Source organism: Pseudoalteromonas piscicida, assembly GCF_002208135.1.
GTDB lineage: Bacteria > Pseudomonadota > Gammaproteobacteria > Enterobacterales > Alteromonadaceae > Pseudoalteromonas > Pseudoalteromonas piscicida_A.
In genome coordinates this window covers 2,032,004-2,089,674 of sequence record NZ_CP021646.1, presented here as the reverse complement: position 1 = coordinate 2,089,674, position 57,671 = coordinate 2,032,004, and the positions used below count along the sequence as shown (strand labels likewise).

Sequence of the window (57,671 nt, the reverse complement as noted above, 5' to 3'; positions counted from 1 at the left end):
TGAGAACGTTATCATCGGCGGTATTATGGAGCACATCGAGCAAGCCGGTGTTCACTCGGGTGACTCAGCATGTTCATTGCCTGCACACACGTTACCGCAAGATATCCAAGACGTGATGCGTAAGCAAGTCCGTGATATGGCGCTAGAGCTAGGTGTTGTTGGCCTGATGAATACTCAGTTCGCAGTGAAAGATGGCCAGGTATACTTGATTGAAGTTAACCCGCGCGCCGCTCGCACAGTACCATTTGTTTCAAAAGCAACAGGGGTTGCGCTGGCAAAAGTCGCTGCACGTTGTATGGTTGGCCAGTCTCTTGAAAGCCAAGGTGTAACGAAGGAAGTTATCCCTCCGTACTACAGTGTGAAAGAAGTGGTATTGCCATTCGCTAAGTTCCCTGGAGTTGACCCAATGCGTGGTCCAGAGATGCGTTCGACGGGTGAAGTGATGGGGGTTGGTGAAAACTTCGCCGAAGCATTCGCAAAAGCCCAATTAGGTGCAGCAAACACTTTACCACGTGGCGGCCGCGCGCTACTATCTGTGCGTAATGGTGATAAGGCACGCGTAGTTGAACTAGCTAAGACAATGAAAGCAATCGGTTTTGAGCTAGATGCAACGAATGGTACGGCGAAAGCGCTTGAAGAAGCGGGTATTGAAGTACGTCGCGTAAACAAAGTATTCGAAGGTCGTCCTCATATTCTTGACCGTATCAAGAATGGTGAGTACAGCTATATCGTTAATACTACCGAAGGTCGCCAAGCTATTGAGGACTCGAAGGTGTTACGTCGTGGTGCGCTTCAGCATAAGACTAACTACACCACTACGCTAAATGCAGCGTTTGCAAACTGTACAGCGAATGAAGCTGACGACAGAAGTTCTGTAAACTCTGTTCAAGAACTACACCAGCGTTTGAACTAAAAAGAAAAAGGCCAGAGCGTCAGCTCTGGCAATGAGTGAGATACTTATGCAATCAATTCCGATGACAGTACGAGGCGAAGCGTTGCTTCGTGATGAACTGAATCATTTAAAAAAAGTTGTTCGCCCGAAAATCGTTGCAGATATTGCAGAAGCGCGTGAACACGGTGATTTGAAAGAAAATGCTGAATACCATGCTGCACGTGAGCAGCAAGGTTTTTGTGAAGGCCGAATTCAAGAAATTGAAGCCAAGCTTTCGACAGCACAAATCATCGACGTGACTAAAATGCAGAACAACGGCAAGGTTATTTTTGGTAGTACTGTGACTATTGTTAATGTAGATACAGATAAAGAAGTAACTTATCGTATCGTTGGTGACGACGAGGCCGATCTTAAGAACAACTTGATTTCTGTTAATTCACCGATTGCGCGTGGATTAATCGGTAAAGAGCTAGATGATACAGTGAATATTCAGACGCCGAATGGCGCTGTTGAGTATGAAATCATCGAAGTTGAATACAAGTAATTCTTTCTTTTAAAGCCCGCATCCGCGGGCTTTATATTACAACAATCTTAACTACTTTTTATTTCTACTTTCGCTGCTGTAATGCCGTGTAATTGCCATTTCTCTAAATTCTTATAGCTTTGTTTGATGCCTGTGTATTTTTTGGTACAAACACTTTTAGGAGAAAAGGATGTCATTTGAAGTCGATCAATTCAAAACAGAAGGGTTTGAATTGTTCATGTCGAGTTGGAAATCGAGGTTGGCAGGCGCTGGTGCGCAGGATCTCTCTCAGAATCAGCATTATTTTTGGCGTACTATGCGCAATCGATGCGCGATTGATCTTTGTAAGCAGAGTGAGCTTTTGCAAGGTGCGAGCTTAGCAAGGTACGATGCATACCTTATTCTTACTGCTTTGTTGTATACCAATAGCTTGTACGCAAGCTCTGATTTAATCATTGGCTATAATCTACCTGATCACTTTTTTACCAATAATAGTTTGGAAGCTCGACACTGCTTTTCTCGCGAGCTACTTGATTCGCTCAAGCTCACTCAACCCTTGTTCTTAGTTGATGAATATTTTGAAAATTTTGAGATAAATAGCGTTGCTTATGACAAGCTCAATGAGGCTAATCCCGTTTGGCACGATATAAGTAGCGAATTAGGCGCGTTACCAAGCTTAGCGAATACCACGCGCTCAGAGCATCAGCTTTCTTTAAATTTATTATACTTCGTACCGAAGCTATTCTCTGATAAGCAACTTGCAGAGCAAGTAAATTATTTAGCTGAGATTGAGTAGCTTTATACACATCTGACATAGTTTGAAACGAATTTGCTTTAGATTTTTAGTACGAGCTTGTTAAACTCGGATTGTTCCCAAAACCAATCAGGCACCGGTTCATAAAAGATATGCTAGTATGAGCCGGTATCTTTATCAGGAGAATAACCATGAGTTTATTAAAAAGCGCATTGTTTAAGACTTTGAAAAATAAGTCTACTCAGCAAGTTGCTTCAGTGGTACTGGATAAGGCACTGAAGCAGGGAAAAGAATACCTAGATTCAAGAAACAACAGCAGTGCTAACGACACAGATGAGTTGCTGCTAGGGCTACAACATTTATTGGCACAAAAACCAAATGACGGTGTTTATTCAATCACGCTGTCCACTTATCGAGTGAGAGTAAAAATCACTTCTGGTGCTATTTCCCATATTGATAAGATCTAATTTATTCCACTCGCTGTAAACTTTTATTCCTGTCTTTCGTCAATTGGTTGGACTTTTAATCATAGAGATCAACCAATTGGGTGTATGTATAAACTACAACTTTCCCCTTTGGATGCACGTTTTTAAGGTTACGATGGCTTTTCCGTCGAGCCACTATTCCATAAAGTTATATAAAATATATTGTATACATTGTAGCTTTGGTGTTAAAAACCTATAACCCAATCGGGTTTGGATACACAACAGGAAAGGTAAATGATGAAAATTACAAAACTCACTTTGGCATTGTCTGCGCTTACAGCGATAAATTCAGTCAACGCACATCAAGAATCACAGCGACTCTTTAAGCCGCTTGATGCATCGGTTCAAGTGGAAACTAACATTTCCCATGGCCATGAGCACAAAGCTTTGCATGATAGAGCACCCGTTGCACACACACCGACAAGAAGCATGCCGCTGCTATCTGCTAAACACACGCCATTATTGCAAGCGATGGCAGTAAGCCAGAGTGAAGCGATTGCTGCGTGTGATTTAAACAGCTTAGCAAGTGCGAGCAGCAGCCAAATTGTTACTGAAATAAAGCAACAGGGCACGAGCTGTATCAATGCTTTGTTCTCCGCTGACAGCAGCATCCAAACACAAGTATTCACTTCAGATAAAATGTATGCTACGGCGCAAAATGCCAAGTCGCTTTCGCAAAGCTATTCAGGCAACGGCAGTGCTGACCTTGAAGCGCTTTACTTATTTATCCGTGCTGGTTTTTACGTTGAGTTTTACAATGAACAGGTGACTTTCGCTACTTGGGTTAAGCCTGCGGTGAAAGAAGCGTTGGATGCTTTTGTTAGCAATAGTCATTTCTACGACGATAATGATGCCCATGGCAAAGTATTAGGTGAGGCCATTACCACTATGGATTCATCTGAACTACAGGGCCACTATTTGCCAGTTGTAAAGGCATGGCTATCCAAGTGGAATGAAAGCTACGCTCAAAAATGGAATATGCGCAGTGCGGTAAATGGCATTTTCACAATCTTATATCGTGGTCAGTGGAATGATAACTTTGTCACTTTGGTTAAAAGCGATCAAGAATTGGTGAGTTTACTGGGGAGCTTTACCGCACAAACTTGGATGGTAAATTCAGACTCTGAATATCTAATCATCAATGCTGCGAGCGAATTGGCTCGGCTTAAATTATACAATGGTGCAGCTATTCAAGAGTCAGTCGACACGCAATTAACCGCTTTATTCTCGCGTTATAACAGTTATGGTTTTGGCGATGGTGTCTGGTTAGCTGCGGCTGATGTCGCGACCTATTATGCTGATTGTGGCCAGTTTGGAATTTGTAATTTTGATAAAGAACTTGAGACCAAAGTGCTTTCTCAACAACATAGTTGTAGCGATACAATAAAGATTAGAGCACAAGCGCTCACCGCTCAGCAATTGACTTCAGCGTGTCAAACCATGGAAGCCGAAGAAGGGCGATTCCATACTATGCTGGAAACAGGCCGCTTACCGGTTGCCGATGATAACAATGATTTTCTGCAAGTGAATATCTTTAATAGCAGTGCAGACTATAAAAAATATGCCAAAGCCATTTTTAAAATCAGCACCGACAACGGTGGTATGTATTTAGAGGGTAATCCCAGCGATGTGAATAACGTTGCTAATTTTGTTGCATACGAGGCCAGTTATGCAAAGCCAGATCATTACATCTGGAACTTAGAGCATGAATACGTACATTATCTTGATGGGCGTTTTGATCTTTATGGTGACTTTAATGCACCGACTAAGCCTATCGTCTGGTGGAGTGAAGGGGTGGCTGAGTACATTGCAAACCTCAATGATAATCAAGCCGCAATAGACACAATCAAAGATGGTTCAGTATATACGCTAGCCGAAATATTCAGTACGACGTATGACGGTTTTGATCAAGATAGAATTTACCGTTGGGGTTATTTAGGGGTGAGATTCCTGTATGAAAAACACTTAGATGAAGTGCTCGCAATGCGACAGGAAACGCGACAAGCAAATTGGAATGCGTACCAAACCCGTATGGACCGACTCGCATCACAGTATCAATCAGAGTTTGTTCAATGGTGCAACGAGCTTGCCGCTGGTGGTCAGAATAACGCACCCACTTCAGAGATTAATGGCCCGTATTCTGGTGATGTTAATCAAGCGATACTATTTTCAAGCCAAGGTAGTGTCGACCCTGATGGTGATGCACTCACTTATCTGTGGCGTTTTGGTGATGGTAGCCAAAGTAATGAAGCCAATCCCATGCACAGTTATGTGCAAGCAGGCGAGTATCAAATTAGCTTAACAGTGAGCGACCCTAGCGGTTTAAATCACACTAGTAATACAGTGGCTACTGTAAGCGCAACGACTTCAAACAAACTACAGTCTGGCGTACCTGTCACGGTTGCGGGCGAGCAAGATGAACAAGTTGCGTTTTCAATAGATGTTGCTGCAGGCACTGATAAATTAGTCATCAGCACGTCTGGAGGTGCAGGAGATGCCGATCTTTACGTTAAGTTAGGCTCGGCGCCAACATTCAGCGAGTATGATTGCAGACCATACCAATCCGGTAACAAAGAGGTATGTGAAATCACTACACCTGCCGCTGGCACCTATTACATTATGCTGCATGGTTATAATCGCTTTGAAAATGTGCAGTTGTTAGGGGAGATCGTAACAAATTCAACAATTGAGGACGTATGTCAGTCGCAGGGTAGTGTCTCTAATGGTAGATTAGCAGCAGGTGAAACAATTTGCCTTGGAAGCCAAGAGCCGATGTGGTTTAGCCTTGAGAATGTAAGTGGCCAACAATCGGTGGTGATCAAAACAGCGCATGGTAGTGGTGATCTTGGGCTTGAATACAGCAATGCAGGATGGCCGAATGGCACGAATGTGGATGCAAGCTCGTTCAATCAAGGTAACCAAGAGTGTATCGAGATAAGTGCGCAGTCTGAATATTGGGGATACTTGAAAGTATCAGGTGCACCAACGGGGGCAGCGCTGAAAGTGTCTTATAATAAAGATGGTTGTCAGTAATTGCCCGTTATTAAGGCAGAAAAATGAAAGTAATTAAACGAGAGATACAGATCACAGTTATTACTTATTAATAATTTGTTTTTGCTATATTTTTGTAAAATAAGGGGCCTTTGGTCCCTTTGCTCATTTAAAACATGTAAAGGGAATTAACTGATATGCCGAGAAGGAGCTAGGCTGTATTTTTAGACTGTATTAAAAGTTTAGGTTAGACACGAGGCACTCAGTGTTAAAAAAGTACTTTATTGCCATTTCCATTTGGTTAATGGTGGCCTTTTCAGTGACAGCCGCTGAAACCCATGTTCTCTACGTATATCATCATAAGCCGCCTTATATCATTGATCTAGAAGCGCAAAAAGGTCTTTATTTTGATTTAGCAAAACTGATTAATGCCGTGCAAAAAGAGCTGCAGGTAGAAGTATGTTTTGTACCACGTAAACGCTTAGATAAGCAGCTCGAACAGCAAACGCTCAAAGGTTTTATTTTAGGGGTAAACCCTGCTTGGTTTGATGACCGCAAAAAACAAAAGTATTTGTGGAGCGGTCCATTAATGTATGACACGGACGAATTCGTCTCGCATGTAGAACAACCGTTTGAATATTATCACCCTAGCTCATTGTACGGTAATCAGGTTGGCGCCATTGCAGGGTACTACTACCGCCACTTGGATCAAGGAGTGGAGCAAGCCAACATCCAGCGAGTGAACGTAAATTCCGAAGAAGCACTATTGGAGATGATCCTCAAAAGGCGGGTTAGTATTGCGATCGTCAGTCGCTCTACGACAGAATACCTTGTTGCTAAAAATGGTTGGAAGCGAGTGTTTCACTTTTCTCAAAATCCACACGAAACCTATTTTAGAGCAATATTGGCGCCTAAAAATTCAGCATCGGATTTTGAGGTGCTACAACAGGTGTTAGATTCCAAGCCTTTCAAAAAGCAACTGGTGAAATTGCTTAAAAGCTACCATCTTGCTTATTAAAGTAAGGGGAAAAGGAGCGGTAACTATTCTGATTTCAGGTTAGATACATCGCTCCTGCTTGAATTATTACCAACTACCCGTGTTTTCCATTGACTGCCAAGGCTCAGCTGGAGGCAACGCATCACCTTGTTGGAGTAACTCGATAGAAATGCCATCTGGAGATTTAACAAATGCCATGTGACCACAGCGCGGTGGTCGGTTGATCACCACACCGGCATCTTGCAGCTTTTGGCAAAGTGCGTAAATGTTTTCTACGGCAAAGGCCAAGTGGCCAAAATTACGACCACTAGTATATTCTTCCGGATCCCAGTTATAGGTAAGTTCGATAGTAGGAGAAAAGCTTTGCTGCGCTTGCTCAACTTGATCAGGGGCGGCAAGATAAATCAAACTAAAGCGGCCTCGTTCACTGTCATAACGTTTCACTTCAACGAGACCTAAGAGGTCGCAATAGAACTTCATTGATTCATCAAGATCACGTACACGTACCATAGTATGTAAGTATTTCATTATGTATTCCGTTTAGACTCTAGTCAGCAAATTTTAAAGTGTTACACATCAGATTGAAAGGTCAACAGACCCTAGCACCTAGATGACCGGGTAAAAAAGTAATTGATTTCTGGTAATTTTTAGTACTGCTAGTTAAGCTTTTGTGAGATTGAGAATTAACGATTCAAAAGGGCGCTCAATGATGGCAGAACTTCCTGAAGTAATAGATAGCATGACAGATATCGTTTCGTGCTTAAACACCAGCGAATCTTTGGAGCACTTCTTGTTGAATGTGCACTGTATTGTGCAAAAAATTACTTACGCGGACAATTTCTATGTGGTTTTGCAAAGACAAGATGGCGAGTTTGAGTTTCCTTATTTCCATGATGTCAAAGATAGTATTTCGCTCGAGGAATTAAATAGTCTGACGAGTACAGAGATAGACAAAACGCTCACCAGTTATGCGCTGCGCTCTGACAGTGTAAAGAACTATTCTGATCGCGTTTTGATGGCACTGACCGAAAAAGGGGTTATTGAAATGTTAGGCAGTTTCCCCAAGCAATGGTTATGCTTTCCGCTAATCAATCGCGAAAAGCATTTAGGCGCGTTTGTGATTCAATCCTACCGTCGTAGCGATGAATATTCAGAGGCCATGGTGGATTTATTGTATACCGTTAGTCATGTTATTGCGTCTGCGATGGATGCATTTGCAAACCAGCAAGCACTCATTGATGCGAATACAGCGCTTAGAACACATGAACTTGAATTGGAAGCAATGGTAGAAAAGCGCACCCATGAACTTAGTGTGAGTTTAGAAGAGTTAAGAGCAGAGATCGAAAAGCGCAAATCACTTCAAGAAAAGCTAGAGTTTGATGCCTACCACGATAACCTTACGCAACTGGCGAATCGAAAATACCTATTTAACGAGCTGAATAAAATGTCAGCGCGCTCGATGAGGCAATCGGTAAATATATATTTAGGGTATCTCGACTTAGATAATTTTAAACCAATTAATGATAATCACGGCCATCATAGCGGTGACGAGGTTTTGGTACATGTAGCAAGACGTCTACAAGAAGCGTTACGAGAGTATGACTTTGTTTGTCGTATTGGTGGAGATGAGTTTGTCTTTGTGATTAATGAAAAAATTGCCAGAGACTTGCTTGAAAGCTTAGCAAATCGCCTGTTGAGTGTGATAAATGAAGATATCTTACTTACCAATGGTGAGTTGGTCAATGTCGGGTGTAGCATCGGCATGGCGGTTTCTGAGGGCGTGGAATTCAGTGCGGAATCGTTATTAAAAGTAGCGGATCAAGCGCTTTATGAGTCGAAAGAAAAGGGTAAGAATCAGGTCTCATTTAGCTTCAAATAACACTGAATATAAGATTAATATTTTGTTATTTATCATGTTTTTATAAAATTTCATGATATTGTTCTTTGCCCTTTGCTTTAAGCAGATGATTGATTTAGGATCAGGCTTTATAGTCAGAAAAACATGGACATTATGAGCATCAGGCTGATCCTTATTGCACTGTTTTGTTTTGCTATGACGGCAAAAGCAGTAGAAGTTCAAAATTTATATGAAGCCTCGCTGAGTGTTAGCGACAAATCTCGCGCAACGCGAGCGCAAGCGAGCCAACAGGCATTATTAAAAGTGTTGCAAAAGCTCACAGGTAAAGCCGATGACTTTTCTCACCCTTCTATCCAAGCGAGCCTCAAGCGCATCTCAGACTACATGCTGAGATATGAATATTATGACCGACAAGGCGTAACCAAAATAAAGGTGGAGTTTGAACCTGGTAAGGTTGAAGATTTAGTGAGAGAAGCAGGCTTGCCGCTTTGGGGTAATCGCCGTCCTATGGTCGCGATTTGGATGGTGATAGAAGATAACTTCCGTCGTGAATTTGTTACGCAAGAAAGCTACCCTCAACTCGAACGCCTGATTTATGACACAGCAGACGAATGGGGCGTGCCGGTAGTTGTGCCTTTGATGGATCTTGAAGATCGTAGCAATGTAAGTATCGCAGAGGTATGGGGAAACTTTTCTAATCAGGTGGAAAATGCGTCATTACGTTATGATGCGGAGCGCGTTATCACCGCCCGTTTGTTTCAGCCTCCCCATACAAATTCTTGGCAGCTAGACTGGCGCTACACTGACGCTGAATATTTTGAGCCTGAGCAATATGTCGGTGACAAACAACAAGTCATTATTGATATGGTGAACCAGCTATCTAGCACCTTAGCTCAGAAATATGTCATCGATCCGAACCTAACTTTACAAGCCCATCGAACTGAAATTGTCGTTGAGCAATTACAGTCATTTACGGATGTAGAAATGGCGAAGCGTCGTTTGCTATCTATGAGTACCGTAGTGGATGTGGATGTAATCTATCGAGCGAAAACGGCGGTGAAGTTTGCGATTGAACATACCTCGAGCGTATCAGACTTGCGTAAAACGATTGCACTGGAACAAAGCTTTAAGGCATACGAAGACCCAAGGGCCTATTATCAAATCGCAGATGAAAACAACCTAAAATACAATTGGGTGGGCAAATAGGATGGAATCGCCACGTCAAATGGCGTTACCAGTGACACTGCCTGATGACGAAACCTTTGCCTCTTATTTTGGCGGCGAAGCGTCATTGGAAGTAAGCCACTTAAAAAATGGTCTAGCTCGCCGTTTAACCGGTTTTCAGTACACCTACCTGTGTGGATTAGCAGACTCTGGCAAGTCGCACTTGCTTTATGCCACGTGCATTGAAGCGCAAGAGCTTGGACTCTCAACTATCTTATTGTCGATGCGAGAAGTATTGGATTTTGGCCCCTTAGTGTTAGATGGGCTCGATGCACTGGATGTAGTTTGTATAGACGATGTACATTTGGTTGCAGGAGATGAAGCGTGGGAAAAAGCCTTATTTAACTTTTTTAATCGTTTTAATGAAAAAGGCAAATGCCTAGTGGTTACTGCCGATCTGTTGCCCAACATGCTAAATTTGTCGCTACCAGACTTAGAGTCGCGCCTAACCTGGGGAACGACTTTTCAGATCCGCTCGATGAGTGATGATGATAAAGCCGAAGCCCTAGTCAAAAGAGCGCATATGCGTGGCCTTGAGCTCTCCGATGAATGTGCGCGATTTTTGCTCACAAGATTGAGTCGTGATATGCGCGCTTTACTCGATGTATTGGATAAACTCGATCACGCATCCATGGCTGCGCAAAGAAAGTTAACAATTCCTTTTATAAAAGCCACTTTAAAGCTGTAACAGGGCTAGAATATCGCCTTGCAATTCAGTTATCATAAGAGATTAAATAACAGCAAATTACCTCAGCAAAGATCAGGTAGACAATGAATTTAGAAAATATTTTAGCGCAAGCGCTTGAAGCCGTTGAGCAGGCAAGCGAAATTGCGCACCTTGAGGAAGTTAGAGTTAACTACCTTGGTAAAAAAGGTGAGATTACAGGTCTTCTTAAAACGCTAGGCAAACTAGCACCAGAAGAGCGTAAAGATGCAGGTCAAGTGATTAACCAAGCTAAGACCCAAGTACAAGATGCGATTACGGTAAAACGTGAAGCTTTAGCCAATGCAGCACTTGAGCAGAAGCTAGCAGCTGAGACGATTGATGTGACGTTGCCGGGTCGTACAATGCCAGCTGGTGGCCTTCACCCAGTTACTCGCACCATTGAACGTATTGAGCAGTTTTTTGGTGAGCTAGGATTTGCTGTTAAATCTGGCCCTGAGGTTGAAGATGACTTTCATAACTTTGACGCGCTAAATATTCCAGAGCACCACCCAGCGCGTGCTGATCATGATACTTTCTATTTCAATCCTAAATTGGTACTACGTACACAAACCAGCGGCGTTCAGATCCGTACTATGGAAGCTGAGCAGCCGCCTTTGCGAATTATCTCGCCAGGTCGTGTATACCGTAACGATTACGATCAAACACATACGCCAATGTTCCACCAAGTTGAAGGCTTGATGGTAGACACTAACGTGAGCTTTACAGAACTTAAAGGGATTTTGCACGATTTCCTACGCAACTTCTTTGAAGAAGATATGGAAATTCGCTTCCGTCCGTCATACTTCCCGTTTACAGAACCTTCAGCTGAGGTGGACGTAAAAGGTAAAAATGGTAAATGGCTTGAAGTACTAGGCTGTGGCATGGTGCACCCGAACGTATTACGCTCGGTAGGCATTGACCCTGAAAAATACACTGGTTTCGCCTTTGGTATGGGGGTTGAGCGTTTGACGATGTTACGTTATGGCGTAACTGACTTAAGAGCTTTCTTCGAAAACGACTTAAAATTCCTAAACCAATTCAGATAAGAGCGACAAAAGTATGAAATTCAGTGAAAAGTGGTTACGTGAGTGGGTCAATCCAGCAATTGATACTGATGCGCTATCTGAGCAATTATCAATGGCGGGTTTAGAAGTTGATGGTGTAGACCCTGTTGCCGGTGACTTCCAAGGTGTGGTTATCGGTGAAGTGGTTGAATGCGGTCAACACCCAGACGCTGACAAACTTAGAGTAACAAAAGTAAATGTAGGCGAAGACGAACTACTAGATATTGTCTGTGGTGCCGCTAACTGCCGTGCCGGTTTAAAAGTGGCTGTTGCTAAAGTGGGCGCAACGCTTCCAGGCGATTTCAAAATTAAGAAAGCTAAACTTCGTGGTCAGCCGTCTCACGGTATGCTATGTGCGTTTGAAGAGCTTGGCATGGCGGAAAGTTCAGACGGTATTTTAGAGCTCCCTATGGATGCGCCAATCGGTCAAGATATTCGTGAATACTTCGGCTTGAACGATGTAACGATTGATGTCGATTTAACGGCTAACCGTAGCGACTGTTTGGGGATCAAAGGTCTGGCTCGTGAAGTTGGAGTACTAAACAGCATCGACGTAACAGAAGTTGCTATCACGCCAGTTACGCCAACGATTGATGATAAAATCTCTATTGAACTGGTAAACAGTGAAGCATGTCCACGCTACTTAGGTCGTGTGATCAAGGGCGTTAATGTTAAAGCAGAGACCCCGTTTTGGATGGTCGAGAAGCTACGCCGCTGCGGTGTACGCTCAATTGATCCAGTTGTTGATGTTACGAACTACGTACTGCTTGAGCTAGGTCACCCGATGCACGCGTTCGATTTAAGCCAAATCGAAGGTGGAATTAAAGTACGTAATGCCTTTGAGAATGAAGAGCTGGTATTGTTAGACGGCAACACGGCGAAGCTTAATCCATCAACACTACTGATTGCTGATGATAATAAAGCACTTGCGATGGCAGGTATCTTCGGTGGTGAACAGTCGGGTGTTAGTGACGAGACAAAAGACATCTTGTTAGAAAGCGCGTTCTTTGCACCGCTTGCGATTGCAGGTCAGGCACGTAGCTACGGTTTGCATACCGATGCATCGCACCGTTATGAGCGTGGTGTAGACCCGGTACTGCAGCGTGATGCGATGGAAAGAGCAACAGGCTTGCTACTTGAAATCGTTGGCGGTGAAGCCGGACCGATTGTTGAAGCTGTGTCAGAAACTGATTTACCAAAAGAGCGTCAAGTGACTTTGCGCCGTGAGCGTTTAGATCGCGTGATCGGTTATCATATCGAAGATGTCAAAGTGTCAGATATCTTAACGCGCCTGGGCTTAGCGGTAACATTTGCAGGCGGCCAGTGGCAAGCTCAAGTGCCAAGCTATCGCTTCGATATTAGTATCGAAGAAGACTTAATTGAAGAAGTTGCTCGCGTATTTGGCTACAACAATATTCCAAATGTGGCACCAACCGCTGCGTTAAAGATGACAGATCATCAAGAAGCACGTTTGCCAGTAGCGCGTTTTAGAGATGAGTTAGTAAGCCGTGGTTATCAAGAAGCCATCACATATAGCTTCGTTGATCCAAAAGCACAACAGCAGTTACACCCAGAAGCAGATGCATTAATTCTTCCGCACCCAATTTCGGTTGAAATGTCAGCAATGCGTGTAAGCCTGATGACAGGACTTATCAATGCGGTTTCTTATAACCAAAATCGTCAACAGTCACGTATTCGTTTATTCGAAACGGGCCTTAAGTTTATCAAAGATGACAATGCGGAAAACGGCGTGCGTCAAACCGCTGTGATCGGTGGCATCGCGTATGGTAATACCCACAACGAGCATTGGTCTGTGCCTTCACGTAAAGTGGATTTCTTTGATGTGAAAGGCGATGTAGAAGCATTACTTGCGCTTTGTAACGATAAAGCACGTTTTAGCTTTAAAGCAGAAGCGAGCGATGGTTTGCACCCAGGTCAATCAGCTGCAATTTATGCGGACGGTAAAAAGGTTGGTTTCATCGGTGCAGTACACCCTCAGCTATTAAAGCCGTTAGAGCTTAAAGATACGCCATATGTATTTGAAATCGACATGGCTGCTTTAGAAAATCGCTTGCTTCCAGAAGCGATTAGTATCTCGAAATTCCCATCAAATAGAAGAGATATTGCTATTTTAGTTGCAGATGACGTAAAAATAGGCGATATTTTAGAGTGCATTGAGAAAGTTGGCGGAAATCAATTAGTTGACCTAAACTTATTCGATGTGTACAAAGGGCAAGGGGTTGAACCTGATCATAAGAGTTTAGCCATTGCTCTAACATTACAAGCGGTTGATAGAACGCTCGAAGAGAAAGACATCAACGCGGTTGTAGAAAACGTGGTGGCCGAACTGGCCAAACAATTCAATGCATCGTTGAGGGACTAGATATGGCGCTTACTAAAGCCGACATAGCTGAACACCTATTTGAAAAACTGGGGATCAATAAGAAAGATGCCAAAGACTTAGTTGAAGCGTTTTTTGAAGAAATCCGCTCAGCGCTAGAAAACGGCGAGCAAGTAAAGCTCTCTGGGTTTGGTAACTTTGACCTTCGCGACAAGAAGGAACGCCCAGGTAGGAACCCAAAAACTGGGGAAGATATTCCTATCTCTGCGCGACGCGTGGTAACTTTTAGGCCTGGCCAAAAGTTAAAAACCCGTGTTGAGGTCGGCACAAGCAAAAACTTGTAATATAAGAAAGCCTTGGTGGTGATACCAAGGCTTTTTTTATATTGAAATAGTTTTGTCACATATTCAAGCTACACTCTGCGCCTGTTTGCGTTCCGTGGAGTGAGGAGCTTATGCGAGGAGCACACTCCTTAAGCAAGTTGTTTAAGAATATCTTTATTGCTTGGTTGTCTTGCACCTTTGTATTTTCAATTGTGGCCGCCTTCACTTATGTGCATCAAAAAGAGACCGCTAAATCTAACCTTGTCACCGTAGCGAGTCGGATTGTATCTGACATCAACAAAGAGTTTGTCGTTGTAGACGATACCTTAAAACATGCCATCCACCTTTCTCCACATTGCGACCCTGACGGTCTACATTATATGCGTAGATTGGTTTTTGAAAACCCTGGTATGAGCGAGATAGGGATCGTCGATAGTAAAGGGAAATTGGTCTGCAATTCTTTTGGGCAACTCACTCCACCTGTGAATACCAGTGCCCCAATAAAAAAGCCCGGACTTAGATACTATGGCCCAATCATTACCGACTATTTAGAACTTCCTGCTTTTGTTTTAGCGCGCACGAGAGACGATGGTTATGAGGTAAATGTGTTGATGCCGGATCATTGGCTAAAGAGTATGCTTGATATCTCGGCTCATCATAATACCGATTTTGCTGCCTTGGTGGACAATAGCACGGGTGTGCCGGTTTTTTTAAATGGTAAATATGCTTTGCCAATCCGCCAAAAACTATTTCCAACTGCTAATAGCCGCGCAGTAGAAGGACTCTTTGATGATGCAAAGGTAAAGTTTGCGTACGTTGCAGCTATTCCGAGTTTGCCGCAGATGAGCTTAATCATTGCAAAAAATGATGAGCAACTAGTGAGTCTAGGGTGGCTGTGGCTAGTACTTTGGAGTGTGTTGTATTGCGCCTCTTGGGTTGGCCTCACGTTGTTATTGATCAGTTATGACAAGCGCCAGCTAAGCAGTAAAACACAAATATTAAGAGCATTGGCAAATGATGAGTTATTTAATGTGTATCAACCTCTCGTTAATGCACAGATGTCATCGATAGTGGGCGTGGAAGTACTCATTCGTTGGCGTCATCCACTTGAAGGTGTGCTCGGCCCCGCCTACTTTGTGCCAGAAGCTGAGCGTGATGGTACTATTTTAGATATCTCGATAGCGCAAGTTGAAAATACTGTGCGAGATTTGACGGACATCTTAGCCGCTCAGTCAGACTTTAAGGTGTCTTTTAACGTTAATGGTTTACTTCTGGGCTCCAAACGCTATATCGATGCCTTACTTGCTGCAAAAAACCAAATATCCTCGTTGACTATTGAATTAACGGAGCGTGATGTGCTGACGCAGGCTCAAACGAAAACGGTACTAACTGAGCTCAAACGTGCAGGAATAGAAGTCGCGATTGATGATTTTGGCACGGGATATAGTGGTTTGCAGTACTTACAAAGTTTTCCGATCGACCTGCTGAAAATAGATCAGAGCTTTGTTGCATCAATTGGCCTAGATACTTTGCAATCCCCGGTGTTATCGGCAGTGATTGATATGGCGAAAAAGCTGGATAAAAAACTGATTGCTGAAGGGGTAGAAACTCAAGCTCAAGCTCGCTATCTCAAAAGTCGAGGGGTGAATGTGCATCAAGGTTGGCTTTATTTCAAAGCACTGGAACTACCGCAACTACAGTGTGAGATGGATAAAGTGTTAGATAACAAAAGAGCGGCTTAACCGCTCTTACTTAATGAAAAGGCCCAACTATTATACAACCTCAGCGAAGTAGCAACCAAATGCACCAAGTGTTAGTACATTTGCGCTTGCCGTGCCACTTAGGTGCTTCAGCTCACACTGCCTTAATGCAACTTCAGGAAGTGTCGCGCTTTGCTGAGTAGCTGCTAAGTTGAATGCGCACAGCAATGTCTGGGTTTGTGTTTTACGGTAAAAAGCTAATACTGGCTCTGGGGTATCAATAAACTCAATGTCACCTGTTTTTAGTGCAGGTTGTGCATTTCGCCACTGTAGAAATGCTTGATAATAGCTGAGCGTTGAATTGCTATCTACAGCTTGTTCGTCTACTGCTCGTAGAGCATGTGCTTCAGAAACTGGTAACCAAGGCTTAGACTCTGAGAAGCCAGCATTGGTTTTTGCCTTCGTCCACGGAAGTGGCGTTCTACAGCCATCACGGCCTTTAAAGTTTGGCCAAAAGGTAATGCCATATGGGTCCTGCAGCTCTTCGAAGGCAACGGCGGCTTCGCCAAGTCCTAGTTCTTCGCCTTGATACATACAGACGCTACCGCGCAATGAACCGAGAAGGGCGGTGAGCATTTTAACCTGTGTATCGTTTACCTTGCCATCTACACTCCAGCGACTTGCTACCCGCTCTACATCGTGATTTGCAAATGCCCAGCATGGCCAACCTTCGGTCATGACTGACTCTAGGCGAGAAACCGTTTCTCTGATGTACTTTGCACTATAGTCGTTAGTTAGGAGCTCAAAGCTATAACCCATGTGTAGCTTGTTACCATCGGCTGTATACTCTGCCATTGTTTGCAAAGAGTCTTCTGAGCTTATCTCACCTAAGCTAACTGTGCCTGGGTATCTATCTAATAAGGCACGGATCTCTTCCATGAATAGTAAGTTTTCAGGTTGCGTATTGTTGTAATAATGGTACTGAAAGGCATAAGGGTTGTCTTCGCTAAAGCCACGACCTTGACGGAGCTCAATAGGTTTAGCTGGATTATCCCTAAGCTGCTTATCGTGAAAACAGAAGTTGATGGCATCTAGTCTAAACCCATCAACGCCTTTCTTAAGCCAAAATTCGACGTTATCTAGTACGGCTTTACGTACTTCAGGGTGATGAAAGTTCAGATCCGGCTGCTCAGTGAGGAAGTTATGCAGGTAATATTGGCAACGTCTAGGCTCCCACTGCCAGGCAACACCACCAAAAATGGATAGCCAATTATTTGGAGGACTGCCGTCTGGATTGGCATCGGCCCATACATACCAATCTGCTTTATTGTTCGTTTTGTCTTCACGACTTTCGACAAACCACGGGTGTTGATTTGAGGTATGACTAAGTACCTGATCAATAATGATCTTAATATCACGATTATGTGCTTCGCTGATAAGCGTGTCAAAATCGTCGAGTGTACCAAACATAGGATCGATATCGCGATAATCGCTAATGTCATAGCCAAAGTCTTTCATCGGTGACTTAAAAAATGGTGAAATCCATACAGCATCAACACCAAGCGATTTAATATAATCTAGTCGCTGAATAATACCCTGTAAGTCGCCAATACCATCTGCATTACTGTCCTGAAAGCTACGTGGATATATTTGATAGATAACCGCGCCTTTCCACCATTCATTGTTTGCCATGCACTTTCTCCAGGCTATGTGCGTGTTTGTTCTTTGGCAGTGCTGAGTATCAAGTAAATACTATGCTAGGCACTTTCACCACTAATTTTGCCAAAGAATACGTCATGCTCATGGGGCTGTAAAAAACCTGCATACGTATGCAGGTTTTGTTGGGTAAATTTATGATAAGTCATTTACATAATTTTACTTTATAAAATAAATTTACCAATATTGATCTTTAAAAGGAATAATCAGACAAATAAAGCTTTTGAGAGTAAACTTTTGGTAAGACCAATTTAACTTGGGTATGACTAGTGGTGGCATGTTGAGGATATTTTGATGCTCAGTCGACAATAATAGCCCTTGAAAGTTAAGATTTAGTGAAATTAAAGCAGATAAATAATTGTTGTCGGTCTTTTAGCCTTACCAAAAAGAAATATATATTTATCAAAAGCTTGAGTTTTGTCCCTGTAAAGAGCCTGTAAATTTTCTTGAAATGCGCTAGCTTTGAATACGTATGCATAAAGTTGTTTACAAATTTAATCAGCCGCTAGTATTTGACTGACAACAACTGTGCCCGTTTGTTTTTTTCATCAAATTGCACGCCTGATGAACAAATTGCACAATAAAATATGGTTAATTGGGATAAAACATTATGTCTAAGTTCAAACCGAGTATGCTAACGCTTGCGCTGATTGCTGCAGGTGTGAGCCATGCTGCTCCTGTTGAAGATAACACTGCTAATAATGAAGAAAATAACGTTGAGGTGATCGAAGTTCGAGGTATCTCGCGCAGTATCATCGCCTCAATCGATAAAAAAAGATTTAGCGACACCATTGCAGAAGTAGTTGATGCTGGAGACTTAGCTTCCTTACCTGACGTGTCAATTGCTGACTCGTTAAGCCGTCTACCTGGGATCACCGCGGTAAGAGCAAGTGGGCAATCTTCGCAACTTAATATTCGCGGGATGAACGGCGACTTTATTCAAACCACATTAAACGGACGTGAACAAGCGAGTACCAGTGGATATACTGCAGGCAGTCGCTGGATTTCATTCGACCAATACCCGTCAGAATTAATTAATCAAGCCGCAGTGTATAAATCACCAAAAGCATCACTGATTGAAGGCGGTGTTGCAGCTACGGTTGAACTTAAAACAGCAAACCCTCTCGATGCCGAAAAAGAACATAATTTTAATTCTTCGGTAAGATATTCCTACAATGATGCTGCGTCAGATGTGGGCGCGGATTCAACGGGTGAGCGCATTAGTTTTTCATACCGAGGTAAATTCCTAAATGATACGCTTGGTTTTGCTATTGGTGGGGCGTATCTAAACCAACCAAATAATGCAATTGATATCTCAGCGCATGCTCCTACACGCGCTCAAGATTTTGATGGGGATGGTACTGAAGAGCGCTCAGTCAATGGCTTTCAATATCGCTCAGCCAAAGGCAGCGATGAAAGACTTGGCCTGTTAAGCACCTTGGTATATCAGCCAACAGACGCGTTCAAAGTGCAATTCGATTATTTCCATTCTAAGTTTGAATCAGAAGATAAAAAGAGTGGCTTAAATATTGAGGGGTTCTCAAAAGATATTAATACCCTGTATACGATTGACAATGCAGTTGTTAGAGATGGTTTTTTAGTCGCTGGGGATGTCACTATTACGGATCCAAACGGCCCATGGGTTGAGATGCGCTCTGAAGACCAGTCAACTGATTCAACCACCGACAGCTTTGGCTTAAACTTGCAATACACGACAGATTCGTGGGAATTAAAGTTCGACTGGGCTCATAGTGAAGGGGAAAAAACGCGTAGAGATATGATTGCTTCAATGCATGCATACGAATACGGTACTTCTACACTGGAAGATGGAACATTAGTTAACACTTGGCAAGAATTAAGGAATCAAACGTTTTCTTTTGAACAAAGAGAGAAGGACTCACCACTGTTAACACTTGGCAATGGGTATACCGACCTATCTAATATGCGACTGGGTGATTGGGAACAATTCCCGCACAAGTACACAGACGAGTTAGATAGCGTTAAAGTTGATTTTAAATATTTTATTGAGAACAGCTTTATTTCTTCGATTGAAGTTGGTGCGCGTTGGTCTGACCGTGAATTTACGGATCAACGCTCAACATTTAGATGGGGCGCACGCGAAGGTCAAAATGGTTATCAGTTACCGGATGGCACTATCGTCACGAACAAAGGCTGTGAATTTAATGATCAGAATCACCCGTGTATTCCTCACGATTTGACGGGATATGTTTCGGTTAGAGATACTCGAGGTTTCCAATACTTGGAACTAGACCTTGAAGGTATCGCTAACGAAGTATTTGGTCCGGGCAATTATGAGGCACAACAAACTTGGGTCACAATTGGACGCTCATTGAAAGTGGAGCTGTTCGAGAAGAAGTATTAGCCGGTTATATTATGGCAAATATAGATACCGAAATTGCCGACATACCAGTGACGGGTAATTTTGGCGTTCGAGTAGTAAGAACTGATACGAAATCAATAGGCATTCAACAGATCCAAGGCGATGAAGTTGGTGACTCAATCATCGATGACAATGGCGTTGAAAGAACCGATTATCGCCATGTTAATTACGGCCCTGAGTATACGGACACATTGCCTTCATTAAACCTTAACTTCAGAGTAAGTGACACGGACCAAATTAGGTTTGCAGCTGCAGAAGTTATTGGCCGTCCACCAGTCTACCAGCTTAGAGGTGGCGCAGGGTCTTGGGCTGATACCGCAAATGATGGTACTAGTCCTCGTTATAATGTGTGGTCAAAAGGTAACCCAAATTTAGACCCGTTTAGAGCGACTCAAATTGATTTATCTTATGAGCGTTACTTTGAAGATGGTGGTGCTTTTGTTGCTGCTATATTCTGGAAAGATATTGAATCTTTGATTGAGAGTATTACTTATCAAGAAGGTGAGGTTGACTGGGCTGATATTGGCCTAGAGGTTCCTGATGGATTCGTTGCAGGTCAATACCAAACGACTCAGAATAATGATCAAGGTGGATACATTAGAGGTATCGAGCTTGCCTATACCACGATGTTTGATAATTTACCGGGCGTCTTTTCAGGCTTAGGTTTTAACGCTAACTATTCATATACCGAGAGTGAAACAACGGTAGATGGCGGTGGTAACTTCCCTGATCAGCAATTGCCACTCCCTGGTCTATCAAAAAATGTTTGGAGTGCGACGGTATTTTGGAACATAGACTCGTTCACAACACACCTGAATATCCGTTACCGTGATGAGTATGTATATGAAGGGGCTTCACCAGGTGGCTCTTCTCTAGCTTGGGCTGATGAATATACTGTGGTTGATTGGCAGGCATCGTACAACTTTGAGAATGGTTTGGAAGCCGTCTTACAGGTTAATAACCTAACTGATGAGCCAAATACCACTAATTATGGTACTGCACTTGCCACTGGTGAGTACAAAGAGTTTGGTCGCCAGTATTATTTAGGGTTCAACTATAGCTTCTAATTAGTCGCAAGCATCCATGGCCACCAAAGTAACACCTGCTTTGGTGGCTTTTTTATAATCGCTCACACTGTAATGAGTGGTTACCATCAATTATCTAAATTGATATGTTTGTTTGACTTTCAATACGTGATTTTTAATAGAGTTAAGGTGCTAAGGCGATGAAAAGTCAGAAAATAGTGATTTTAGGTGGTGGAACGGCAGGTTGGATGGCCGCAAATATGATGGCAAAAAGCTGGGCAGATAAAGCGATAGAAATCACTGTGGTTGAATCTTCTAGCATCGGGACTATTGGTGTTGGTGAAGGGTCTACTCCGCAGTTCAAAGGATTTATGGACTATTTAGGTATCTCGGAAGCCGAGTGGATGCCGGCTTGTAATGCGACCTATAAAAATGGCATTCGGTTTATAGATTGGTCGACAAAACCTGGGTTTTCTCGCTATTTTCACCCATTTCCTGCACAACCTGATGACTACAGTGCACCAGCTTTTTTTCATAACAGCTTTGTTCGTCGTAAGGCGATTGACGTAGAGGGCCACCCAGACCACTTTTTTTTAGCGACTCACTTGGCTGATTTAAACAAATCCCCCATTGCTGCAGAAAGCTTCCCATTCGAAATTAATTATGGTTATCACTTTGACTCAGCTTTGCTTGGCCAGTTGTTGGCTCGTAAAGCGGCTGAGTTTAATGTAAAACACATTGATGCCACAATTACCGACGTTCGAAAACACGTTGATGGTGATATTGCGGCACTGATAAGGTCGGATGGTACGGAAATCTCTGGTGATATCTTTATTGATTGCTCGGGCTTCAAAAGTTTACTCCTACAACACACTTTGGGTGTGGGTTTTGAGTCATTCGAGTCCAATTTATTTAACGACGCTGCGGTCGTTATACCTACCAAGCAACTTGACACTATTCGCTCCGAAACACAATCTGTTGCGCGTCAATTTGGGTGGTCTTGGCACATTCCACTAACGAACCGTATCGGTAATGGTTATGTTTATAGTCAGCGTTACTGCGATGCGGATCAAGCCGAAACCGAACTAAGGGCTGCTTTGGGTTTGTTGGACTCAGAAGTAGAAGCTCGACATATAAAAATGAAAGTAGGGCAAGTTAAAGCGCATTGGAGTAAAAACTGCATAGCGATTGGTTTATCTCAGGGCTTCATAGAGCCATTAGAAGCAACCGCTTTGCATATAGTCCAAGAAACCGTTCAAAGTTTCATTGAATGCTACCAAAATGCGGATTTTACCGATGCTGACAGAGATAAGCACAACCGCGCTTTGAGCGAACGGTATCAGGCTATTCGAGACTATATCGTCGCCCATTATCGCGTGAATAGTCGCACTGACACCAACTACTGGCTTGATAATGCCCACAATAACAACCTATCGCGGTCGCTCTATCAGATTTTACAGACTTGGGTCTCTGGTAATAACTTATCAGATGAATTAGTTCGCCAAAACGTTGAGCAATATTACCCTTCAGTCAGCTGGCATTGTTTACTAGCAGGTTATGGTATCTATCCAGACCAAGCTCAGCTTAAGTCAGGCAATGCCCTAGCAAACCAACATAGCATCGAAAAAGTAAATGACTTCATTAGACGATGTGGATTGAATTTCAGAGATCACCGAATGGAGCTAGAAAGCTTTGCGGCAAATGTTCACAAGTAACTTGGTATTAATAGTTATATAAAATCTAATAAAGGGTTTCTCTGAATACGTATGTAATGGGTTCAGTACGTTTGTTTACGCAAGTAGACTCTTTTAAAACAGCATTATGACAACACTATGAAAAATAAATCTTTACTATTGGCTGTGTTAGCAATTTTGGGTGGTGCAGTAAGTTTAAGCGGCTGTGGCCCCAAACCAGTTGATAAAAAAACTGAACAAATGACGTTGCAATCGGAAGTAGCACCTGTGAGTAAGCCCGTTGTTTATCAAGTCTTCACAAGGCTATTTGGCAATACTAAAACCGTGAACAAACCTTGGGGGACAGTAGAGGAAAATGGCGTAGGCAAGTTTTCTGATTTTACTCCTACTGCATTACAACAAATCAAGGCGATGGGTGTGACCCATGTTTGGTATACCGGTGTGCTCCATCACGCATTAGTGACAGATTATAGTAAATATGGCATTAGCCAAGATGATCCAGATGTTGTAAAAGGTAGGGCCGGTTCACCCTATGCAATAAAAGATTACTACAACGTTAACCCTGATCTTGCGAATGATCCTTCTGCGCGACTGGCTGAATTTGAAGCCTTAATCAAACGCACACATGACGCAGGCTTAAAAGTGATCATTGATATTGTGCCAAACCATGTCGCTCGTAACTATGAGTCACTCGGTGCGCCTAAAGGAACTGTCGATTTTGGCACCAATGACGACACGCAAGTTGCATATGCTCGGGACAATAATTTTTATTATGTGGTTGGTGAGGAGTTTACAGTACCAACGAGTGAAAGCTATCAGGTATTAGGTGGTGAATCTCATCCATTGGCGGATGGCAAATTTGCAGAAAATCCAGCAAAGTGGACCGGTAACGGTGCTCGTACGGCAAAGCCTGAAATTAATGATTGGTATGAAACCGTCAAAGTGAATTACGGTGTCAGGCCTGACGGTCGCTACGATTTCGACCGCTTGCCTGACGATTATGCTCAGCAAGATCACCGTGCGCACTTTGAATTTTGGCAACACAAGCAACTGCCAGATAGTTGGTACAAATTTCAAGCCATTGCCCACTTTTGGCTAGAAAAGGGCGTAGACGGTTTCCGTTACGATATGGCGGAAATGGTGCCAGTCGAGTTTTGGAGCTTCCTAAACTCGTCGATTAAAACAAAAAATCCTGACGCTTTTCTGCTTGCAGAAGTCTATAACCCTGCTTTATATCGCCCATATATCAAACAGGGGAAGATGGATTACCTCTATGACAAAGTGGGCTTTTACGACACGTTGAAGACGTTAATGCAAGGTAAAGGTAGTGCCCAAACGGTGTTGGATATTCATCAATCGGTAGCCGATATTGCGCCACATATGTTGCACTTTTTAGAAAATCATGATGAGCAGCGTATCGCAAGCCCTGAATTTGTAGGCGATCCGCTAAAAGGTAAGCCCGCTATGGTGGTCAGTCACCTAATAAGCACCGCGCCTTCGATGATCTATTTTGGACAAGCTCTAGGCGAAGACGGCTCCGAGCAGGCGGGGTTCGGTAGTCCAAGCAGAACCAGTATTTTTGATTATATTGGCGTACCCGAACATCAAAAATGGATGAATGACGGAAAATTTGATGGCGCGCTACTTTCGGATGAGCAAAAGGCGCTTCGTAATTACTACGTCAAATTACTCAATCTTGCAAAGCAGCCGGCGATTGCGGCTGGTGAATACCAGCAAGTCGCCCTGAGTGCTGAGATGCCAAGCAATGCTGAAGCAGTCATGGCATTTGGCCGTAAATTAGGTCAACAAAAGTTGTTGGTCGTGAGCAACTTTAATGCAGAACAAGAACAAATAGTCACCGTAAATCTGCCTAAAGAGTGGCATGGTGTTTATAACGATATTTTAGAGTCACACCCGACTTTACAATTACAACCAACAACTGATGGCAAGCACGCCAACGCAACGATTACGCTAGCACCGCTTGCCAGCGTGGTTTATCAATTAGAGAAGTAACCTATGCAACAAGAACAACAAAAACCACAACTCAGTTTTTGGCAGATATGGAATATGTGCTTTGGGTTTCTTGGGATCCAATTTGGTTTTGCACTACAAAACGGCAATGTGAGTCGTATTTTTCAAACCCTCGGTGCCAAGGTCGATGACATCCCTATATTATGGGTTGCAGCGCCCTTAACGGGTTTAATCGTGCAGCCAATTATCGGCTACTGGAGTGATAGAACATGGGGAAAACTTGGGCGTAGAAGACCATTTTTCTTGTGGGGGGCTATTCTCACCACGCTATCGCTTTTCATTATGCCCAATTCTCCAACGCTTTGGATTGCGGCGGGTATGCTGTGGATCATGGATGCGTCGATCAACGTCACGATGGAGCCGTTTAGAGCATTAGTAGGTGATAATCTGAATGAAAAGCAACGTGCTACAGGTTATGCGATGCAGAGCTTTTTCATTGGTGTCGGTGCCGTGGTCGCGTCTGCGCTGCCTTGGATGATGACCAATTGGTTTGAGGTGAGTAACACAGCTCCTGCAGGACAAATCCCTGACTCGGTAAAATACGCATTTTTCTGGGGGGGAGCTATCTTGTTTACCTCCGTATTGTGGACGATTCTAAAGACGAAAGAATATAGCCCTGAGCAACTTGCAGCCTTTGAACAAGCGCAAACGAATACGCAAAGCGCAATACTGTCAGACTTACCAGTGAACTTTTTAAAAGGCAGTGCGGTGAGCGGATTTATTGGCGTTATTGTGTTGTTTGCCGTTGCACTTCTTGGCCTTGAAAAAGAGCTTTATTTGCTTAGTGGGCTGCTCATCGCTTTTGCAATTGTATTTGTCATTGCGCATGTGATGCAGCAAAAACAGCGCGTAAGTAATGGGTTTTATGATGTTATTTTTGACTTGTTTACGATGCCAAAGACCATGCAGCAGCTTGCTGTGGTGCAATTTTTTAGCTGGTTTTCGCTATTTGCCATGTGGATCTACACCACCTCAGCGGTGACGAGCCATCACTATGGTACGTCAGACGTAACGAGCAAGCTTTATAACGACGGTGCCGATTGGGTCGGGGTGTTATTTGCAGCTTACAATGGCTTTGCTGCTATTGCTGCGATGGTGATCCCACTCATGGTTAAGCACATTGGTCTCAAAGGGGCACATGCAGCTAACTTGTTTTTTGGCGCAGTGTCTTTAATTAGCTTCAAATTTATCGGTGACCCAACATTACTCTGGTTGCCAATGGTGGGTATTGGCTTTGCTTGGGCATCTATTTTGTCATTACCTTACGCGATGCTAAGTAACGCCTTGCCAAGCAACAAAATGGGCGTATTTATGGGGATCTTTAACTTTTTTATCGTGATCCCACAATTACTCGCCGCCAGTATTCTAGGTCTAATTCTGCGTCATGGTTTTGATAACCAACCGATATTCGCACTCATCATCGGAGGCGTGTCATTTTTACTCGCTGCATTAGCTGTTTCAAGAGTCACGATAAAGGCTCAATAAGGAGAACGAGATGATTAAACTATCAACAATCGCACTTGCCTTAGTAAGTGCTGGTCTCATGGGTTGCGGATCACAGCAATCTGTCAATGAAACCCTGACGGCACCAGGTGCACCTGGTGTTAAACCTTATTGGTCATACTCTGGAAAAGCGGGGATAGGTACATCGTACGAAGCCTACGAAGACGGAAAATACAGCGATTCTACGGCGACTAAAGCGGTTTCAAAGGTATGGTTTTCTGTTGCAAAAGGGATGATCACAGAGACCATGTTTGGGCTTATCCACCAAGCGCAGATCAAAGACATGCAATTTATCATTGTGGGTGATGGTTTTGCGGTGAAGGAATCCGATACCGACGCGTTAGATATCACCATTGACTATCTTTATAAAGATGCTAGTGGACGACCTTTATCGCTGGCTTACAAAATTGCAAGCAAGGACAAACAAGGTCGCTTTACCCTTGAAAAGCATATTTTTACCGACCCTGATGGACAGACTTTGTTTGTTAGAGCAAAAGTAGACAGTGATCTCACAGGCGTTCAGGCTTTTGTGAACGTTAATCCATACGTGAATAACAATGGCTTAAACGATTTTGCGAAAGTGACAGAGCAAGGTTTGTTAGCATGGGAAGGTAAGAACTATCTCTCTTTACAGAGCAAAACCGGCTTTGATGAAGTATCTGTTGGTTTTACTGGCACCAGTGATAATTTAGCGGCACTTGAGTCTACAGGACATATAGCCCAAGCTTATGCGTCTACAGGCAAAGAGAGTGGTAACGTTAACTGGCTGGCAAGCTTAGGACAGGTAAACGGTAGTAGCACGTTCGACCTAGCCTTGAGTTTTGGCCACTCTCAGCAGCAAAGCTTTGCTGAGGGGGCAGCCACATTAGCCAAAGGTTACGATAAGGTACTGGCAGATTATAATGGTCAAGGGGGAGCGACGGGCTGGCAAGATTATATCGAAAGTTTAGCACCACTAAAATCCATGACGGCAAATACCGCGGACAACGGTAAATTACTTTACACTAGTGCGCTTGTACTTAAGGCGCAAGAAGATAAAACCCATGCAGGTGCCTTGATAGCATCGTTGTCAAACCCATGGGGTGATACGGTGCCAGCAGAGCGAGGCCAAACCGGTTATAAGGCGGTATGGGTGCGTGATTTTTATCAAGTAGCGATGGCATTTTTGGCGATGGGAGATACGCAAACGGCACTCACTGCTTTTGAGTATCTAGAAAAAGTGCAAGTGACTGATAAAACACCGGGCAACCATGGGGATACAGGCTGGTTCCTGCAGAAAACGCATGTTGATGGCGAGCTTGAATGGGTTGGAGTGCAGCTTGACCAAACGGCAATGCCAATCATGCTGGCATGGAAACTCTGGCAAGCAGGTGTGCTAAGCGATGATAAACTGGTTTATTGGTACAACAAGATGTTAAAGCCTGCTGCTAACTTCTTAGTTGAAGGGGGGCTGGCTAAAATTTTATGGAACGACACTCAAATCACGCCGCCTGCGACACAACAAGAGCGTTGGGAAGAGCAAAATGGTTATTCACCATCGACTACAGCGGCAATCATTGCAGGCCTCGTGACGGCGAGCGACATTGCGAAATTGGCCGGTGATAAAGCGGGACAAGAGAAATTCCTCGCGGCGGCGCAGCATTACAATCGAGATGTTGAGTCTTTCATGTTCACAACAAAAGGTAGTCTGCAAAGCAAACACAGTGACGGTCAATATTTCTTCCGTATTGGACAAGACGAAGATCCTAATTCCAGTACGACCTTAAATGCCAATAATGGCCGAAACGGGATGGATAAGAAGCAGATCATCGACGGTGGTTTCTTAGAACTCGTGCGTTATGGTGTCAGAGGTGCGGACGCCCCAAGCATTGTGGCTACCATGCCTGAATACGATGATGAGTCGATAGCTGAAAATTTAAGAGTAAAATATAGCTTTAAATTTGATGGCGATGTAAATAGTTATCCAGGTTACCGCCGTTACGGTAACGACGGCTATGGTGAAGATGAGAAGCGTGGAATCAATTATGCCGTAAATGGTAATAATACCGATGGTCAACGTGGTCGAGTATGGCCGTTCTTTACCGGTGAGCGTGGTCATTATGATATTGCACTGGCGCTGCTCGATGGTGAATTAAGTGCTGATGAGCAGAGCAAAATACAAAATACTTATGTTAAGGGAATGGAACACTTTGCTAATGAAGGCATGATGTTACCTGAGCAAGTATGGGATGGTGTGGGTAAAAATACCTTTGGCTATAAACTTGGCGAAGGAACCAATTCGGCGACGCCTTTAGCTTGGACACACGCTGAGTATGTCAAGTTAGTGCGCTCTCTTAATGAAAAGCAGGTTTGGGATCACTACCCAATCGTAGAAAGTAAACTGAAATAATAAGCCTAGCGCCTGTTGACCCTTACTGCTTGATTTTTGTTCCCCAAAGTGTGTTTTGGTCGCGGCGCTCGACTTGCCGCCTGGTAATCTAAGCAAAAGTTGAGCAACAATGAACAAAGCGTACTCAGAGCACCCAAAGGGTAGCGCTTAATTTGGCCGATGATCTAGCTATCGTGAAGATTGTCTAACAATAAGTTTAGGCGGCAATAGGGTAGAGGCTACCGCTTCACCTCGGATAAGCGTAAGCAGGTTATCGACCAGCATTTGTCCTGCCAATGTGGTGTTTTGCTGCACAGTAGTTAAAGAGGGAGAAACATAACCCGCTGCGGCAATGTTATCAAAGCCAACGACATGGACATCATGAGGCACGCGAACACCCGCTTCTTGAAGCGCCTTAATCGCGCCAATAGCAATGAGATCGCTAGCTGCGAAAAGCGCGTTAAATTTAACATTGTTGGCGATTAAGGAGCGAGTCGCGTGATACCCTGAGTCTTCTGTGGAAATAGCGTTTGCCATCTTACGGTCGCTCATTTCAATACCTTTTGTTTTAAGGGTGTCTCTAAAGCCTTTAAAACGCGCAAAAAACTCCGGGCTGTGATCCGAAGCATCGCCAATAAACGCACAATCTGTTCTGACCATGTCGATTAAATGCTTTGCAGCCAACACACCACCACCGTAATTATCGCAGCTCACCGTTAAGTCTGGACGGTTATCAACCGTTGCCCCCCAACAAACAAACTTTGTGTGGTTGTCGAGTAGAGTTTGTAACTTTGACTGGTAATCGATGTAATCACCATAGCCTAGTAAAATTAAACCATCAGCACGATGGCTATCCTCATAATCGGCATGCCAATCACTGCTCGTCGATTGGAACGATACTAAAAGGTCATAGCCTTCTTTTGCGCACGCCCGGGTAATACTGCCAAGCATACTCAAAAAGAAAGGATTAATTTGCGACTCGTCTCCTGTGGGATCTTCAAATAACAGCAAAGCCAATGTACTACTTTGCTGAGTGCGCAGGTTACTTGCGTTTTTATCGACCTTATAGTTAAGCTTTTTAGCAATCTCATGAACGCGACGACGAGTTTCCTCGTTAACCAAAGAGCTATTTCTTAGGGCGCGCGACACCGTAGATTGCGAAACGCCAGCATAATGGGCGATATCAAATGAAGTTGCTTTACCTTTCATGTTCTTCTCAACGCTTAAGACAGTGACATTGTCAGCCATTCAATTTTTTTTTCAACCAATTTCACCGAATTTGCAAATTTTTATTGATACAGTCTGACACCGGTGTCATAATGTCGATGTTTTATCATTTTGTTGTCAAAACGTATTTGGCTGCCCTATGCCAAGGGCAGCATTTTTTACCAAATTAACAGAATAACAGGTAAGAGCAAAAGCCAAGGCGTGCAAATTTTGGCGAGTTGAGACAGTAAATTGCAGGACGTGTGCTGGCAGCCCTGATGTTAGCCCAAGCATAATCGCAGTGATAAAGAGATAATAATATGAGCCAGACAACAAGCCATTCATCCGTGCCGTTTGAGCCGATTGTCGTTGCCGACATCGGGGGAACAAACGCCAGATTTGCAATCGTGTCAGATTTTGATACGCGAACTAACCATTTTGTAATTACGCATCAAGCCACTTTTCCTAGTGCTGAATTCCAGTCTTTTGAATCCGCTATCCAAAAATATTTAACTGAGCTACCTGTGGCGCAGCCAAGCCGAGCCTGTCTCGCGGTTGCCGGTCCTATCAAATCTCAGCAAGTTCATTTAACTAATTTAGGTTGGCATTTTAATTCCGAAGACATCAAAGCCCAGTTCGATTTTACCGAACTTGCCGTGATCAACGACTTTGCTGCCTTTGCCTATGCGGCGCCCTACTTAGCACTAGAGAAAAACCTAGTGATTAAGCAAGGTCAGCCTGAGCTAGGCGCAAATATCGGTGTAATGGGTCCTGGTACTGGATTTGGTGCGGCTTGTCTTGCTAGAGATATTAATGGCAGCGCGGTGATGAGCTGTGAAGCAGGACATATCTCGCTTGCACCGGTTACCGCCTTAGACAAAGAGCTGTTAACGGTACTGCGCGCGAGTATTCAACATGTCTCAGTCGAGACGGTGTTTTCAGGCCCGGGTATTGCGAGACTCTACAAAGCCATGGCAGAAGTGCGTGGTGAGCAAGCAAAAGATCTTAATGCGGCGCAGATCAGTGCGCTTGCGAAAGAATGTAAAGTGTGCGATGCAACATTGAGTCACTTCTGTGACTGGATGGGTAGTGTGGCTGGCGATTTAGCACTGACTTTTGGTGCCTTAGGTGGTGTTTATATTGGTGGTGGGATCTTGCCGCGGATGAAAGCGCGATTACAAGCAAGTAGTTTTGTTGAGCGCTTTACCGAAAAAGGCATGATGTCACAGTACACGAGCCAAATTCCAGTTACTTTGGTGGTACAAGATAATATCCCACTGATTGGTGCAGCAGCATGTATTCATGAGCGACGCCGGGCTTAAGGGAAAATCGATGAAAAAAGTAACTATTAACAGCGTTGCCGAATATGCCGGAGTGTCTAAAAAGACAGTATCTCGGGTATTAAATAACGAGCCAAATGTCAGTCCTGCAACGCGGGAAAAAGTGCTGAAGGTCTTTGAAGAGCTGAATTATAAGCCTAACCCTATTGCACGCGGTTTGGCACAAAATCGTAGCTTTATCATTGGCTGTTTATACGACAATCCATCAAAAAGCTATATCACGCGAGTGCAAAGTGGTGCGCTGGAAGCGTGTCAGAAACATAGTTACAATTTATTGATACACCCTTGTGAACTGCGCGGCCAAGATCTTATCGATAATGTTGAGCAGCTGCTTACCACATCGAGACTTGACGGGATTGTGCTTACTCCACCTTTTTCAGACTCCAAAGAGCTTATTGCTTTTTTAAAGCAGCGTAGTATTCCCTATGCACGCGTTGCCTCTGCCATTGAAGGCGATGATTCGATTTCAATTCGTAGTAATGACGAGCAGGGCGCATTTGAGTTGACAGAGCACTTGATCAATTTAGGTCATACCGAAATTGCCTTTATTAAAGGGCACCCAGATCACAGTGCCACGGAAAATCGTTTCTCTGGCTATCAAAAAGCACTAGCAAAGCATGGTATTGAATATCGAGAGCGGCTAGTTGCAGAAGGTAACTTTAGTTATCACTCAGGTGCTGACAGTGCAAAAGCCATATTGGATTTAGCGCCAAGACCAACGGCTGTGTTTGCATCAAATGACTACATGGCTGCGGCAGTGCTAAAACTCGCTACACAGCGAGAGATCAAAGTGCCCGAGCAGTTATCTATTGCAGGATTTGATAACGCACCTATCGCAAGACATATTTGGCCGGGTTTGACGACGATAGCACAGCCCGTGGAAGAAATGACTCGGATAGCGGTAGAAGAGTTGATTAAGCATATATCTTCGCCGCAAGAAGCACCGTTTCAGCAAGTTTTAGAAGCTAAACTCATCACTCGAGAGTCGACGCAAGCACGCTCGAACTCATAATTTTTTCAATTTTTATACTTGCCCCAAAGCCCAACGCTTAGCCGTTGGGCTTTTTATTTTCGATGGTTGTAATTTGGTCATTTTAAAAAGTTAGACTAAATTTGTAAGAAGGGTTGACACCGGTGTCAGCTTTATGCGTAAATATAGTGACACCGGTGTCAGGTTGGGGTGAGAGACAACCTGATAGCGTACCTTTGAACGGGTAAATCAAAGCAGCTCTGTACAAGGATTACCACGAATGCTGGTAATCGTGCAGAGCCTTTTTCCTCTAACACTAGAGAGTCAGTAATATGTTGCATCCACGAATTCAGGAAGTCACCGAACGCGTCATTGAGCGAAGCAAAGCAACACGTCAAGCCTATTTAGCTCGAATCCAACAAGCAAAAAAACAAACGCGCGTACGAGCGGGACTGGGCTGTGGAAACCTAGCACACGTAATGGCTGCTTGCTCAAGCAGTGATAAGGCTCGCCTAAAAGAAGACGAGCAACCGAACTTAGCAATTATCAACTCGTACAATGACATGTTGTCTGCGCACGAACCTTATAAAGAATATCCAGATTTAATTAAAGCAGTGGCAAATAAATTTGATGCGACTGCGCAAGTAGCGGGTGGTGTACCCGCTATGTGTGACGGGGTTACCCAAGGCCGCGATGGCATGGAACTGTCGTTGTTCTCTCGTGACGTCATTGCCATGTCAACAGCGGTGGCATTATCACACGATGTCTTCGATGGGGTTTTCTGTCTTGGCGTATGTGACAAAATCGTCCCTGGACTATTAATTGGTGCTTTGTCTTTTGGCCATTTGCCCATTTTCTTTTTACCAGCAGGTCCAATGCAATCAGGGATCCCGAACAAAGAAAAGGCACGTATTCGTCAAAAGTTTGCACAAGGCTTAGTCAGCCGTGAAGAGTTACTGGAAGCCGAGAGTGCTTCATACCACAGTGCGGGTACTTGTACTTTCTACGGTACGGCGAACTCGAACCAGATGTTAATGGAGATCATGGGTCTTCATTTACCGGGTAGCTCGTTTATCAATCCATACACAGAATTAAGAGATGGCTTAACGGCGAGTGCGGTTGAGACCATGCTAACTCAGCTACTTGATGGTAAAAGCGGCAATGCACTTGCGGATATCGTGAGTGAAAAAACCGTGATCAATGGCTTGGTCGGTCTGCTGTCTACTGGTGGTTCTACTAACCATGCCATTCACTTAGTCGCAATGGCAAAAGCGGCTGGCGTTCAAATCACGTGGAAAGACATGGCGGATTTGTCTGAAGTAGTGCCGTTGTTAACGCGTATTTATCCAAATGGTCATGCCGACGTAAACCACTTCCAAGCGGCTGGTGGTATGGGCTTCTTAATGCGTGAATTAAGAGATGGTGGCTTCTTACACAATGACGTAAAAACGATTGTGGGTGAAGGGCTTGATGCTTACACGATGGAACCACTACTGGATATCAACAGCAATGTGATCATCAGCGATAACCAAGGCCCTGCCAAAGTGAAGTGGGTACCAGTACCTGAGAATTCACTGGATGAAGAAGTACTTCGCCCAGTAGCAAATCCATTTAACAAGCAAGGCGGCTTGCAATTACTTAATGGTAATTTGGGTAAAGCGGTGATTAAAGTGTCTGCGGTACAAGAGCAGCATCAAACGGTGACTGCACCGGCGAAAGTATTTAGCTCTCAAAGCGAATTACAAGAAGCCTTTACTGCTGGCAAGCTTAATCAAGACTTTATTGCCGTGATTAAAGAGCAAGGCCCTAAAGCGAAGGGTATGCCTGAGTTACATAAACTGACACCTGTCATGGCTACATTACAAGACCAAGGTTTTAAAGTGGCGATTGTGACTGATGGTCGTATGTCTGGGGCGTCGGGTAAAGTACCTGCGGCGATCCACCTTGCACCGGAAGCGGTTGAAGGTGGCGCAATTGCAAAAGTGCACGAAGGTGATTTGATCACCTTAAATGCACCAAAAGGCGAATTAGTGCTACACGTCTCTGATGAAGAAATGGCACAGCGCGAATTACAGCTTTCACCGCAATCACAAACATTTGGTACAGGTCGAGAGCTATTCTCAGGATTTAGACACGTAGTGAGCAGTGCAGATCAAGGTGCATGCTCATTTGGCATCGAAGAATAATAACAGTGGGAATGAGGGTGAGCATGAGTATTAAAGAGATATTGTCAGCAGCACCAGTGGTTCCGGTTATCGTTATTGATAACCTAGAAGACGCGGTGCCGCTTGCTACGGCATTGTTTAATGGTGGCTTAAAAGCACTTGAAGTGACACTTCGTACACCAGTGGCAGCGCAAGCGGTAAAAGACATTAAAGCGGCTTTACCAGATGCCTATGTTGGTACTGGTACGGTAGTGGATAAGGCAACCTTTAATGCCTCTGTAGAAGCCGGCGCTGACTTCATGGTAAGTCCAGGTGTCAATGACGAATTATTGGAACTGGCAAAGTCGTCAAGTATTCCATTTCTTCCAGGTGCTGCAACGCCAAGCGAAGTGATGAAGCTTGCAAGTCATGGTTTTGAATTCTTAAAGTTTTTCCCTGCTGAAGCTGCAGGTGGTGCACCAATGCTTAAATCCATTGGCGGACCAATTCCACAAGTAAAATTTTGTCCAACGGGTGGTATTTCGTTGGCAACTGCACCTAAGTATCTTGCACTCGACAATGTGGTATGTGTGGGCGGTACTTGGATGCTTGATAAAGCACTTATCGCAAACAAAGACTGGCAAGCCATTGAAGCGCTTGCGAAACAAGCAAGTGAAGTAAAATAGATTAGGGGACAGTTATCATGATTAATATCGCAATTAATGGCTATGGACGTATCGGTCGTAACGTACTTCGTGCACTGTACGAGTCAGGTCAGAATAAAGACATCAAAGTCGTTGCCATCAACGATCTCGCACCTGCAAACGTAAACGCACATTTGACTCAATTTGACTCTGTACATGGTCGCTTTCAAGAGCAGGTTGTTCTTAACGACAACACTCTCGTTATCGGTGGTGACGAAATCACGCTAACGCAAGAGCGTGACCCTGCAAATCTTCCTTGGAAGGCGCTAAACGTTGATATCGTGCTTGAATGTACTGGGTTGTTCACTTCTCGTGAAGCTGCGGCTAAACACATTGAAGCCGGTGCGAAAAAAGTGATTGTATCTGCGCCGGGCACAGATATGGATGCAACGGTTGTTCATGGCGTTAACAGCGAAGTGCTAAGTGCTGAATCAACCATTATCTCTAACGCATCTTGTACCACAAACTGTCTTGCGCCTATTGCAAAAGTATTGAATGATACTATTGGTATTGAGCAAGGTAGCATGACAACCATTCATGCCTACACCAACGATCAGAATCTATCAGACGTTTACCACCCTGATTTATATCGCGCGCGTAGTGCCACTCAGTCTATGATCCCGACGAAAACGGGCGCGGCAAAGGCGGTTGGCTTAGTGCTTCCTGAACTTGCTGGCAAACTAGATGGTATGGCGGTTCGTGTGCCAACCATCAACGTATCACTGGTTGATTTAACGTTTGTCGCTAAGCGTGACACTTCAAAAGAAGAAGTGAATGCAGCAATCAAAGCGGCTGCTGAGGGCGCGATGAGTGCAATCCTTGAGTACAATGAATTACCTTTGGTTTCTATCGATTTCAACCACAATCCGGCTTCCTCAGTGTTTGACTCTACACAAACCAAAGTAGATGGAAAGCTGGTAAAAGTGATGGCTTGGTATGATAACGAATGGGGCTTCTCTTGCCGCATGCTAGACCAAGTTAAAGCACTAGGTGCATTTTTATAATCAGGATTAATTTCTGACCAAAAGCTCTGCAGATCGCGGAGCTTTTTTGTTTTTGACGGAAAAATTGCCATTCTTCCTTATCAATTAGTATAAGTTCCTTGAGGATCGGCACCGTATATGGAAAAATTCACCACACAAACACCAATAACTCCAAACGAGGATTCAATTATGCGCATCATCTTGCTAGGCGCGCCGGGTGCAGGTAAAGGTACTCAAGCTCAATTTCTAATGGACAAATATGGGATCCCTCAGATCTCGACAGGCGACATGTTACGTGCTGCTATCAAAGAAGGGACTCCGTTGGGTCTTGAAGCGAAAAAGGTCATGGATGCAGGTCAACTAGTATCTGATGAAATCATTATTGGCTTGGTAAAAGAGCGCATCGCAAAAGAAGATTGTGCAAATGGCTTCTTGCTTGATGGCTTCCCACGCACAATTCCACAAGCAGATGCAATGAAAGAAAATGGCATCAAAGTTGACCATGTTATCGAATTTGACGTGGCAGATGAGATCATCGTTGAGCGTATGAGCGGTCGTCGTGTACACCCAGGTTCTGGTCGTGTTTACCACATCGTTTACAACCCGCCAAAAGTAGAAGGCAAAGATGACGTAACGGGTGAAGACCTAATCATTCGTGATGACGACACTGAAGAGACAGTACGTAAACGCCTAGCGATTTACCATGAGCAAACTAAACCTCTCGTAGACTACTACAGTGCGGAAGCGGATGCTGGTAACACGCAATATCACAAACTTGATGGTACACAAGCTGTTGATGCGGTAAGCAAGCAGTTAGGTGAACTATTGGGTTAATGCCCTATTAGCTGTACATACTGAAAAGGAGCTAATTGAGCTCCTTTTTTTAGCGCGATTTATAGCGAACTTTTGACTTAAGTATGAGCATGAGGTTACTACACATTTACTTTATATGGTAAATAAATCATATTGACGGACTTATAGTGGCGTGTAAATTAAGTGTAATTAAATTGTGTTTTTTTTGTTTTTTTTGTGTCATTGTAGAGGTGTACAAATGTCTAACTAAAGGAGCTGACAATGCACTTAAAACTCAATAAAAAGAAAATTAAAACGCTATCTAAAGATAAACTGGCAATTCCATATGCTCAAACCCCCGCCATTGCTGGTGGGTTATCAAATGAACCTGAGTGCTTCACATATAGCCATGGGGGTGCTGCGGTACAGTTGCTCCTACAATTATTGACTGTAGTGCTGCTTGTCAACATTAGCAGTGGTACTAGGCTTGGATTTAACAGTCCAAGCCTTCATTAAGCGTGATTTATTTAACAAAATATTACGCTTTTGCGATAAATATAGCACGGAGCGGAGCAGGGTAGCCTTCAATGGTTTTGCTAGTGTCATTTGGATCTAAGAAATCAGCAAGCGACTCTGTTTCCATCCAAGGGGTTTGGCGCTGTTCGTCTAACGACGTGACGTCTTTGTTTACCACCTTGATATCTTTAAAGCCCACGCGCTCAAGCCACAATGTTAATGCGTCGCAGCTTGGAATAAACCATACGTTGCGCATCTTGGCGTAGCGATCGGTCGGCACCAATACGGTATTTACATCGCCCTCAATCACGAGTGTTTCTAGCACTAATTCGCCACCTTTTCTGAGCTGAGACTTTAGCTGTGCTAAAAAGTCGATTGGTGAACGACGGTGATATAGCACGCCCATTGAAAACACAGTATCAAATGCTTTTAACTCAGGAAGTTGCTCTACCCCTAAGGGTAGTAAATGCACGTTTGGATCGGGGTTAAAGTGTTTAATTGTTTGGAATTGGCACAAAAACAGATCGGAAGGATCAATACCAACAACAATCTCAGCGCCTTCACCGCGCATACGCCACAAGTGATAACCAGAGCCACAGCCGATATCCAATACATTACGGCCATGAAGATCGCTAATATGGGGGAGCAGACGGTCCCATTTCCAGTCGCTGCGCCACTCAGTATCAATATGGACGCCATGTAAATGAAATGGCCCCTTACGCCATGGCATCATGCGTTTTAGTAAATGCGTCAACTGCTTTTGATGACCTTCATTGACGTCTTCGCCAGTACCTATCTCAACCTTGGTTTTTATATCAACATGCGTGGTTGAGATCTCAGGTAGATTTTTAATGACTTTTTCCCATTTCGGCCAGTCGCCATGTTGGGCTTCTTTTTGCCAATGGCTAAGCTGCGCAGGCAACGTTTCTAGCCAATGGCTCAGCGGGGTTTTCGCAATGGTTGCATAAAAGTCGGTAAACCAATGATTCATAATTGCCTCTATTTTATAGCTACCATTGAGCAGAAGTTAAAGCACTGATACCACACCTGAGTTTGATTAAAGCCAATATCCTCTAATCTTGTCATATGGGTACTTAACGAGTCCGTGCGCATCACGTTTTCAATCGCGGTGCGTTTTTGGCTGATCTCTAGTTCTGAGTAGCCATTGTGGCGTTTAAAGTCGTGGTGAAGGTCGATAAGTAAGTTGTCTTTAGTACCATTTTCACCGCGGATTTTTTCACTTAATAGCAGTACGCCACCAGGTTTTAAACCCTGATATATTTTTTCGAGAACCGCTTTGCGGTTTTCTGGTGGAATAAACTGTAGGGTGAAGTTCATTGCAACGACAGATGCATTGCTAATCTCTATTTCATTGATGTCACCTAAAGTGACCGAGACTGGGACGTCAGATTTAAAGCCCTTTAAATGCAGTTGGCAGCGCTCTACCATAGGCTGTGAATTATCCACGGCAATGATATGACAGTTTTCTTTATCTATATTCCTACGCATGCTTAGCGTGACCGCGCCTAAAGAGCAGCCTAAGTCATATAAGTTTGAGTTACTTTGCGCGTAAGTACCCGCAAGTTTGCCCATTGTGCTTACTATTGTCGCGTAGCCCGGCACTGAGCGCTGGATCATATCTGGAAACACTTCGACGACATCGGCGTCGAAAGTGAAATCTTTTACTGCTTGCTCAGTGGCATAAATACTGTCTTTGCCCGTCACATTAAATCTCTCTTTGAAAATAATCTCGCTATTTTAGCATTTTATGCTGGATAGTCAGTGATAAATTCAGTAGCTTGGCTACTATTAATAATAAGAAGTAAATATGAGACCAAAAATGGCGAAAAGCAAAGTGATTAGCACAGAAGATATCCTCTCAACGCTATGCCACTCAGTAACAGAAGTTCTGTCGTCGGCAAGCGGCAACCAAATTAACTATTCCGCGATGGTACAGAAGATCACTCGTACCTGTATGAGACCTGACATCGGTTGTTTCGTATTGTTTGATGGCGGGTTTACCGGTTTAGTCGTTACCAATTTTACCGCGCAAGCAGCAATGGAGGTGTATACCGACTACATGCGAAACATGGGCATGCCTGAAGAAGAAATTGCGCATAGTCATTTGTCTGATGACGTTGCCAACGTATTGGGTGAGTTGATGAACCAGATTGTTGGTGATTTCACCAACAAAGTACGCGAGCAGCTACATACTTCTATCACACAAAACCAACCTAAGATGATGGCTATCAACAAACAGGTGCAGATCTCGGTAGATACAACGATGGATCGCCCGCAGGCGAGACGCGTTACCTTTACCACTCAAGGTCAGAATATTTTCTATCTTGAATTGGCAATGGATAAAACTGAGTTTATTAAGCTGCATGACTTTGACATTGCTGAGTCGGTAGACCCAGATGACATTATTGCAAGTCAGGCTGAGAAGAAAAAGCTGGCGAAGCCGCAGCAAGAAGATGTTGTAGATGACGACTTTATGGATCAGTTAGGACTGTAAAACCGTATTTAACCTGAGGTTATTTAAGCACATGTCTTTAAGCACGTAATAGAAAGACCACTGATGTGGCCTTTCTATTACGTCAAAATCTTCACTTCGCCTTCGAATAAAATATAGCCATGGCACTAATGCAGTGCGCCTTTTCCTGCATTAAGCTCAGGTGCTTCTTCTACATGCTTAATCGATGTTAGCATCATCAAAGCTTCATTGAATTCAAAGCGGGCGATGGCGGTTTTTAATTTCTGTAATTCTGCTTCAGATAAATAGTTACTTACGGAAATCGAGTCTACCAATTCAGTAGCTTGAGTATCATAATCTCTTAACGCACAAGCGAGCTGAATTAGCTCTTCTAATTGGCTGTTGCTTCCTTTTTCAGTGTTGTTTTTAGTTACATTTTCTAGCGATTTAGACGCTTCTCTCTTGCGGCGTTTTTGACATTGTTCCAGTGCATATTTAACGTATTTAATCAGCTCGTCAATTTCGCTCGCATTAGGTGGGCGCACATTGAGAGAACCCTCAATGTGCTTAAACTCTTCGGTCAGCCGGACTATAGAAAGGTTAGCGCTTGCGCCTTTTAATGCATGTAACATGCTATGTGCGAGTTCAAAATTCTCAATGGCTAAAGCCTGTTTTAAATTGATCAGCTCTTCAATCTGTTGGGATAGGAACTTTTCTAAGATATCGAAGTAAACCTTTTGGTTGCCTGCGGCTCGAGCAATACCCTCGGCAATATCAATGCCTTCAAACTCAATAACCTCATCAACGTCCTCTACCGCAGCGATGATTTCTGGTTGGGTTGCTACTGGCGCTGCTGAGAGGCTACTGGTCTCAGCATTTACGTATTTCAAAATACTCTTAACGAGTTGTTCAACGTCGATGGGTTTAGTGACGTGGCCATTCATGCCTGCATCGATACAAGTCTGTATGTCTTCTTCCATGGCATTGGCGGTCATAGCGAGAATAGGAAGCGCATTCTTATCAAACTCTATGCGAAGATTCTGTGTCGCAGTGATACCGTCCATCACTGGCATTTGCATATCCATTAAAATGATATCTATGTGTTTGCTATGCACGAGGTCTATGGCTTCTTGTCCATTATCAGCGACCGCCACTTGCGCTCCGAAGCTAGATAAAATCTCAACCGCGATCTCCTGATTAACAGGTTGATCCTCCGCGACCAAAATTGATAAGCCATCTAGTGCTTGTTTACTAATCGTTTGTTCTTTTTTGCTGATAGTGGTTCTAACTTCCGGTGAGTCAAACACGGCATTTTGAATAACGTCCACAAGATTTGATGGATTAATCGGTTTTAAAAGTACACCATCGACTAAGTTGGCTTGATCGTCGGTAAGATTTAACTCCCGACCATAAGCTGTAACTAGAATAAACTTACTTTTCGACACATCGACTTGCGATTGTAGTTTCGTAATAAGCTCAATACCATCGAGTTTTGGCATATGCCAATCGACGAAAATAAGATCTGGTAAATCCCGTGTTAGGACAAACTGATTTAATGCTTTATTAGGATCTAAATAAGAAGAAACTTGCATACCAAAGTTTGTTAGCATACCGCTTAAAACATCTAGTGCGTGTTGGTTATCGTCAATGATTGTCGCTGATAGTTCCGATAAGTGGGTTGAGGCCATTTTCGCCTGACACAGTTCATCACTGACTTCCATTTCTAATGTGAAATAAAACTCTGAACCGACATTTTCTTCACTCTCTACGTATATTTCTCCCCCATCAGCTTGACGAGCTGTTGCGAAATTGTGAGGCCAAGGCCTGTACCACCATATTTTCGGGTGATCGAGTTATCCGCTTGAGAGAAAGATTGGAATAGGTTTTTTTGCTGGCGTTTGTTCATGCCAATACCAGAGTCTTTCACGCTAAACTTAATTTTCGCTAAACCTGTTTCGATATTTACGAGGGTAACACGAATAACAACCTCACCAGTTTCTGTGAATTTAACCGCGTTACCCGCTAAATTGATGAGTACTTGGCTTATTCTAAATTGATCGCCAACAACACAGTAGGGCACTTGTGAGTCTAGATCAAAGACCAACTCCAATTGCTTTTCTTGGGCTTTTACACTGACGATGGTGGCGACACTGTCGAGTAGCTTTTCTGTTGAAAAGGGCTGATATTCTAACTCGATTTTGCCAGCTTCGATTTTTGAAAAATCGAGTATATCGTTGATCAATCTCAGTAATTGCTTTGCTGCAGTATCTATTTTAGATACGTAGTCATGCTGTTTTGCATTTAATTCGGTAGCGAGCGCTAGATGGGACATGCCGATAATAGCGTTCATTGGGGTTCTAATTTCATGGCTCATATTGGCGAGGAATTCGCTTTTCGCTTTTGCCGAGTTTTGGGCCGAGTCTTTTGCTTCTATGAGTTCACGTTGTAGCTGGTTTCTCTCTGAGACATCAAGGTACATTCCAACAATACCAGCTACAGCGGCATTTTCATTAAAAAATGGCGCCTCGTATACAATGAGTTCCCGTGCTTGTTCTTGGCCATCTAGCAATAATACTTCATAGGTTTGCTCTTGGGTTGTGGTGATAATTTCGTGAGCTTTGGACTCAAACAGACTGGCTATTCCTAAATCAAAAACTTCGTCTAGCTTGGCGCCAATCACATCCACTTCAAATTGATCTAACAGTGCCAAAAATGACTTGTTTACCCCCATAAATATACCGTCAGTGGAGCGGTAGTACGTAGGGTTTGGGATAGCATTGATTATATGGTGGGTAAGTTCAAGTTGTTCGCTTAAGGCCGACTCTGCCTTTTGTTGCTTTTCGATATTTTCATAAATGGCAAGCGCGAGGCTTAAGTCCTTACACAAGTATTCAAGCGCTTCGAATTGGCTGTCAATCAAGGCCTGAGCACTACCGACTAGTAGCACGTAAACAACATGATTACCAATGGTTAGTGGAAAGCAATAACGGCCTTGTAACTTAACCTCGACTTCGTGTTCTTTGAGCCACAGCGGTTCTTGTTGTACTTGTGGTTCGTTATTTGCCGCGCAAAGCTCTATTGTAGAGGCAATAATCGAATGGTTTGGTGTAACTCCATGACTTTTCACTAACGACAACGTGTCGTCCTTTAAATTGGCATAGAGACAGACACTCGGTGCATTGAACTCATTGGCGATAAACTCTAGTGCGTGCTGCACAATAGGCTCGGAACCGGTGATAGATTTGAGCTCGCGATTATAGTTTTCGATAATTGCGGCTGATGCCAACTTTTGGCTTTGAGAGGTACTGGCAGCATGGATCGCTTGTGTGAGCCGTTTTACATCAGCGTCACTGTTTGTGGGCGTTACAGAAAGAGGGGCGCCGTTTAACGCTTGTGCACGTAACGTATTGACAATCCGATAGAGCGGTGAGAAATGTTTGGTGCGCATAAACCAAACATAAAAGCTTAAAAACAGCGTTAGAGCCGCGAAAGCAAGACCAGTAATAAACAGTATTTGTAGTTGTTGATTGGCGCTTGTTTCGAGTTTAGCGTTTGCAATGAGAGGTAGTTGTGAGATGGCGTTTCGATAACTTTGAGGCAAATCGGTCTGTTCAACCATACCTGTTAAAAACCGTGATTTTAACCTAGCTTGGGTTTCATAAATTTGTTGCAGCGGAAGCGGTAATGCATGATCAGGCGCAGATTTTATTTCACCTAGCCATTGGGTGTTTTTATCTTTGCTGTACATCTCAAGTGAGAGGTGGTTGTGATAAGCAGTATTAACGTCGGTTGCGAGTGTACTGTGCGAGGTTGTTGAGTAGTAGATGAGCGTTGCGCTTCCTAAGGCTGCTATTAAGGCAAGAAGTGCGATCCAACTTAGTAATGCTTTTGAGGACATAAGTTATTATTTACGCGTGAATTTATATTTAAACATAGTCGCGATATACAATTTCTCAAGCTATGCTGTAAAAAGTGTCTATTTTAAGGACTTGAGTAACGTTACATGTCTGACATTTTAATTGTTGACGATATGCCAGAAAACCTCCAAGTGCTGCAGCTCATATTGAGAAAGGAAGGATACAAAGTGTTAGCAGCTCGTGGTGGGGATATTGCCTTAGGTATTGTTAAAAAGCACCAACCGGAATTAATTATTACCGATATTAAAATGCCAAATATGTCGGGGATTGAACTGTGTAAAGTGCTTAAATCCGACAATTCGACGGCAGCCATTCCCGTTGTTTTTGTCAGTGCTTATGAAGACAGCGAGAGCTTGGTACAAGCATTCGAGGTCGGTGGTGTTGATTACATCACCAAACCCTATAAACCCGCTGAAATCATCGCCAGAGTAAACACCCAATTTAAGTTAATTGAAGCGCAAAAGTTAGCGGTAAAACAGCAGCTATCTAAAGCGATAAACCAAATGGTGATGGGGATCGCACACGAAATCAATACCCCCCTCGGAACCAGTATTACATCCAACACCTTTTTAGAGGGCGTCATGCAAGAGCTACAAAGTGCACTTGCAGCAGGCACGCTTACGCAGGATGGGTTGGTGACGGGATTTGAGCAGGTCAAAGACAGCAGTGCGCTGTGCAGCCGCAATCTAGAAAAGGTTGCTAAGTTTGTCAGCTTATTAAAGTCAGTTTCTCAGTCTGAGCGAGATAGCAGCTGTGCCGAAGTAAAATTAAAAGAAATAGAAACACGATTGAAAAAAGATTTTTCAAAGCAAGACGTGCAAATCCAGTTTGTTGGTAACACAACAACTGAGGTTTATGTGGATGGACAAGCATTGGTTGAGGTACTGAGCAATTTAGTTGAAAACTCCATCGCTCATGCGTGGATTGACCATGATCACCTTGTCAGCATCACTTTTACGCTCTCGGGTAACAATTTACATGTGAATTACACCGACAATGGAGTAGGCCTTAGAGGAATTAGTGCACAAGAGTTATTAAAACCATTTGTTACTACAAAAAGAGGTAATGCAGGCCATGTAGGGTTAAGCGCGAATTTAACTGCCAATTTGGTTTCAGGGGCACTTAATGGAGAGTTTAGTGTGAAAAATACACCACATGGATTGGAATGGGATATCCAAATACCGATAGATGCCCCAGATAATGCTTGATCTGCATCAAAAGTCTCGGGTCCTATATACAAAAGCGGACATAAGTCCTTATATCATTTGCGCTAATTCAATAAGCTCGCTCGCTGTTAAAACGTAATCTTTAAAAAGTACATCTACTAACAGTGTAATTAGCTACACTTTTTGAAGAATTATCGACAACACGATCGTATAAGGGCTTTTTAGCCTTTGCTGTTGCTGTTTTGAGAGAAGCTTGTTAGATACAAGTTGATTGCTTAAAAACAACCCCTAGGTTAACAGACCCGATAACATACGCCTTACCTTCTACTAGGTACGCAGTGTTGAGATGACACGGGAAGTGCGTTATTTGCCACAATGTGCAATTGAGTAAATAACCACGAATTACTAATAATTTTGGTGGAACCATTATGCAACAGTTACCTACCGTAGACTATCAATCGCCAAATGCTGCGAAAGAATTTGTAGAATCATTAAGAAACACAGGTTTCGGTGTACTAAAAAATCATCCAATCCCTCAAGAGTTGGTTGAGTCAATCTACAAACATTGGCAAGAATTTTTTAATTCAGAAGAAAAGCACGAGTTCCTTTTCAATAAAGAAACCCAAGATGGTTACTTCCCACCAGAAGTATCTGAAGTTGCGAAAGGTTTTACAGTAAAAGATATCAAAGAGTATTTTCACGTTTATCCAAAAGGCCGCGTACCGGCTCAATTAGAAGCGGAAATTCGTGAATATTACCGTTTAGCGAGCGAGTTTGCGCAAGAATTGCTAAGCTGGGTTCAAGCTGAAGCACCAGCAGATGTGAGAGCGAGATTCTCTATTGACCTTAAAGATATGATCAAAGAATCAGAGCAAACATTACTGCGTATTCTTCATTACCCACCAATGACTGGTGATGAAGAACCAGGTGCAATTCGCGCCGCAGCTCATGGTGATATCAATCTACTTACAGTATTACCAGCAGCAAATGAACCTGGCCTACAAGTGCAAAGACAAGATGGCAGTTGGTTGGACGTACCATGCGACTTTGGTTCGCTGATTATTAACATTGGTGACATGCTGCAAGAGGCGTCGGGTGATTACTTCCCATCGACAATTCACCGTGTGATTAACCCTACGGGCAAAGCGTCGACGAAATCTCGTATTTCATTGCCGCTATTCTTACATCCAAGACCGGATGTTGTGTTGTCAGAGCGTTACACTGCAGATAGCTATTTGCAAGAGCGTTTGAGAGAACTTGGGGTTAAGTAATCTAGCCCTAGACTTACGATAGCGAATAACCTGAACCATAAGGTTAAATTGATAAAGCGACTTGATGTAATATTGAGTCGCTTTTTTATTATGTGTCTAACAACCTCTAATCTCTGTTAGTCCTTGTAATTTGAAGATTATTGCAATTTTTCACTGACAATCCTCATAAACTGTGCAATATTAGTTTTTTTCAAAATGAAGAAATTTCTTGAAAAATTTAATGACAACGCTGTCATTTGTTGTGTAACATCAATTCAACATGAATGAAAAACCGTGTCTAACGAAAATAATAACGCGGTCCAATCCAGAACAAAGTAGGGGTCTTTACATGATGGCTAAACAGGTTAACCAAGACCAACTATACATCGGCGTCGATGGTGGTGGAACAAAATGCCGCGCTACAATTTATTCTCTTCAACATGGCGTTTTGGGTACGGGTCTAGGCGGTCCTGCGAATCCCTTACATGGTTTAGAGCGCACGCTTGAATCCATCATGGTGTCGACACAAATGGCGTTACAAGACGCGGGTCTTCGTGTTGAACAAGTACATGAGCTAAATGCAGGCCTTGGCCTTGCAGGTGTTAACTTACCCGCGCTCTATGACAAAATCATGCAATGGGAGCATCCCTTTAAACAAATGTTCCTTACCACAGATTTACACACCGCGTGTATTGGTGCCCATGAGGGTAGCGATGGGGCAGTGATTATTACGGGCACCGGCTCCTGTGGTTTTGCCTTAGTTGATGGTAAAACAGTGAACTATGGTGGCCACGGTTTTGCGCAAGGCGACATGGGCAGTGGCGCTTGGATGGGGTTAGAGGCGGTAAAAGCTGCGTTACTCGATCTTGATGGCCTTGGCGAAAAAACGTCTTTGAGCCAAGTATTACTAGAGCACTTCAGTGCGAAAGGGGCAATGGGTATTGCTGAACAAATGGCAGGGCAGCCGTCTAGTGGTTATGCAAAGCTGGCTCGTTATGTATTAGCGCAAGCCAAGCAAAATGATAAAATTGCCCTTTCTATCGTAAAGTCTGGTGCAGAATATATTAGTCGTTTAGCGAAGCGTTTACTCGAACTAAACCCGCCTAGACTCTCTATGATCGGCGGATTATCAGAGCCGCTACAACCTTGGCTCGACCCAGAAGTTGCAAAGCAAGTCCAATTACCTAAACAACCTCCTGAAATGGGGCAATTTACTTTGCAATTCAAAGTGCAGGTCAAGAATTAAAAAAGGCGAACTAATGAAGACTCAATGTTATTTTGCTCCAGAATTTTTTGATGGTGAAAATTTTAGAAAAGACGTTTACTTCGAAGTAAACGACGGCCAAATTGGTTATATCAATGAGTCGCAAGCGGCCAATGTATCTAAGTTATCGGGACTAGTTGCACCAGGTTTTATTGATGTACAGGTTAATGGTGGTGGCGGTGCATTTTTTAACGCCGAGCAATCCACGGCATGCTTGGCGACGATGGTTAAAGCACATGGCCAATTTGGTTCAACGGGATTAATGCCAACCCTTATCACTGACAAAATTGAAGTAATGCAACAAGCGGCAGACGCAACAGCAGCAGCTATCGCTGCTAATCAGTCAGGGGTGTTAGGGATCCACTTTGAGGGCCCACACTTATCCCACCCCAAAAAAGGCACCCATAGCGAAAAGTTCATCAGGCCAATCTCCGAGCAAGAGTTTGCGGTATACGGGCGTCAAGATCTAGGTATCAAAATGGTAACTTTGGCACCTGAAACCGTGCCGCTGAGCGATATCGAGCGCTTGATTTCACTCGGTGTAAAAGTGTGTATCGGTCATTCAAACGCGGACTATGACACAGCTAATGCTGCACTCAATGTGGGCGTTGATGGCTTTACTCACCTATTTAATGCAATGTCTGCGTTTACGTCGCGTGAGCCTGGCGTTGTCGGCGCCGCGCTTTGGAATGACAATAGCTGGTGTGGCTTGATTGTTGATGGTCATCACGTTCATCCATTGTCGGCGCAACTTGCGATTCGCACTAAGCAACGCGGCAAAATGATGCTAGTGACGGATGCTATGCCTCCAGTTGGCACTGATGATACGGAGTTTGACTTTTTTGATGGCAGAAAAGTTATTCGTACAGGCGACAGGTTAAACTCAACAACCGGTGAACTGGCTGGCAGTGTATTGGATATGGCAAGTGCAGTGCGAAACACCGTCAATACGCTTAACGTAAGTTTAGCCGAGAGTTTACGTATGGCTTCTCTCTACCCTGCACAATATCTAGGTTTATCACAAAAGGGGCATCTAAGATCGGGTGCTGATGCCGATTTTGTGGTGCTCGACAGCGACTTGATTGTGAAGCAGACCTATATTGGAGGTCAGTTGTTATAACTGGCCTGCAATTGAATAGTGGACACTAACACCCGTTTAAGTTTCCCTGATAAAACCCCGCAGCTGTATCGCGGGGCTTTGTTTTTTTACGCTTAGCTGGTATTTAGTTAAGTATGAGTGGATCGACAACTCAAGAAGCGATAGCAATTTGCTTAAAGATACGCTCACGATTGCAACGTCTATGAAGCTTAACCTTGAGGCAAATGGATTTGCTTGATTGAGCGATCCATCGTTAATGTTTTCACGCGGATAAATAGCAATGACAACGAATAATAAGCCAAAGCGACTTGCGTCTTTAGATGCCTTACGCGGCATGGATATGTTCTGGATCTTAGGTGGCCAGTCTATTTTTGCGGCACTGTTTGTACTGACCGGATGGCAAGGGTGGAAGGCTTTTGAAGCGCATACGCTTCATAGCCCTTGGCATGGTTTTACTTTTTATGACCTTATCTTTCCTCTATTTATTTTTTTATCGGGTGTCGCGATGGGCTTGTCGCCTAAACGTATCGACCACCTGCCCTTTAATGAACGTAAACCGTTTTATCTCAAAGCACTGAAGCGCCTTTTGTTACTGTGTGCTTTTGGCGTGTTATACAACCATGGTTGGGGAACTGGGATCCCAATGGATCCTGACAGTGTTCGCTACGCCAGCGTATTAGGTCGCATCGCGTTTGCTTGGTTCTTTTGTGCTTTACTGGTTTGGCATACTAGCTTGCGAACCTTAGCCTATGTAGGTGTAGGCATCTTGTTATTTTATTGGCTATTACTTTGCTTTATCCCCGTTCCTGGTGGACAAGCAGGGGACTTAAGTGCAAATGGTGTTGGTAGTTGGAATGCGTTCATTGATACGTATTTGCTACCTGGGATCAGTTATCAAAATCGTCCAGTTGACCCCGAAGGTGTGCTGTCAAGCTTACCTGCCATTGTAAATGCGATTGCAGGCGTATTTGCGGGTCGTGCGATTGCCAATGCCCAAACGCAAGGAGAGTGGAAAACCGTTGGTATTTTGGCAGGCTCAGGTTTACTTGTCCTAGCACTAGGTTGGCTTTGGGACATGCAATTTCCAGTTAATAAAGAATTGTGGACAAGCTCATTTGTGCTAGTAACCGTCGGCTGGAGTGCAATTCTACTTGCGGTATTTTACGCGATAGTAGATGTACTCAGCTTTCAACGTTGGGCGTATCCATTTGTTATTATAGGAGCCAACTCCATTATTATTTATTTGGCGTCAAGCTTAGTGAATTGGACCTTTATTAGTAAAAGCGTATTCGGTGGCGTGATTGCCGCCGTGCCAACAGCGTGGCAGCCGTTAATGGCCGTTTTTGGGCTACTGGCGGTACAGCTTTTAGTGCTGCATTGGATGTATAAACGCCGTATTTTTGTAAGCGTATAATATTCACAACTATCCTTTCAAAAAGCCCACAACGATGGGCTTTTTAGCACCTTTCGATTGCATAGAGTAAAAAATATCCATATTTTTTTTCACTTTTGCTTTACAAGCGAATTATTTCTGATAATAATGACAGCGTTGTCATAATGGTAATAACCTAATGTTGTGTATCCCAATTAGGTTCGATCTGACCTTGCTTTGATTGCACGCGAGGCAAGGCTCAGATCCCATTTTATTCTAATCATCTCAACATTTGGTTAATCGTATGCAAGTAGTCATTTTAAAAGACGCTGCCGAAGTGGCAGCATATGGTGCAGACATTTTTACAACGCAATTAAAGCGTAAAGCTAACTCTGTGTTGGGATTAGCGACGGGTTCAACACCGGTCGCTTTGTATCAAGAATTAATTAAGCGTAACCAAGCGAACGATATCAGTTTTGCTGAAGTTATCAGCTTCAACCTAGATGAATATTTAGGCTTAGATGGCTCGCACCCACAAAGTTATCGTTACTTTATGCAGCAGCAGCTATTTGACCATATCAACATTGATAAAAGTAACACGCACGTACCGCCGGGTGATGCAAAAAATCCAATTACGGCGTGCGGCGAGTATGAAGCGCGTATTAAATCGGCTGGTGGTATTGATGTACAACTTTTAGGCATTGGCAGAAATGGCCATATTGGCTTTAACGAGCCATCTTCTGGCTTAACGTCACGTACTCGGGTTAAAACCCTAACGAAAGCGACGATTGATGATAACGCTCGTTTTTTTAAAGCTGATGAGTACCAACCTCACTTGTCAATCACTATGGGTATTGGCACGATTTTAGATGCTAAAAAAGTCGTGTTGTTAGCGACGGGTGAAAACAAAGCTGATGCTGTTGTTGCTATGGTGGAAGGTCCGTTAACTGCGGCGTGTCCGGCTTCGGCACTACAAATGCATCGTGACGCTGTAATCGTCATCGATGAAGCTGCCGCATCTAAGTTAAAAGATATTGAATTCTATAAGCATATTGAAAACGAAAATCAAAAGCTGTTGGACTATCTTGCCTCTCTGTCAGGGCGGGATCGAACTTTAAATTGACGAGTATTGGGGTTTTATGATCTGATTGCGCATCGCAATTTTTTAGGTCGTTACAATGAGCATCATCACACATTTAGAGTGGATTGAAGATCCTAGAACCGATGTTAATATCAAACATAATCTTGTCGACGTCTTGTTTTTAACTTTGAGTGCCGTGCTTAGTGGCGCTGATGGATGGAAATCAATTCAAGAGTTTGGTGAGTTGCAACTGGATTGGTTAAGGCAGCATCGTCCTTTTGAACATGGCATACCCAAACGTCACTGCATTGCAAACATAATCAAAGCTTTAAATACCGATGCTTTGCTTAAGGCTCTGCTAGATTGGATTAATTCTCGTCGTGAAGAAGCTCAAAAGCCACACATTGCGATTGATGGAAAAGTGCTTCGAGGTTGTTGGAAAGACAATGTGTACAATGCGCTAAATGTGGTTAGTGCATTTGATGTTGATAATGGCCTAGCCTTGTATCAACAAGCTGCGCAAAATAAGGGTCAAGAAGGTCAAATTGCCCGTGATATCATCGACATATTAGCGTGTAAAGGTTGCATTGTGACGCTTGATGCTCTGCATTGCCAAACGAAAACGTTGGAGACGATAGTAAAGAATAAGGGCGACTTTATTATCCAAGTCAAAGCCAATCAGCGTAATTTACACAATGCTATCGCTGAGCACTTTACAGCTCACTATGACAGCATGGGCCCACACGAAGAAACACAAAGCAATGGAAATGCTCATGGCCGAGGTGAAAGTCGTCTAGTTATGCAACTACCGATTAAATTACCGCAGAAACTCAAAGAGAAATGGCCTCATGTCAAAACGGTGATTGAGGTTGCAAGAGGTCGTAAATTAGGCGACAAAACCAGTTATACCTCCCACTTCTATGTCAGTTCATTGGCGGTAGAGCCAGAGTTAGTGGCAAAAGTAATACGCAAACATTGGCACATAGAGAATCGACTTCACTGGGTGTTAGATGTTGTTTTCAAAGAAGATAAATTAAAGGTAGCAGACCCAGACGGGGCGGCACACATCGCTTTGTTCAACAGAGTATGCTTAAACATAATTAGGCAACATCAAGGTAAAAAAGACAGTTTAGCAGCGAAACGAAGAGGAGCAGCTTGGAACGGTGATTTTAGGACGGAGTTACTCTTTGGTTAATCTATAAGCAAAGTGGAATCCCACCCTGCCTCTCTGTAGTGTGAAATCACACTGTAGTTTTCAAAAGCCCATTTATGGGCTTTTTTTTTGCCTGTGCCTCTGCGCTATGGTAGTTTTAAAGTCTCGCTGAGGTGGATAGATTGTTCCAGAACACGAAGGAATAGGGGCTTGCTGTATTACACTCAAATGACGTTAGACAGAGCATCTAACGAAAGAAAAGATCAAAACTGGTTATTATCTCAAATGGGTGACAATAGTCGCTGGTTATTAATTCAAGACGACGCAAACCTAGTGCGTACAGGAGATAACGAGTTACACTATCTTTCTCGAGCAGACGTCGCTGATTTAGCACTTCAAGACGCGATATTCTTAGGTCGTGACGAAGCAGCGCACAGCTATTTTGCACTTGACGTCTCCAAACAACGAGACAAGCTCTCTTTTATCGACTCCGAGTCAGAATTCATCGACATGCGCCAAGTGGGCCGTAACTTGCCAAAGCAGCAAGGCTCAATTGGCGTGCTTGCACGAGGCTTATGTTACTGGCATAAAACCCATTGCTTTTGCGGACGTTGTGGGCAACCCAATAAAATGGTTGAAGCAGGTCATGCAAGACGCTGTGTTAACCCAGAATGCCGCCATATGACGTTTCCACGAACAGATCCTGCCGTTATCATGCTCGTCACTCATGTTTTCCCTGATGGCGTTGAACGCTGTTTGTTGGGCCGTCAGGCTGTTTGGCCAGAAGGCGTATTTTCGACGCTGGCTGGGTTTGTTGACCCCGGCGAGTCGTTAGAGCAAGCCGTGATAAGAGAAGTGATGGAAGAAGCGGGTGTTGAAGCGTACGACGCTACGTATATTGCCTCACAGCCTTGGCCGTTCCCGTCTTCACTTATGCTTGGATTTATCGCGAAGGCGAAAACCACAGAAATTTTTGTCGAGCAAGATGAGCTTGAGCAAGCTAAATGGTTTTCACGGGCGGAGCTCAATACATTTTCAGAGTGGGGTGATACAAAGCCCGGCTATAAACTCACCAGAGAAGACTCTATCTCCAGATATTTAGTTGAATACTGGCGTGCACAATCAGAAGAGTAATTATGAAAAAGCATACAAAAATCGTTGCTGCTGGAAGAAAAGCAGAATATACCAAAGGGGTAGTAAACCCAGTTGTTCAGCGCGCCTCTACCGTGGTTTTTGAGAGCGTTGCCGAAATGCAAGAAGCGATAAAAGGCCGTGGACATCGCACCCTGTTTTACGGTCGTCGTGGCACCAATACCCATTTCGCATTGCAAGATGCCATTACTGAGCTTGAAAATGGTGCGGGTTGCGCCTTATATCCGTCTGGTGCTGCTGCTATCGCACAGTCACTACTGTCATTTTTAAAAGCAGGTGATCACTTGCTGATGGTGGATACTGCGTATGAACCAACCAGAGATTTGTGCGATAAGCTGTTAAAAGGCTATGGCATAGAGACGACTTACTATGACCCTATGGTTGGCGCTGGTATTGACGCGTTAATTCAAGACAATACCAAAGTGTTGTTCTTGGAGTCTCCAGGTTCAATCACCATGGAAGTACAAGATGTACCAGCGATGGTCGAAGTTGCAAAGCGCCGTGGCGTTATCACTATGCTTGATAATACGTGGGGTAATGGCTGGCAATTCCGTCCGCTCGATCATGGTGTTGATATCAGCATTCAAGCGGCAACCAAGTATATTGTTGGACATTCGGATGTCATGATGGGGGTTGCCGTTGCAAACGAGCGTTATTGGCCTGAGCTTAGAGAGCACTCGTATTTACTTGGTCAATGCACCTCTGCAGATGATGCTTATTTAGCACTACGTGGGTTACGTACTATGCCTGCGAGGTTAAAACAACACGAACAGTCGGCAATGACGGTGGCGAAATGGCTCGAAGCGCATCCGCTCGTGGATCACGTTAGGCATCCCGCTTTTGAGACTTGCCCCGGTCATGAATTCTTCAAGCGAGACTTTGATGGCAGTAATGGTTTATTTTCAATCGTAATGAAAGCAGGTAGCCAAAAGGCGATTAACCGTTTCTTAGATGCTTTATCCCATTTTAAAATGGGTTTCTCATGGGGCGGCTATGAAAGTTTAGTTACAGCCAATAAAACCATGGAACATTTGCGCTCAACCACAGGTTGGACACTTGGCCCCGTGGTCCGCCTTCACATCGGTCTTGAAGACGTAGAAGACTTGATAGAAGATTTAGAACATGCACTTAAGGTCTACGAACAAAACCTCGGTAAATCATAAGACTTTTAGTATATTTCGACTTTGAATTGCCTCGGAAAGAGAGGCAATTTTGACATTTAATTGCTTCTTGTTTCGAATGAGAAAATACCAGCTGTGATAATATCAGCGTAAACATACTTTTTCGTTAGATGCTGTTGACTAAGTACCTATTGATTGCGAGAACAGGATACTATGATAGACAATACTGCTAGAGTAGAGGGGCTGTCTACTCACTCTAAATGAGATAGTTCAAAATATCTGCTCCCGTAAACGTTAATATTTAGAATCGACTAAATGATGGGTTACCTACTAAAAAAGTAAAAGGCTGGGATAGATGTAACGCCTGCTTCCAATATATTATTGCCTGTCGAAATGAAAATATCAGGCTTCGGGGCGGTTAACCCACCGAATGATGGTGAGGAAATCTGGACCCTATCGGCTAATTTTCTTTGCAGTTTTGACGGTAATCGACCAGTAAAGATAATAGCCTTTGGATCGAGTATACTTTGGATGGCTTTTAACGGGTATTTCATTGACTCTGCACAAGCTATAATCCAAGACTCTACGGTGGGGTGTTCGTTGTCAATTGCTTCAAGAATGTCTTCAAACTCTATCGACTTACCCATGGTGTCGTTAAAATACTGTTGTAGGGAGCCAATTGTTGGCCTAGGTATACTTGTATTTGAGTTAAACAGTGTTGCGATTTCGCCAGCATTTCCGTATGCCCCGTCAACAATTCTGCCGTTAACAACAAAACCACCACCGACATCGAGTGTAAACAGCAGCAAGAAGAAGCTTTGCATTTTTGCAGCAGTTGGGGTAAGAGAAAACCCTATTGAGGCTGCATTCCCATCATTTTCAACAAAGCAAAGGCAGTCATAGCGTTCGGCAAACATCTTTTGAAAATCTATATGCGACCAACCAATTGGATCTTGTTGAGAACAAATTTGACCTTCGATATTGGTAAAGAAGCCAGAAATAGAAACGCCGATGCCTAATACAGTGACTTTGGGGTCAATTGATTCAAAAAGTTTATCTAGCATTTTAAGAGCGAGTTCAGTTGCTTTTTGTGCTGATAAAAGTTTTCCTTCTTCACATTGCTTTTGAATTATTTCGCCATTGAAATCTTCGAGAAGTACAGTAACTCGATCGTGTTCAAATACTACACCAACACTGCAAAAAACATTCTCTTTAATTGTTAGATATATAGCGGGTTGTCCTCGTTGTCCCTCAGTTCTGGAATGCTCTAAAATTACACCAAGAGAGATGAGTTGCTTTGTTAATCGTGTTAATGATTGAGTGGATAGTTTGGTTTCTTTCGCTATCTGCGCCCGAGTTGCTTTCTTATTTCTCTTGATAACTTCAAGTACTTTTTTATGGCTACTATTAAGCTCTTCTTCAATACCTGATGTTATTTCATGCTTATTCTTGTGATGCACTAAGTCGTTCTCCCATTTAAAAATTCCCTTTATTTATTCCGTAATTATCCAAGGAGAAATACTGTCATAATTTCACAATATAGTCCATATCAATACTAAATCGCAGTGGTCATTGTAGTGCATTTTTATTAATACAAAAGTATTGATGTTTCTGCATTAATACTAATATTAAGTACCATTTCGGTACTTATATATTGACAGGGACGGGTTTGGGTAATATTTTAAGTATTGTGATGGTACTTAATCACGGCCGAATTAGAGTCAAAGTTGATAAGTAGAGTGTCTAAGCTGGTGATGTGCGGCTACATAAACTACTGATTTTTCTTAATTCAGCTAGGTGAAAAGGATGGTTCAGGGGGTTGTTATAAGTTTTGTTTGTGTTCAGTGTGTTTGGATGTAGTGAATGCAGATGAAGGTGTACTTAGTTGTCTCAGAGTTGTATGTGCTCAAAGTTAATATAGTTAATTTAATTGTAACCTAAGGCCTGAGGGTGAGAGATGAAACATAATAAACATTCGAATAGCAGAGTAACCAAGTTTCTACCTGCACTAGCAATAACATTATCGTTCAATTCAAACACGATTGTGGCGCAAGACAAAGAAAAGAAAATAGAAGAAAATTCTATCGAAAAAATTGAAGTAAAAGGCTTTAGAGGTAGCTTAAACCGGTCTTTGGCACAGAAAAGGTGGGCTGTGGGGGTCATTGATGCAATTTCTGCTGAGGACTTAGGCAAGTTTCCTGACCTGAATATATCAGAGTCTTTGCAACGTGTTCCTGGTGTAACACTTAATCGAAATAGTAATGGTGAGGGCCAAGCTATTAATCTTCGTGGGCTTGGACCTCAGTTTACCCGTGTTGAAATAAATGGAATGTCAGGCACTGGAAATGGTTCCGGGGGTCGCTTCGGTACAAGTTCTGGAGAGCGTGGTTTTAATTTCGAGCTACTAGCTTCAGAGTTATTTAGTAACGTAGAAATTAGAAAGTCGCCTACAGCAAGTGATGTAGAAGGCGGCATGGCTGGTATAGTTTCACTAGAGACGCCCAAACCGCTAACTTATGATGGTTTGAAAGCTAGTGTATCGCTTCAAGGGAATTACAGTGAGCTGAGCGAAGAAACAGATCCTCGAGGCTCATTTCTTGTTTCGAACAATATAGATGATACATTCGGTATCGCTTTTTCTTTGGCGTTAGCTGATACAAATTTTCGTTCTGACACTGCCGAAGGTGGGTCATGGCGTCCTGGTTCGTCATTTGGTCGCGGCGACAGTGAGGCGCTAATTCCAAACGGTACGCGCTATTATAACTTTTTGGAAGAAAGAAATAGCGTTGGAAGCACCTTAACAATCCAATATCGACCATCCGATAATTTAGAGTTAACCTTTGACGGCATTTATGCCACTTTGGATAGTGAGAGGCTTGCCAACCGTAACGACATGCCAGTAGAAAACCCCGGTACTGTCGTAACACTTGAAGAGCGAGATGGAGTGGCGACGTCTGGAAGTTTTAGAGGTGTACAGCAGCGTGTTGGCACAAATTTTATTGATACTGAAGAGAATTTTCTTCAACTTACATCTAAAGCAGAGTGGATACTGAATGATAACTGGGTGATTAAGCCTTTTGTTGGTTACTCAAAGCGTAAGGCAGAGCGTCAATTCGATTTATATTCCTTCCGACTTGCAGATGAGAATGGGTTTGATCCAGGTACCGTGTCGTTTGGGGTTCGAGGTGACTTTATCGACTTTGGCTCTTCGGAAACTGATTTTACAAGTAATCCAGAAGACTTCCTGTTCAATATATTTATATTACGCCCCTCTATTGATGAAGATGAAGAGATAAGTACACAGATAGATTTTGAGAGGTACTTCGATTCCAATAGCTTGTCTTCTGTCGAATTTGGTTTTAGGTATGCTGA

Annotated in this window: 45 protein-coding genes and 1 pseudogene (2 of these 46 running past the window's edge); 37 read left to right on the top strand and 9 right to left on the bottom strand. The window is 43.4% G+C overall.

The features are described from left to right. The 6 genes from carB to B1L02_RS09750 all read left to right on the top strand — a co-directional run. Positions 1–913, top strand: the 3' portion of a protein-coding gene (gene carB, locus B1L02_RS09775; RefSeq protein WP_088530880.1) for a carbamoyl-phosphate synthase large subunit. The gene continues 2,306 nt to the left of window position 1, outside the view; 913 of the gene's 3,219 nt are visible here — the last part of the coding sequence; its start codon lies beyond the left edge, outside the window; it ends in the stop codon at positions 911–913. 46 nt (positions 914–959) lie between these two features. Continuing rightward, the gene (gene greA / locus B1L02_RS09770) at positions 960–1,436 is read left to right on the top strand and encodes a transcription elongation factor GreA (protein WP_088532259.1); all 477 of its coding nucleotides are present in this window, start codon (positions 960–962) and stop codon (positions 1,434–1,436) included. A gap of 169 nt (positions 1,437–1,605) precedes the next feature. Continuing rightward, a complete protein-coding gene (locus tag B1L02_RS09765; RefSeq protein WP_088530879.1) occupies positions 1,606–2,211 on the top strand; it encodes a hypothetical protein in 606 nt (201 codons plus the stop codon). 149 nt (positions 2,212–2,360) lie between these two features. Further along, positions 2,361–2,636, top strand: coding sequence for a hypothetical protein (locus B1L02_RS09760; RefSeq protein WP_088530878.1), 276 nt, complete (start codon positions 2,361–2,363; stop codon positions 2,634–2,636). Positions 2,637–2,888: 252 nt separating this feature from the next. Then, positions 2,889–5,687 carry a collagenase gene (locus B1L02_RS09755; protein ID WP_088530877.1) on the top strand — a complete coding sequence of 933 codons (2,799 nt, stop codon included), beginning with the start codon at positions 2,889–2,891 and terminating at the stop codon, positions 5,685–5,687. Positions 5,688–5,910: 223 nt separating this feature from the next. Beyond that, the gene (locus tag B1L02_RS09750) at positions 5,911–6,663 is read left to right on the top strand and encodes a transporter substrate-binding domain-containing protein (protein ID WP_088530876.1); all 753 of its coding nucleotides are present in this window, start codon (positions 5,911–5,913) and stop codon (positions 6,661–6,663) included. Between the two features lie 66 nt (positions 6,664–6,729). On the opposite strand, the gene B1L02_RS09745 is transcribed toward B1L02_RS09750, so the two are convergent. Beyond that, positions 6,730–7,170 carry a VOC family protein gene (locus B1L02_RS09745; RefSeq protein ID WP_088530875.1) on the bottom strand — a complete coding sequence of 147 codons (441 nt, stop codon included), beginning with the start codon at positions 7,168–7,170 and terminating at the stop codon, positions 6,730–6,732. Positions 7,171–7,348: 178 nt separating this feature from the next. Between B1L02_RS09745 and B1L02_RS09740 the strand changes: the two genes are divergently transcribed. From B1L02_RS09740 to B1L02_RS09710, 7 genes are all read left to right on the top strand, one after another. Beyond that, on the top strand, positions 7,349–8,521 hold the full coding sequence (locus B1L02_RS09740) for a sensor domain-containing diguanylate cyclase (protein WP_088530874.1): 1,173 nt from the start codon (positions 7,349–7,351) through the stop codon (positions 8,519–8,521). Positions 8,522–8,644: 123 nt separating this feature from the next. Continuing rightward, positions 8,645–9,706, top strand: coding sequence for a DUF2066 domain-containing protein (locus B1L02_RS09735; protein ID WP_088530873.1), 1,062 nt, complete (start codon positions 8,645–8,647; stop codon positions 9,704–9,706). 1 nt (position 9,707) lies between these two features. Further along, positions 9,708–10,412 (top strand): DnaA inactivator Hda, encoded by a 705-nt coding sequence (gene hda, locus B1L02_RS09730; RefSeq protein ID WP_117332898.1) that lies wholly within the window; start codon positions 9,708–9,710, stop codon positions 10,410–10,412. 83 nt (positions 10,413–10,495) lie between these two features. Beyond that, complete coding sequence (gene pheS / locus B1L02_RS09725) at positions 10,496–11,476, top strand: phenylalanine--tRNA ligase subunit alpha (RefSeq protein WP_010604038.1); 981 nt, start codon at positions 10,496–10,498, stop codon at positions 11,474–11,476. A gap of 13 nt (positions 11,477–11,489) precedes the next feature. Continuing rightward, positions 11,490–13,877, top strand: a complete 2,388-nt coding sequence (pheT, locus tag B1L02_RS09720) for a phenylalanine--tRNA ligase subunit beta (protein ID WP_088530872.1) — start codon at positions 11,490–11,492, stop codon at positions 13,875–13,877. Positions 13,878–13,879: 2 nt separating this feature from the next. Next, positions 13,880–14,179 (top strand): integration host factor subunit alpha, encoded by a 300-nt coding sequence (ihfA, locus tag B1L02_RS09715; protein ID WP_010377997.1) that lies wholly within the window; start codon positions 13,880–13,882, stop codon positions 14,177–14,179. A gap of 110 nt (positions 14,180–14,289) precedes the next feature. Then, positions 14,290–15,900: an EAL domain-containing protein gene (locus tag B1L02_RS09710; RefSeq protein ID WP_088530871.1), complete on the top strand. Its 1,611-nt coding sequence runs from the start codon at positions 14,290–14,292 to the stop codon at positions 15,898–15,900. A gap of 30 nt (positions 15,901–15,930) precedes the next feature. Here the strand turns inward: B1L02_RS09710 and B1L02_RS09705 are convergent, their stop codons facing one another. Beyond that, positions 15,931–17,550 (bottom strand): alpha-glucosidase family protein, encoded by a 1,620-nt coding sequence (locus B1L02_RS09705; protein ID WP_088530870.1) that lies wholly within the window; start codon positions 17,548–17,550, stop codon positions 15,931–15,933. 634 nt (positions 17,551–18,184) lie between these two features. On the opposite strand from B1L02_RS09705, the gene B1L02_RS24415 reads away from it, so the two are divergent. The 6 genes from B1L02_RS24415 to B1L02_RS09680 all read left to right on the top strand — a co-directional run bounded on the left by B1L02_RS24415 (position 18,185) and on the right by B1L02_RS09680 (position 28,617). Continuing rightward, entirely contained in the window at positions 18,185–19,957 is a 1,773-nt protein-coding gene (locus B1L02_RS24415; RefSeq protein ID WP_232003059.1) for a TonB-dependent receptor plug domain-containing protein, read from the top strand. Next, positions 19,903–21,042, top strand: coding sequence for a TonB-dependent receptor domain-containing protein (locus B1L02_RS24410; protein WP_232003058.1), 1,140 nt, complete (start codon positions 19,903–19,905; stop codon positions 21,040–21,042). Before B1L02_RS24415 ends, B1L02_RS24410 begins: the two co-directional genes overlap by 55 nt. A gap of 158 nt (positions 21,043–21,200) precedes the next feature. Further along, positions 21,201–22,715, top strand: coding sequence for a tryptophan halogenase family protein (locus B1L02_RS09695; protein ID WP_088530869.1), 1,515 nt, complete (start codon positions 21,201–21,203; stop codon positions 22,713–22,715). A gap of 117 nt (positions 22,716–22,832) precedes the next feature. Next, positions 22,833–24,707, top strand: coding sequence for an alpha-amylase family glycosyl hydrolase (locus B1L02_RS09690; protein ID WP_088530868.1), 1,875 nt, complete (start codon positions 22,833–22,835; stop codon positions 24,705–24,707). A gap of 3 nt (positions 24,708–24,710) precedes the next feature. Continuing rightward, on the top strand, positions 24,711–26,210 hold the full coding sequence (locus tag B1L02_RS09685; protein ID WP_088530867.1) for an MFS transporter: 1,500 nt from the start codon (positions 24,711–24,713) through the stop codon (positions 26,208–26,210). Between the two features lie 10 nt (positions 26,211–26,220). Then, positions 26,221–28,617 (top strand): glycoside hydrolase family 15 protein, encoded by a 2,397-nt coding sequence (locus B1L02_RS09680; protein WP_088530866.1) that lies wholly within the window; start codon positions 26,221–26,223, stop codon positions 28,615–28,617. On the opposite strand, the gene B1L02_RS24405 is transcribed toward B1L02_RS09680, so the two are convergent. Next, positions 28,549–28,734, bottom strand: a complete 186-nt coding sequence (locus B1L02_RS24405; RefSeq protein WP_088530865.1) for a hypothetical protein — start codon at positions 28,732–28,734, stop codon at positions 28,549–28,551. The genes B1L02_RS09680 and B1L02_RS24405 overlap by 69 nt on opposite strands. A 51-nt stretch (positions 28,735–28,785) precedes the next feature. Further along, entirely contained in the window at positions 28,786–29,805 is a 1,020-nt protein-coding gene (locus B1L02_RS09670; protein WP_088530864.1) for a LacI family DNA-binding transcriptional regulator, read from the bottom strand. Positions 29,806–30,122: 317 nt separating this feature from the next. Here B1L02_RS09670 and glk point away from each other — a divergent pair, with 317 nt between their 5' ends. The 7 genes from glk to B1L02_RS09635 all read left to right on the top strand — a co-directional run bounded on the left by glk (position 30,123) and on the right by B1L02_RS09635 (position 37,251). Next, the gene (gene glk, locus B1L02_RS09665) at positions 30,123–31,124 is read left to right on the top strand and encodes a glucokinase (RefSeq protein ID WP_039495541.1); all 1,002 of its coding nucleotides are present in this window, start codon (positions 30,123–30,125) and stop codon (positions 31,122–31,124) included. A gap of 10 nt (positions 31,125–31,134) precedes the next feature. Beyond that, complete coding sequence (locus B1L02_RS09660) at positions 31,135–32,154, top strand: LacI family DNA-binding transcriptional regulator (protein ID WP_088530863.1); 1,020 nt, start codon at positions 31,135–31,137, stop codon at positions 32,152–32,154. A gap of 290 nt (positions 32,155–32,444) precedes the next feature. Beyond that, a complete protein-coding gene (edd, locus tag B1L02_RS09655; protein ID WP_017219245.1) occupies positions 32,445–34,298 on the top strand; it encodes a phosphogluconate dehydratase in 1,854 nt (617 codons plus the stop codon). A 23-nt stretch (positions 34,299–34,321) separates the two neighbouring features. Further along, complete coding sequence (locus B1L02_RS09650) at positions 34,322–34,942, top strand: bifunctional 4-hydroxy-2-oxoglutarate aldolase/2-dehydro-3-deoxy-phosphogluconate aldolase (RefSeq protein ID WP_010378022.1); 621 nt, start codon at positions 34,322–34,324, stop codon at positions 34,940–34,942. A gap of 17 nt (positions 34,943–34,959) precedes the next feature. After that, positions 34,960–35,964 carry a type I glyceraldehyde-3-phosphate dehydrogenase gene (gene gap / locus B1L02_RS09645; protein ID WP_088530862.1) on the top strand — a complete coding sequence of 335 codons (1,005 nt, stop codon included), beginning with the start codon at positions 34,960–34,962 and terminating at the stop codon, positions 35,962–35,964. A 168-nt stretch (positions 35,965–36,132) separates the two neighbouring features. After that, positions 36,133–36,777 carry an adenylate kinase gene (gene adk, locus B1L02_RS09640; protein ID WP_010378026.1) on the top strand — a complete coding sequence of 215 codons (645 nt, stop codon included), beginning with the start codon at positions 36,133–36,135 and terminating at the stop codon, positions 36,775–36,777. A gap of 240 nt (positions 36,778–37,017) precedes the next feature. Further along, the gene (locus B1L02_RS09635) at positions 37,018–37,251 is read left to right on the top strand and encodes a hypothetical protein (RefSeq protein WP_088530861.1); all 234 of its coding nucleotides are present in this window, start codon (positions 37,018–37,020) and stop codon (positions 37,249–37,251) included. 22 nt (positions 37,252–37,273) lie between these two features. On the opposite strand, the gene cmoB is transcribed toward B1L02_RS09635, so the two are convergent. Next, entirely contained in the window at positions 37,274–38,242 is a 969-nt protein-coding gene (gene cmoB, locus B1L02_RS09630) for a tRNA 5-methoxyuridine(34)/uridine 5-oxyacetic acid(34) synthase CmoB (RefSeq protein ID WP_088530860.1), read from the bottom strand. A gap of 8 nt (positions 38,243–38,250) precedes the next feature. Beyond that, positions 38,251–38,976: a carboxy-S-adenosyl-L-methionine synthase CmoA gene (cmoA, locus tag B1L02_RS09625; protein WP_088530859.1), complete on the bottom strand. Its 726-nt coding sequence runs from the start codon at positions 38,974–38,976 to the stop codon at positions 38,251–38,253. A gap of 115 nt (positions 38,977–39,091) precedes the next feature. Between cmoA and B1L02_RS09620 the strand changes: the two genes are divergently transcribed. Then, positions 39,092–39,766 (top strand): DUF3334 family protein, encoded by a 675-nt coding sequence (locus tag B1L02_RS09620; protein WP_088532258.1) that lies wholly within the window; start codon positions 39,092–39,094, stop codon positions 39,764–39,766. Between the two features lie 125 nt (positions 39,767–39,891). Here B1L02_RS09620 and B1L02_RS24400 read toward each other — a convergent pair whose 3' ends face one another. Both B1L02_RS24400 and B1L02_RS24395 read right to left on the bottom strand, forming a co-directional pair. Next, entirely contained in the window at positions 39,892–41,445 is a 1,554-nt protein-coding gene (locus tag B1L02_RS24400; RefSeq protein WP_232003174.1) for a response regulator, read from the bottom strand. 44 nt (positions 41,446–41,489) lie between these two features. Then, a complete protein-coding gene (locus tag B1L02_RS24395) occupies positions 41,490–43,622 on the bottom strand; it encodes a histidine kinase dimerization/phospho-acceptor domain-containing protein (protein WP_232003173.1) in 2,133 nt (710 codons plus the stop codon). Positions 43,623–43,727: 105 nt separating this feature from the next. Between B1L02_RS24395 and B1L02_RS09610 the strand changes: the two genes are divergently transcribed. From B1L02_RS09610 to B1L02_RS09570, 9 genes and pseudogenes are all read left to right on the top strand, one after another. Then, a complete protein-coding gene (locus tag B1L02_RS09610) occupies positions 43,728–44,849 on the top strand; it encodes a hybrid sensor histidine kinase/response regulator (RefSeq protein WP_088530858.1) in 1,122 nt (373 codons plus the stop codon). Between the two features lie 386 nt (positions 44,850–45,235). Further along, a complete protein-coding gene (locus B1L02_RS09605) occupies positions 45,236–46,078 on the top strand; it encodes an isopenicillin N synthase family dioxygenase (protein WP_017219251.1) in 843 nt (280 codons plus the stop codon). Positions 46,079–46,406: 328 nt separating this feature from the next. Further along, positions 46,407–47,317 (top strand): annotated as a pseudogene (gene nagK / locus B1L02_RS09600) (N-acetylglucosamine kinase). After that, positions 47,317–48,441 carry an N-acetylglucosamine-6-phosphate deacetylase gene (gene nagA, locus B1L02_RS09595; protein ID WP_088530857.1) on the top strand — a complete coding sequence of 375 codons (1,125 nt, stop codon included), beginning with the start codon at positions 47,317–47,319 and terminating at the stop codon, positions 48,439–48,441. The pseudogene nagK and the gene nagA overlap by 1 nt, the downstream one beginning before the upstream one ends. A gap of 259 nt (positions 48,442–48,700) precedes the next feature. Beyond that, complete coding sequence (nagX, locus tag B1L02_RS09590; protein WP_088530856.1) at positions 48,701–49,834, top strand: transmembrane glucosamine N-acetyltransferase NagX; 1,134 nt, start codon at positions 48,701–48,703, stop codon at positions 49,832–49,834. A gap of 262 nt (positions 49,835–50,096) precedes the next feature. Beyond that, positions 50,097–50,915, top strand: a complete 819-nt coding sequence (gene nagB / locus B1L02_RS09585) for a glucosamine-6-phosphate deaminase (protein ID WP_088530855.1) — start codon at positions 50,097–50,099, stop codon at positions 50,913–50,915. Positions 50,916–50,970: 55 nt separating this feature from the next. Next, a complete protein-coding gene (locus B1L02_RS09580; protein WP_088530854.1) occupies positions 50,971–52,068 on the top strand; it encodes an ISAs1 family transposase in 1,098 nt (365 codons plus the stop codon). Positions 52,069–52,254: 186 nt separating this feature from the next. Next, positions 52,255–53,160 (top strand): NAD(+) diphosphatase, encoded by a 906-nt coding sequence (gene nudC / locus B1L02_RS09575; RefSeq protein ID WP_088530853.1) that lies wholly within the window; start codon positions 52,255–52,257, stop codon positions 53,158–53,160. Positions 53,161–53,162: 2 nt separating this feature from the next. Next, entirely contained in the window at positions 53,163–54,341 is a 1,179-nt protein-coding gene (locus B1L02_RS09570) for a cystathionine beta-lyase (protein ID WP_088530852.1), read from the top strand. Between the two features lie 281 nt (positions 54,342–54,622). Here the strand turns inward: B1L02_RS09570 and B1L02_RS09565 are convergent, their stop codons facing one another. After that, positions 54,623–55,759, bottom strand: coding sequence for an ROK family transcriptional regulator (locus B1L02_RS09565; protein WP_088530851.1), 1,137 nt, complete (start codon positions 55,757–55,759; stop codon positions 54,623–54,625). Positions 55,760–56,256: 497 nt separating this feature from the next. Between B1L02_RS09565 and B1L02_RS09560 the strand changes: the two genes are divergently transcribed. Continuing rightward, positions 56,257–57,671 carry the 5' portion of a TonB-dependent receptor gene (locus B1L02_RS09560; protein WP_088530850.1) on the top strand. It continues 1,252 nt past the right edge of the window, so 1,415 of the gene's 2,667 nt are visible here — the first part of the coding sequence; the start codon lies at positions 56,257–56,259; its stop codon lies beyond the right edge, outside the window.

Excerpts from the sequence above, each read along its gene's own strand:
- greA (WP_088532259.1), top strand. The coding sequence starts at position 960 with ATGCAATCAATTCCGATGACAGTACGAGGCGAAGCGTTGCTTCGTGAT.
- B1L02_RS09765 (WP_088530879.1), top strand. The coding sequence starts at position 1,606 with ATGTCATTTGAAGTCGATCAATTCAAAACAGAAGGGTTTGAATTGTTC.
- B1L02_RS09760 (WP_088530878.1), top strand. The coding sequence starts at position 2,361 with ATGAGTTTATTAAAAAGCGCATTGTTTAAGACTTTGAAAAATAAGTCT.
- B1L02_RS09755 (WP_088530877.1), top strand. The coding sequence starts at position 2,889 with ATGATGAAAATTACAAAACTCACTTTGGCATTGTCTGCGCTTACAGCG.
- B1L02_RS09745 (WP_088530875.1), bottom strand. The coding sequence starts at position 7,170 with ATGAAATACTTACATACTATGGTACGTGTACGTGATCTTGATGAATCA.
- B1L02_RS09740 (WP_088530874.1), top strand. The coding sequence starts at position 7,349 with ATGATGGCAGAACTTCCTGAAGTAATAGATAGCATGACAGATATCGTT.
- B1L02_RS09735 (WP_088530873.1), top strand. The coding sequence starts at position 8,645 with ATGGACATTATGAGCATCAGGCTGATCCTTATTGCACTGTTTTGTTTT.
- hda (WP_117332898.1), top strand. The coding sequence starts at position 9,708 with ATGGAATCGCCACGTCAAATGGCGTTACCAGTGACACTGCCTGATGAC.
- pheS (WP_010604038.1), top strand. The coding sequence starts at position 10,496 with ATGAATTTAGAAAATATTTTAGCGCAAGCGCTTGAAGCCGTTGAGCAG.
- pheT (WP_088530872.1), top strand. The coding sequence starts at position 11,490 with ATGAAATTCAGTGAAAAGTGGTTACGTGAGTGGGTCAATCCAGCAATT.
- ihfA (WP_010377997.1), top strand. The coding sequence starts at position 13,880 with ATGGCGCTTACTAAAGCCGACATAGCTGAACACCTATTTGAAAAACTG.
- B1L02_RS09710 (WP_088530871.1), top strand. The coding sequence starts at position 14,290 with ATGCGAGGAGCACACTCCTTAAGCAAGTTGTTTAAGAATATCTTTATT.
- B1L02_RS09705 (WP_088530870.1), bottom strand. The coding sequence starts at position 17,550 with ATGGCAAACAATGAATGGTGGAAAGGCGCGGTTATCTATCAAATATAT.
- B1L02_RS24415 (WP_232003059.1), top strand. The coding sequence starts at position 18,185 with ATGTCTAAGTTCAAACCGAGTATGCTAACGCTTGCGCTGATTGCTGCA.
- B1L02_RS09695 (WP_088530869.1), top strand. The coding sequence starts at position 21,201 with ATGAAAAGTCAGAAAATAGTGATTTTAGGTGGTGGAACGGCAGGTTGG.
- B1L02_RS09690 (WP_088530868.1), top strand. The coding sequence starts at position 22,833 with ATGAAAAATAAATCTTTACTATTGGCTGTGTTAGCAATTTTGGGTGGT.
- B1L02_RS09685 (WP_088530867.1), top strand. The coding sequence starts at position 24,711 with ATGCAACAAGAACAACAAAAACCACAACTCAGTTTTTGGCAGATATGG.
- B1L02_RS09680 (WP_088530866.1), top strand. The coding sequence starts at position 26,221 with ATGATTAAACTATCAACAATCGCACTTGCCTTAGTAAGTGCTGGTCTC.
- B1L02_RS09670 (WP_088530864.1), bottom strand. The coding sequence starts at position 29,805 with ATGAAAGGTAAAGCAACTTCATTTGATATCGCCCATTATGCTGGCGTT.
- glk (WP_039495541.1), top strand. The coding sequence starts at position 30,123 with ATGAGCCAGACAACAAGCCATTCATCCGTGCCGTTTGAGCCGATTGTC.
- B1L02_RS09660 (WP_088530863.1), top strand. The coding sequence starts at position 31,135 with ATGAAAAAAGTAACTATTAACAGCGTTGCCGAATATGCCGGAGTGTCT.
- edd (WP_017219245.1), top strand. The coding sequence starts at position 32,445 with ATGTTGCATCCACGAATTCAGGAAGTCACCGAACGCGTCATTGAGCGA.
- B1L02_RS09650 (WP_010378022.1), top strand. The coding sequence starts at position 34,322 with ATGAGTATTAAAGAGATATTGTCAGCAGCACCAGTGGTTCCGGTTATC.
- gap (WP_088530862.1), top strand. The coding sequence starts at position 34,960 with ATGATTAATATCGCAATTAATGGCTATGGACGTATCGGTCGTAACGTA.
- adk (WP_010378026.1), top strand. The coding sequence starts at position 36,133 with ATGCGCATCATCTTGCTAGGCGCGCCGGGTGCAGGTAAAGGTACTCAA.
- B1L02_RS09635 (WP_088530861.1), top strand. The coding sequence starts at position 37,018 with ATGCACTTAAAACTCAATAAAAAGAAAATTAAAACGCTATCTAAAGAT.
- cmoB (WP_088530860.1), bottom strand. The coding sequence starts at position 38,242 with ATGAATCATTGGTTTACCGACTTTTATGCAACCATTGCGAAAACCCCG.
- B1L02_RS09620 (WP_088532258.1), top strand. The coding sequence starts at position 39,092 with ATGGCGAAAAGCAAAGTGATTAGCACAGAAGATATCCTCTCAACGCTA.
- B1L02_RS24400 (WP_232003174.1), bottom strand. The coding sequence starts at position 41,445 with ATGGAAGTCAGTGATGAACTGTGTCAGGCGAAAATGGCCTCAACCCAC.
- B1L02_RS24395 (WP_232003173.1), bottom strand. The coding sequence starts at position 43,622 with ATGTCCTCAAAAGCATTACTAAGTTGGATCGCACTTCTTGCCTTAATA.
- B1L02_RS09610 (WP_088530858.1), top strand. The coding sequence starts at position 43,728 with ATGTCTGACATTTTAATTGTTGACGATATGCCAGAAAACCTCCAAGTG.
- B1L02_RS09605 (WP_017219251.1), top strand. The coding sequence starts at position 45,236 with ATGCAACAGTTACCTACCGTAGACTATCAATCGCCAAATGCTGCGAAA.
- nagA (WP_088530857.1), top strand. The coding sequence starts at position 47,317 with ATGAAGACTCAATGTTATTTTGCTCCAGAATTTTTTGATGGTGAAAAT.
- nagX (WP_088530856.1), top strand. The coding sequence starts at position 48,701 with ATGACAACGAATAATAAGCCAAAGCGACTTGCGTCTTTAGATGCCTTA.
- nagB (WP_088530855.1), top strand. The coding sequence starts at position 50,097 with ATGCAAGTAGTCATTTTAAAAGACGCTGCCGAAGTGGCAGCATATGGT.
- B1L02_RS09580 (WP_088530854.1), top strand. The coding sequence starts at position 50,971 with ATGAGCATCATCACACATTTAGAGTGGATTGAAGATCCTAGAACCGAT.
- nudC (WP_088530853.1), top strand. The coding sequence starts at position 52,255 with ATGACGTTAGACAGAGCATCTAACGAAAGAAAAGATCAAAACTGGTTA.
- B1L02_RS09570 (WP_088530852.1), top strand. The coding sequence starts at position 53,163 with ATGAAAAAGCATACAAAAATCGTTGCTGCTGGAAGAAAAGCAGAATAT.